The organism is Rhodococcus sp. IEGM 1307, assembly GCF_030056915.1.
In the GTDB taxonomy this organism is placed as follows: Bacteria; Actinomycetota; Actinomycetes; order Mycobacteriales; family Mycobacteriaceae; genus Rhodococcus_F; species Rhodococcus_F opacus_D.
Genome location: NZ_JASHKW010000013.1, coordinates 56,929 through 114,599 on the forward strand (window position 1 = coordinate 56,929; position 57,671 = coordinate 114,599).

The 57,671-nt window shown below is 64.5% G+C and carries 48 protein-coding genes and 6 pseudogenes (2 of these 54 only partly in view); 20 read left to right on the forward strand and 34 right to left on the reverse strand.

Going from position 1 to position 57,671, the window contains the following annotated elements; genetic code table 11:
* Nucleotides 1-900, forward strand: partial view of an MmgE/PrpD family protein gene (locus tag QM841_RS24525; RefSeq protein ID WP_283334022.1) — the 3' portion only. Its footprint begins 324 nt before the window's first position; only the last 900 of its 1,224 coding nucleotides appear in the window; the start codon falls outside the window, past its left edge; it ends in the stop codon at nt 898-900.
* 16 nt (nt 901-916) lie between these two features.
* On the opposite strand, the gene QM841_RS24530 is transcribed toward QM841_RS24525, so the two are convergent.
* The 3 genes and pseudogenes from QM841_RS24530 to tnpA form a co-directional block, all read right to left on the reverse strand.
* Nucleotides 917-1,555 carry an HD domain-containing protein gene (locus tag QM841_RS24530; RefSeq protein ID WP_283334024.1) on the reverse strand — a complete coding sequence of 213 codons (639 nt, stop codon included), beginning with the start codon at nt 1,553-1,555 and terminating at the stop codon, nt 917-919.
* 133 nt (nt 1,556-1,688) lie between these two features.
* A pseudogene (locus QM841_RS24535) lies at nt 1,689-2,441 on the reverse strand (GlxA family transcriptional regulator); the annotation flags it as partial.
* Between the two features lie 41 nt (nt 2,442-2,482).
* Entirely contained in the window at nt 2,483-2,929 is a 447-nt protein-coding gene (tnpA, locus tag QM841_RS24540) for an IS200/IS605 family transposase (RefSeq protein ID WP_164062524.1), read from the reverse strand.
* Nucleotides 2,930-2,951: 22 nt separating this feature from the next.
* On the opposite strand from tnpA, the gene QM841_RS24545 reads away from it, so the two are divergent.
* A complete protein-coding gene (locus tag QM841_RS24545) occupies nt 2,952-4,100 on the forward strand; it encodes an RNA-guided endonuclease InsQ/TnpB family protein (RefSeq protein WP_283334027.1) in 1,149 nt (382 codons plus the stop codon).
* A 92-nt stretch (nt 4,101-4,192) separates the two neighbouring features.
* On the opposite strand, the pseudogene QM841_RS24550 reads toward QM841_RS24545, so the two are convergent.
* The 7 genes and pseudogenes from QM841_RS24550 to QM841_RS24580 form a co-directional block, all read right to left on the reverse strand.
* A pseudogene (locus tag QM841_RS24550) lies at nt 4,193-4,399 on the reverse strand (AraC family transcriptional regulator); the annotation flags it as partial.
* Nucleotides 4,400-4,535: 136 nt separating this feature from the next.
* Complete coding sequence (locus QM841_RS24555) at nt 4,536-5,036, reverse strand: helicase associated domain-containing protein (protein ID WP_283334222.1); 501 nt, start codon at nt 5,034-5,036, stop codon at nt 4,536-4,538.
* A gap of 151 nt (nt 5,037-5,187) precedes the next feature.
* Nucleotides 5,188-5,562, reverse strand: coding sequence for an AMIN-like domain-containing (lipo)protein (locus QM841_RS24560; RefSeq protein ID WP_283334031.1), 375 nt, complete (start codon nt 5,560-5,562; stop codon nt 5,188-5,190).
* A 526-nt stretch (nt 5,563-6,088) separates the two neighbouring features.
* Nucleotides 6,089-6,721 carry a VOC family protein gene (locus QM841_RS24565; RefSeq protein WP_283334032.1) on the reverse strand — a complete coding sequence of 211 codons (633 nt, stop codon included), beginning with the start codon at nt 6,719-6,721 and terminating at the stop codon, nt 6,089-6,091.
* A gap of 75 nt (nt 6,722-6,796) precedes the next feature.
* Nucleotides 6,797-7,555 (reverse strand): SDR family oxidoreductase, encoded by a 759-nt coding sequence (locus tag QM841_RS24570; RefSeq protein ID WP_283334034.1) that lies wholly within the window; start codon nt 7,553-7,555, stop codon nt 6,797-6,799.
* A gap of 234 nt (nt 7,556-7,789) precedes the next feature.
* Nucleotides 7,790-8,443 (reverse strand): DUF305 domain-containing protein, encoded by a 654-nt coding sequence (locus tag QM841_RS24575; RefSeq protein ID WP_283334036.1) that lies wholly within the window; start codon nt 8,441-8,443, stop codon nt 7,790-7,792.
* Nucleotides 8,433-10,007 carry an LVIVD repeat-containing protein gene (locus QM841_RS24580; RefSeq protein ID WP_283334038.1) on the reverse strand — a complete coding sequence of 525 codons (1,575 nt, stop codon included), beginning with the start codon at nt 10,005-10,007 and terminating at the stop codon, nt 8,433-8,435. Before QM841_RS24580 ends, QM841_RS24575 begins: the two co-directional genes overlap by 11 nt.
* A gap of 155 nt (nt 10,008-10,162) precedes the next feature.
* Here QM841_RS24580 and QM841_RS24585 point away from each other — a divergent pair, with 155 nt between their 5' ends.
* Nucleotides 10,163-11,077: an exodeoxyribonuclease III gene (locus QM841_RS24585; RefSeq protein WP_283334040.1), complete on the forward strand. Its 915-nt coding sequence runs from the start codon at nt 10,163-10,165 to the stop codon at nt 11,075-11,077.
* Nucleotides 11,078-11,116: 39 nt separating this feature from the next.
* Here QM841_RS24585 and QM841_RS24590 read toward each other — a convergent pair whose 3' ends face one another.
* Together QM841_RS24590 and QM841_RS24595 are read right to left on the reverse strand one after the other, a co-directional pair.
* Complete coding sequence (locus QM841_RS24590; RefSeq protein WP_283334042.1) at nt 11,117-11,434, reverse strand: hypothetical protein; 318 nt, start codon at nt 11,432-11,434, stop codon at nt 11,117-11,119.
* A gap of 66 nt (nt 11,435-11,500) precedes the next feature.
* On the reverse strand, nt 11,501-12,415 hold the full coding sequence (locus QM841_RS24595; RefSeq protein WP_283334044.1) for a hypothetical protein: 915 nt from the start codon (nt 12,413-12,415) through the stop codon (nt 11,501-11,503).
* A 244-nt stretch (nt 12,416-12,659) separates the two neighbouring features.
* Here QM841_RS24595 and QM841_RS24600 point away from each other — a divergent pair, with 244 nt between their 5' ends.
* Together QM841_RS24600 and QM841_RS24605 are read left to right on the forward strand one after the other, a co-directional pair.
* Entirely contained in the window at nt 12,660-13,850 is a 1,191-nt protein-coding gene (locus tag QM841_RS24600) for a hypothetical protein (RefSeq protein ID WP_283334046.1), read from the forward strand.
* An 81-nt stretch (nt 13,851-13,931) separates the two neighbouring features.
* Nucleotides 13,932-15,209 carry a sensor histidine kinase gene (locus QM841_RS24605; RefSeq protein WP_283334048.1) on the forward strand — a complete coding sequence of 426 codons (1,278 nt, stop codon included), beginning with the start codon at nt 13,932-13,934 and terminating at the stop codon, nt 15,207-15,209.
* Between the two features lie 774 nt (nt 15,210-15,983).
* On the opposite strand, the gene QM841_RS24610 is transcribed toward QM841_RS24605, so the two are convergent.
* Nucleotides 15,984-16,637 carry a hypothetical protein gene (locus QM841_RS24610; protein ID WP_283334050.1) on the reverse strand — a complete coding sequence of 218 codons (654 nt, stop codon included), beginning with the start codon at nt 16,635-16,637 and terminating at the stop codon, nt 15,984-15,986.
* Between the two features lie 397 nt (nt 16,638-17,034).
* Here QM841_RS24610 and QM841_RS24615 point away from each other — a divergent pair, with 397 nt between their 5' ends.
* The 3 genes from QM841_RS24615 to QM841_RS24625 all read left to right on the forward strand — a co-directional run bounded on the left by QM841_RS24615 (nt 17,035) and on the right by QM841_RS24625 (nt 19,276).
* On the forward strand, nt 17,035-17,793 hold the full coding sequence (locus QM841_RS24615) for a hypothetical protein (RefSeq protein WP_283334052.1): 759 nt from the start codon (nt 17,035-17,037) through the stop codon (nt 17,791-17,793).
* Nucleotides 17,762-18,715 carry an IS30 family transposase gene (locus tag QM841_RS24620; protein ID WP_283334223.1) on the forward strand — a complete coding sequence of 318 codons (954 nt, stop codon included), beginning with the start codon at nt 17,762-17,764 and terminating at the stop codon, nt 18,713-18,715. Before QM841_RS24615 ends, QM841_RS24620 begins: the two co-directional genes overlap by 32 nt.
* 273 nt (nt 18,716-18,988) lie before the next feature.
* Nucleotides 18,989-19,276 (forward strand): hypothetical protein, encoded by a 288-nt coding sequence (locus QM841_RS24625; RefSeq protein WP_283334053.1) that lies wholly within the window; start codon nt 18,989-18,991, stop codon nt 19,274-19,276.
* A 1,869-nt stretch (nt 19,277-21,145) separates the two neighbouring features.
* Here QM841_RS24625 and QM841_RS24630 read toward each other — a convergent pair.
* Entirely contained in the window at nt 21,146-22,471 is a 1,326-nt protein-coding gene (locus tag QM841_RS24630; RefSeq protein ID WP_283334055.1) for an MFS transporter, read from the reverse strand.
* A gap of 414 nt (nt 22,472-22,885) precedes the next feature.
* Here QM841_RS24630 and QM841_RS24635 point away from each other — a divergent pair, with 414 nt between their 5' ends.
* Nucleotides 22,886-23,035: a hypothetical protein gene (locus tag QM841_RS24635; RefSeq protein ID WP_283334057.1), complete on the forward strand. Its 150-nt coding sequence runs from the start codon at nt 22,886-22,888 to the stop codon at nt 23,033-23,035.
* A 258-nt stretch (nt 23,036-23,293) separates the two neighbouring features.
* Here the strand turns inward: QM841_RS24635 and QM841_RS24640 are convergent.
* A pseudogene (locus QM841_RS24640) lies at nt 23,294-23,601 on the reverse strand (IS1380 family transposase); the annotation flags it as partial.
* A gap of 7 nt (nt 23,602-23,608) precedes the next feature.
* Between QM841_RS24640 and QM841_RS24645 the strand changes: the two are divergent.
* A pseudogene (locus tag QM841_RS24645) lies at nt 23,609-24,501 on the forward strand (helix-turn-helix transcriptional regulator); the annotation flags it as partial.
* A 235-nt stretch (nt 24,502-24,736) separates the two neighbouring features.
* On the opposite strand, the gene QM841_RS24650 reads toward QM841_RS24645, so the two are convergent.
* On the reverse strand, nt 24,737-25,243 hold the full coding sequence (locus QM841_RS24650; protein WP_283334059.1) for a hypothetical protein: 507 nt from the start codon (nt 25,241-25,243) through the stop codon (nt 24,737-24,739).
* 128 nt (nt 25,244-25,371) lie between these two features.
* Here QM841_RS24650 and QM841_RS24655 point away from each other — a divergent pair, with 128 nt between their 5' ends.
* Nucleotides 25,372-26,460 carry a DUF4238 domain-containing protein gene (locus QM841_RS24655; protein ID WP_283334060.1) on the forward strand — a complete coding sequence of 363 codons (1,089 nt, stop codon included), beginning with the start codon at nt 25,372-25,374 and terminating at the stop codon, nt 26,458-26,460.
* 279 nt (nt 26,461-26,739) lie between these two features.
* Nucleotides 26,740-27,492, forward strand: coding sequence for a hypothetical protein (locus QM841_RS24660; protein ID WP_283334062.1), 753 nt, complete (start codon nt 26,740-26,742; stop codon nt 27,490-27,492).
* A gap of 1,126 nt (nt 27,493-28,618) precedes the next feature.
* Here QM841_RS24660 and QM841_RS24665 read toward each other — a convergent pair.
* A complete protein-coding gene (locus QM841_RS24665) occupies nt 28,619-29,389 on the reverse strand; it encodes an IclR family transcriptional regulator (RefSeq protein ID WP_283334064.1) in 771 nt (256 codons plus the stop codon).
* Nucleotides 29,390-29,629: 240 nt separating this feature from the next.
* Nucleotides 29,630-30,787, reverse strand: a complete 1,158-nt coding sequence (locus QM841_RS24670; RefSeq protein ID WP_283334066.1) for a serine hydrolase domain-containing protein — start codon at nt 30,785-30,787, stop codon at nt 29,630-29,632.
* A 320-nt stretch (nt 30,788-31,107) separates the two neighbouring features.
* Here QM841_RS24670 and QM841_RS24675 point away from each other — a divergent pair, with 320 nt between their 5' ends.
* Complete coding sequence (locus QM841_RS24675) at nt 31,108-31,710, forward strand: TetR/AcrR family transcriptional regulator (RefSeq protein ID WP_283334224.1); 603 nt, start codon at nt 31,108-31,110, stop codon at nt 31,708-31,710.
* A 144-nt stretch (nt 31,711-31,854) separates the two neighbouring features.
* Here the strand turns inward: QM841_RS24675 and QM841_RS24680 are convergent, their stop codons facing one another.
* Nucleotides 31,855-32,841 (reverse strand): NAD(P)H-dependent flavin oxidoreductase, encoded by a 987-nt coding sequence (locus tag QM841_RS24680; protein ID WP_283334068.1) that lies wholly within the window; start codon nt 32,839-32,841, stop codon nt 31,855-31,857.
* Between the two features lie 40 nt (nt 32,842-32,881).
* Nucleotides 32,882-34,504: an AMP-binding protein gene (locus QM841_RS24685; protein ID WP_283334069.1), complete on the reverse strand. Its 1,623-nt coding sequence runs from the start codon at nt 34,502-34,504 to the stop codon at nt 32,882-32,884.
* A 385-nt stretch (nt 34,505-34,889) separates the two neighbouring features.
* Here QM841_RS24685 and QM841_RS24690 point away from each other — a divergent pair, with 385 nt between their 5' ends.
* Together QM841_RS24690 and QM841_RS43455 are read left to right on the forward strand one after the other, a co-directional pair.
* Nucleotides 34,890-35,345 (forward strand): ATP-binding cassette domain-containing protein, encoded by a 456-nt coding sequence (locus QM841_RS24690; protein ID WP_283334225.1) that lies wholly within the window; start codon nt 34,890-34,892, stop codon nt 35,343-35,345.
* Between the two features lie 557 nt (nt 35,346-35,902).
* Nucleotides 35,903-36,298 (forward strand): annotated as a pseudogene (locus tag QM841_RS43455) (site-specific integrase); the annotation flags it as partial.
* Here the strand turns inward: QM841_RS43455 and QM841_RS24695 are convergent.
* The 13 genes and pseudogenes from QM841_RS24695 to QM841_RS24755 form a co-directional block, all read right to left on the reverse strand.
* Nucleotides 36,296-36,669: pseudogene (locus QM841_RS24695) on the reverse strand (IS6 family transposase); the annotation flags it as partial. The pseudogenes QM841_RS43455 and QM841_RS24695 sit on opposite strands and share 3 nt — an antisense overlap.
* A 595-nt stretch (nt 36,670-37,264) precedes the next feature.
* The gene (locus tag QM841_RS24700) at nt 37,265-38,536 is read right to left on the reverse strand and encodes a lipase family protein (protein WP_283334071.1); all 1,272 of its coding nucleotides are present in this window, start codon (nt 38,534-38,536) and stop codon (nt 37,265-37,267) included.
* Between the two features lie 289 nt (nt 38,537-38,825).
* Complete coding sequence (locus tag QM841_RS24705) at nt 38,826-39,257, reverse strand: ester cyclase (protein WP_283334073.1); 432 nt, start codon at nt 39,255-39,257, stop codon at nt 38,826-38,828.
* A gap of 319 nt (nt 39,258-39,576) precedes the next feature.
* A complete protein-coding gene (locus QM841_RS24710) occupies nt 39,577-40,680 on the reverse strand; it encodes an NAD(P)-dependent alcohol dehydrogenase (RefSeq protein ID WP_283334075.1) in 1,104 nt (367 codons plus the stop codon).
* Nucleotides 40,677-42,203, reverse strand: a complete 1,527-nt coding sequence (locus QM841_RS24715) for an aldehyde dehydrogenase family protein (RefSeq protein ID WP_283334076.1) — start codon at nt 42,201-42,203, stop codon at nt 40,677-40,679. Before QM841_RS24715 ends, QM841_RS24710 begins: the two co-directional genes overlap by 4 nt.
* A 29-nt stretch (nt 42,204-42,232) precedes the next feature.
* Nucleotides 42,233-42,637: an SCP2 sterol-binding domain-containing protein gene (locus tag QM841_RS24720; RefSeq protein WP_283334078.1), complete on the reverse strand. Its 405-nt coding sequence runs from the start codon at nt 42,635-42,637 to the stop codon at nt 42,233-42,235.
* A gap of 49 nt (nt 42,638-42,686) precedes the next feature.
* Nucleotides 42,687-44,240 carry a long-chain-fatty-acid--CoA ligase gene (locus QM841_RS24725; protein WP_283334080.1) on the reverse strand — a complete coding sequence of 518 codons (1,554 nt, stop codon included), beginning with the start codon at nt 44,238-44,240 and terminating at the stop codon, nt 42,687-42,689.
* Between the two features lie 506 nt (nt 44,241-44,746).
* Nucleotides 44,747-45,448, reverse strand: a complete 702-nt coding sequence (locus tag QM841_RS24730; RefSeq protein WP_005262669.1) for a TetR/AcrR family transcriptional regulator — start codon at nt 45,446-45,448, stop codon at nt 44,747-44,749.
* Between the two features lie 94 nt (nt 45,449-45,542).
* Entirely contained in the window at nt 45,543-45,926 is a 384-nt protein-coding gene (locus tag QM841_RS24735; RefSeq protein WP_283334082.1) for a Zn-ribbon domain-containing OB-fold protein, read from the reverse strand.
* A 25-nt stretch (nt 45,927-45,951) separates the two neighbouring features.
* Nucleotides 45,952-47,115: a thiolase family protein gene (locus QM841_RS24740; RefSeq protein WP_283334084.1), complete on the reverse strand. Its 1,164-nt coding sequence runs from the start codon at nt 47,113-47,115 to the stop codon at nt 45,952-45,954.
* Nucleotides 47,116-47,154: 39 nt separating this feature from the next.
* Nucleotides 47,155-48,387, reverse strand: a complete 1,233-nt coding sequence (locus QM841_RS24745; RefSeq protein WP_283334086.1) for an NAD(P)/FAD-dependent oxidoreductase — start codon at nt 48,385-48,387, stop codon at nt 47,155-47,157.
* 4 nt (nt 48,388-48,391) lie between these two features.
* Nucleotides 48,392-48,586, reverse strand: a complete 195-nt coding sequence (locus tag QM841_RS24750) for a ferredoxin (protein ID WP_283334088.1) — start codon at nt 48,584-48,586, stop codon at nt 48,392-48,394.
* Nucleotides 48,583-49,815, reverse strand: coding sequence for a cytochrome P450 (locus QM841_RS24755; RefSeq protein ID WP_283334089.1), 1,233 nt, complete (start codon nt 49,813-49,815; stop codon nt 48,583-48,585). Before QM841_RS24755 ends, QM841_RS24750 begins: the two co-directional genes overlap by 4 nt.
* Before the next feature lie 186 nt (nt 49,816-50,001).
* On the opposite strand from QM841_RS24755, the gene QM841_RS24760 reads away from it, so the two are divergent.
* From QM841_RS24760 to QM841_RS24780, 5 genes are all read left to right on the forward strand, one after another.
* Nucleotides 50,002-51,657, forward strand: a complete 1,656-nt coding sequence (locus tag QM841_RS24760; protein ID WP_283334091.1) for a fatty acid--CoA ligase — start codon at nt 50,002-50,004, stop codon at nt 51,655-51,657.
* A gap of 71 nt (nt 51,658-51,728) precedes the next feature.
* Nucleotides 51,729-52,757 carry an LLM class F420-dependent oxidoreductase gene (locus tag QM841_RS24765; RefSeq protein WP_164065596.1) on the forward strand — a complete coding sequence of 343 codons (1,029 nt, stop codon included), beginning with the start codon at nt 51,729-51,731 and terminating at the stop codon, nt 52,755-52,757.
* A 333-nt stretch (nt 52,758-53,090) separates the two neighbouring features.
* Complete coding sequence (locus QM841_RS24770; protein WP_283334094.1) at nt 53,091-54,188, forward strand: NAD(P)-dependent alcohol dehydrogenase; 1,098 nt, start codon at nt 53,091-53,093, stop codon at nt 54,186-54,188.
* A gap of 30 nt (nt 54,189-54,218) precedes the next feature.
* A complete protein-coding gene (locus QM841_RS24775) occupies nt 54,219-55,661 on the forward strand; it encodes an aldehyde dehydrogenase (RefSeq protein WP_283334096.1) in 1,443 nt (480 codons plus the stop codon).
* Between the two features lie 143 nt (nt 55,662-55,804).
* Nucleotides 55,805-56,686: a helix-turn-helix domain-containing protein gene (locus QM841_RS24780; protein WP_283334098.1), complete on the forward strand. Its 882-nt coding sequence runs from the start codon at nt 55,805-55,807 to the stop codon at nt 56,684-56,686.
* Between the two features lie 696 nt (nt 56,687-57,382).
* Here the strand turns inward: QM841_RS24780 and QM841_RS24785 are convergent.
* Nucleotides 57,383-57,671: the final stretch of an alpha/beta hydrolase gene (locus QM841_RS24785; protein ID WP_283334100.1), read on the reverse strand. 515 nt of this gene lie beyond the right edge of the window; the window shows 289 of its 804 coding nt (coding positions 516-804); its start codon lies beyond the right edge, outside the window — the gene reads right to left on this strand; its stop codon occupies nt 57,383-57,385.

Below are 57,671 nucleotides of genomic sequence, written 5' to 3' on the forward strand. Positions count from 1 at the left end.
GTGATGGCACGTCTGGGTACCGCGCTCGGTTGGAACCACTACACACAGGGGTGGCACACCACCGCGACAGTCGGTGCCATCTCGGCTGCTGTCGCTGCGGGGCTGTCGCTCGGGCTCGATTCTGACGGTATCGCCACTGCGATGGCGCACGCCGTTCCCGCCGCAGGTGGCGTCCGCCAGGCCTTCGGCACCGCAGGCAAGTCGATTCAGGTCGGATTCGCCGCCCAGGCTGGTGTGCGTGCGGCCGGACTCGCCGCTGCCGGCGCGACTGCCGACCCTCGTGCTGTCAGTGAATGGTTCCGGCTCGTCGGCGGGCGGATGTCCCCGCAAGTCGAAGGTCCCATCATTCCGGATGGTCTCGGGCTGAAGCTTCACCCGTGTTGCTACGCGCTCCAGCGACCAATCGCGGCGGTTCGGTCGCTCGGTTCGTTATCGATCGACGACATCGCCCGCATACGGGTGCACACTCCGCGCAGCGCGGTTTTGCCGTTGATACACAACTTTCCGAGTTCGGGTCTGGAAGGTAAGTTCTCGCTGAACTACGGCATCGCGGCAGCCCTGCTGGACGGGTTCCCCGATATCGAGAGCTTCACCGACGCTGCTGTGCAGCGGCCGGAAGTGCGGAGCATTCTCGACCGCGTCAGTCTGGTCGCCGAGCCTGTGGGCGAGGGGGTGCTCGATGGAGACTGCACGGTAGTCGTCGAACTCCGCGACGGATCACAACTCGAGGCCGTGGTCGACCTGCCTGTGGGGCACCCGCGCCGGCCTGCATCCGTCGCAGACTTCGAAGCCAAAGTTCGAGGGTGTGTCGGTGACGAACGGGCGGCCGAGATTATGAATTTGGACTGGGTTTCGGCAGCGGCATTGCTGCAACGTCATCTGCCGGGCGGTGTCAACTGAAGAACCGGCACGGACATCATTCCGACCAAGCGGAGTTCAGGATCACATCGACGAAGTCACCCCGGACGAATCCGGGAACGAAGTGTGCCAGCACATCGGCCTTCACGTTGCCGAACGTAGTATCCGGGCGGTCTTCGAGTCCATCCGTGAAGGCAGCGAGGATCTCGTTCTTGAAGTCCGGCCGCGGGTGGGAGGCAACGACGGCGGCGCGTTCCTCGTCGGTGATCGCGTCGTATCCGATACCGAGTACGTCGAGTTCGACGCCGCGGGTAAGCAGCGCGATCTCCGGTGCCAAATGCAGTGGAATCTCGGGGGTGGTGTGGAGTGCGATGCTCGTCCACACCGTGTCTGCCTCGTCTTCGCCGATTCCGTGGGAGCGGAGGAAATTGCGGGCCTCGTCGGCGGCGTCGATCTCGAATCGCTGATCCGCGCGTCGGTATTTCGTCGTGAGTCCGAGGTCGTGGAACATGGCCCCGACGTACAACAGTTCGGCATCGAACGCGAGTTTCTGGTGTCGGGCTCGGAGTGAGCCGAACAGGAACACGCGCCGGGAGTGGTGGTAGATCAACGGGTTCGCGGCCTCCCGCACCAATTCCGTGGCTTCGGTGACCAGGACGTTGTCGGGAATGTCGATGCCTGCGACGGTGTCGGTCATGCGTTTCTCGCTTCCGGAGGCTCTGGTCCGCGGGGCGCGGCTGATCTACTTCACAGTGACATTGTCAACCGCGGCGGAAACCGCCATTCCGGCCCACTTCCGCACAGATCGGGACATGTCCGGTCGGCTGCTCTCAGCGATGGGTGGAGTGAAATCGCTGGCGATACGCCCGCGGCGACACCCCGAGATGCTGGATGAAACTGCGTCGCAAACTCTCCGGGCTGCCGAATCCGCTGTGCTGCGCCGCGGAAGTCACGGTGTGTCCTGCATCGAGCATGGCTTTGGCGGTGTCGAATCGGATCAGCTCAACGTACTTGGCCGGGGTGGTCCCCAGCTCGTCCTGGAACAGCCTGGTCAGATGCCGGGGACTGACGTAGGCGCGCGCGGCGAGCCGGGTGATGGAGTGGTCACCGGTGGGATCCGCGGCTACGGCATCGACCACCTCGCGGAGCTGTCCGGTGCGTGGCCGCGGCCCGCTCAGGCTGGGGGAGAACTGGGACTGACCGCCCGGTCGCTGCAGGAACACCACGAGTGACTGGGCGACAGCTCGTGCCAGTTCGGTGCCGTGATCGCGTTCGACGAAAGCCAGGGCCAAGTCGATCCCGGCAGTGACACCTGCCGAGGAGAAGATGGTGCGGTCCTCGACGAAAATTGCGTCGGGTTCCACGGTGATCCGGGGATATCCGCGCGCGAGGGTATCGGTGTGCTGCCAGTGGGTGGTCGCGCGCCGACCGTCGAGGAGCCCGGCCGCCGCCAGGATGAACGCACCAGTGCAGATCGAGGCCATCCGGTCGGCGTTGCCGGCCAGCGTGGTGGCCGCACCGGCGAATTCCGGGCTCACCGGCGTCGACGGAAAAATGTCGCCACCCATCACCAGCGCGGTTGACCGCGGAGCGTAGCGCGCAAGCCCGGTCCTTCAGGGCCGGGTTAGCGCATCGACTTCGGCCTACCGGGAGCGCGGGGCGGTTGCCGCTGCTGCTCGATGTACTGCCGGATGATCGAGATAGGTGCCCCGCCACACGATGCAGCGAAGTAGCTCGGGGACCAGAGGTGTCCGTTCATCGAGTGTCGGTTCACCCATCCGCGGTACTGGTCGCGCAGGCGGCGTGCGGAGACGCCTTTGAGGCTGTTCACCAGCTTCGAGATTTGGATGGTCGGAGGGTATTCGATCAGCAGGTGCACGTGGTCGCCCTCCCCGTTGAACTCGACCAGCCGAGAACCGTAGTCGTCGCACACGCTGCGCATCACCTGTTCGCAGGTGGTCAGCAGCTCGTCGGTGAGGACTCCGCGCCGATACTTGGTAACAAAGACCAAGTGGACGTGCAGGGCGGAAACAACGGAACGGCCACGTCTGTATTCAGGTTCAGAAACCATAGACCAATGTTATTGTTTGGGTGTGCAGTTGCGATACCAGTACCGCGTCCGTCCGACGCCCGGTCAGCAGGACATGCTGGCCCGGTCGTTCGGGTGTGCGCGGGTGGTGTTCAACGACTGCCTGCGCATCCACCAGGACGCGTATGCGTGCGGGGTGAAGCTGTCGGATACCGCCGTACAGAAGCAGGCAGTCACCGCAGCGAAGAAGACTCCGGAGCGGGCCTGGTTGGGCGAGGTCGCATCGGTGGTGCTGGTGCAGGCGTGCCAGGACGCGCGGCGGGCGTACCGAAACTGGTTCGACTCGCTCTCCGGGAAACGAAAGGGCCGCAAGGTCGGCGCGCCACGGTTCCGGTCCCGCCGGGACAATCGGCAGACGATCCGGCTGACCCGCAACGGGTTCTCGAATCGCCCGAACGGGAAGCTGTACGTGGCGAAGGTCGGCGAGTTGGAGGTCGCCTGGTCCCGCGATCTGCCCTCGGAACCGTCCTCGGTGACGATCATCAAGGATGCAGCGGGCCGGTACTTCGCGTCGTTCGTGGTCGAGACCACCGACGAACCTCTGCCGCCGGTCGATGCGGAGGTCGGTATCGACCTCGGGTTGGCAACGTTCGCGGTCCTGTCGAACGGCAAGACGATCAGCTCGCCGAAGTTCCTGCGCCGTGCAGAACGCAAGCTCGGCAAGGCGCAGCGACTTCTGTCGCGCAAGGAGAAAGGCAGCAACAACCGGGTCAAGGCACGTATTCGCGTCGCGAAGGCCCACGCCAGAGTGTCCGACGCTCGCAAGGACTGGGCGCACAAGCACTCCACGGCGATTATCCGCGAGAACCAAGCGGTGTTCGTCGAGGATCTGTGCGTCCGGGGGCTGGCGCGGACACGGTTGGCGAAATCGGTCCACGACGCCGGGTGGGGAATGTTCACCCGCATGGTGGAGGAGAAAGCCGCCCGCTACGGGCGCACCTTCGTCAAGGTGGACCGGTTCTATCCGTCGTCGCAGATCTGCTCCCAATGCGGGGTCCAGGGCGGCCCGAAACCGCTCTCGATCCGGGAGTGGGCATGCACGGCGTGCGGCGCGGTTCACGACCGCGACGTCAACGCCGCGAAGAACATCCACGCCGCAGGACGTGCGGAGTGGCTAAACGCCTGCGGAGGGGCCGTCAGCCTTCCCTCCTAGAGGGAAGCGAGCCCCAATGAAACAGGAACCCACCCAAGCGGCGCGCAGCGGCGCAGAAGGAATCCCGGTCGTTCACAGCCGGGAGGACGTCAAAGACGATCTGTGTCCGCGGCGTCGACATCGACGGAAATTTGCATCCCGGTGGACGCGGTCACGTCGACCGCCCCGACCGAGCACAGCACCAACTCGTACGTGGCGCCGAGTCGATTGGCCTCCTTGAAGACCTCGGATGGACCGGCGACGTCGAGCATCTTCACGCCGTCGAACACGAGCACACCGACACGGTGGGGCACATCCATGAGCTCATCTTCCTCGCATCATGTTCTCAATGGACCGCCGGCGCGGACCCGCCACCGACACGTGGGGGCTATCAGTGTTACCGGTGATACTCGAACATCTGTACAGCAACACAATTCGGCCTGCGAGCTGTATGCCTTACCTCACCTGTCCGACAAGGTGTGCTGATGTTCGGGGGCCTCGTGGTCGTGGGCCGGGGGAGACCCCGAGGACGGAGAGTGTGCGACGCTCCTTGTCCGGCAAGGCGTCGGCCCTCCACTTCTTCACCGCCCGGTAGAGCCACTGGCCCACCTGTTCACCGTCTGCGGTGACATAGTTCGCGGGAACAAGTGCGTTACCGTGCTCTTCGCGGTAGGCGGCGATGGCGGTGAGCATCCGTCGTCGCTTGGCGTCGGTACGTGACACTGCCGGGAGTGGGACGTCGTCATCGCTCCACAGAAATCCGATTTCGTCGAGTTGCTCGATGCGCTGGGGCGGCAGTGTGCCGAGCATGCGGGCAATCCGCTGGCGGTCCTGCCAACGTCCCAGTCGGAAGCCGCATTCGGTGACGAAATCGGCCGGGACCGGAGTTCGGGGGTGCTGGTGCTGAAAGGCGCGGTAGAGCTGCAGTGCCGAGGTTGCGGGCCTGTTATCTCGCATCGAGATCGCATCCTTGTGAAAGCCGTCGAGCATTATCCGGATAGTCATCACTTCAAGTATGTCAACGAGTTTGACGATCTGTCACGAAAGTCGGCTCGTGTCGCCCCGGGAATGCAATCTCTGCCGGGGCAACGAGTGCCCGAATGTGGCGCTAGTCGTGGATGTCGACGGCGATTCTCGTCGGTTCTGTGAGAGTCGTGACCTGGAACTGCGGGTAGTCGGTACGGAGGCCGACGAACGACTGGGTGCCTCTCTCGTAGTTCGGTGTGAGGTGTACCTCGACCACGCTGTACGCCGCGGGGTCCGACAACGGATTCGGTCCGTTGTACGCGGCGATCCCACTCTCGGCCGAGGAGTCCGTGTCGAAGAAGTAGATCTGCAGGATCGATCGACCATTGAGTCGTGTCGCGGTCTCTTGACCGCGTTGCGTTGCCTCGGCGACGTATCCGGCGCGCCAGCCAGGCGCGTAGGTGCCGCCGAAGTCGTAGACGATTCGATCGAATCCGTCGTGCCGCTCGATGTGCATGCCGCTGGCGTAACTCCGGGGACGGGTGGAATTACCAGCGCTGTGGGCGGTAATAGTGGGATGTCGGTTGTCCTCGGGCCCGGTGTTGTCGGTGTGGGAGCGTCGGGGATACCGGGCCGCGCGTTCGGTTCCGTCGGTGGGGGAGGATCAGGTTGTTGGGGCGGGGCACCTCCGCCCGCCTGTGCGTCGGGGACCCTGCTCCACGGGATCGTTGTTCCTTCGACGGATCCCGTGTGCTCGGTGGTCGACTGGCAGCCCGCTGCCAGGGCGATGCATGCCATCATTGCCACGAATGGGATCCGCGTGCGCGTTTCGCCCCTCATAGTCTGGGTATCGCCTGGCGCGACGAGATGTGACTCGGGCGAAGCTACGAGCAAGTAGCTGGTTCGTGACGTACGCGGAAGCGGAATCCAATCCGCTCCGGCCGCCGCGCCGCAGACGCGATCCTCGCCGAACCCGTCCTGAGCTCCGAGATGGCCCTGCCTTACGCGGGACACAGTGCCGATGGCCGTGGCCTCACAACTCCTCAGGTGGGCAGCTCCGCCCCGGACTGTTCGGCGGCCATGTACTCGGCGTACCAGTCGGGCCAGTTCGGGTCTTCTTGGCCGGTGCGCTCTTCGTGCCCGCCGTGGGCGGCCGCCGCGCGCCGGAGCGCCGTCGCGAGGTCGCGTGCAGAGCCGAACGAGGTGACGGCGGTGTCGATGCGCCCAGGAAGCCTGGTCGTGACCTCTTGCAGCACCCAGGCATTGCCGTCGGGGTCGCTGACCGACGCCAGCGAGAAGTAGCTGCGACGGTCCGGGTCCAGCCCGTCGCCCGGGCCGTCCGTGCCGAGGTGGAACAGGGTCACCTCGATGCCGGCGGCGACCAGCTGGTCACGGGCAGCCTCGATGTCGGAGACGATGAGGTATCCCTTGGCGGAACCGGGTGCGGCCGTTGTGAGGTCGGCGCCGAAGTGGATCGAGGCGGCGGCGCCGGGCGGGGTGAACTGGACGACGCCGGAACCCGGCGGTGTGACGTCTTGTCTCCAACCGAGCCTGGTGTAGAACTCGGTGGCCCGGTCGACATCCGTGACGGGAATGACGACGACCTCCAGCTTCATGTCGACCGACGCGACCTGCGTGTTGGTCGAATCGTTGGTCTGAACTTCGTTTGTGCTCACGGGTTGCCTCTCTGGTTCTCGGGAATTGATCGGGAGTGGCGTCCCTCCAGCCACCCACGTTTCGTCGTGTGGTCATCAGAAAACGAACTGCTGCCCACCGTCGATGTCGTATGTCGCGCCGGTGAGCGCGGTGTTGCTCATGATGTGGACGGCCAGTGCGGCGACGTCGGCGGGGCCGACGACCCGGCCGATCGGAAGCGTTGTCCGCAATTCCTTCCGGCGCTCGTCCAGTCGATCTCCGAGCAGCGATGCCGACAACGGGGTGTCGACGAAGCCGGCGGCGATGAGGTTGACGCGAACCGGCGCGAGCTCGAGCGCGAGGGCCGCCGTGAACGGGGGCAGTGCCGCGGTGGCGGCGGAGGCGATCCCCAGTCCGTGACCGATGCGCCGGCCGCCGGTTCCGCCCATCAGTAGCAGCGTGCCCCCGGGCCTCATCTTGCTCGCCGCGTTGCGCGCGACCTCGAGCCCCAGCACCACGTGACCGCTGAGTTGTTCACGCACCTCATCGGAGTCCATCTCGAGCAGGGGTGCGTAGCGCGGGCCCCCGGCCGTGACCAACACATGGTCGATCGGTGTCGGCAGGTCGTGGAAGAACCTCGCCAAGGCGGCCGTGTCGTTGGCGTCGAAGGCTGCGGTGCGCTGCGTGCCGACATCTGTCGCTGCTTGCCCGAGCCGGTCAGGATTGCGGCCGGTGAGGATGACCTCGGCGCCCTCGGCCCGGGCGCGGCGAGCTGTCTCGAGGCCGATGCCTGCGCTGCCGCCGAGCACGACGACGGTTTGTCCGGCCAGTTCCGGTTCGCGCTGAATGGAGACTGGTGTGGGTTCGGTGGTCATGGTTTCTCCGATCGGTAGCGTCGGCTGCCGATGGCCGGGAAGCTTGCGAACACGCTTCCTCCTCGGACCTGCCGCAGCCGTCGGCAGGACCGATCGCGGCCCCGGAGGACGCCGTCGCGATATTCAGTCGCCGATCGGCCCCGCCCACGGAAATGCTTCTACAGTCGTCGCGGTCGGGCAAGGGCGGACGCACAGTGGGCTTCCGGGTGTGGAGCGGCGGCGAGCCTCAACGCCTCAAGGGTGGGCGAGCGGTGTCGCGTCGCGGGTATCGAGTATGGCTGTCATCACTGCGATTTCATTGCTCTGGTCACGGATCATCCCGCGTGCGATGCGGCGAATCGGTTCGGATGCAACCGCGTGGGTGGCTGCCTCGGCCATGTCGACGCCCCCTTGGTGGTGCCGAATCATGAGCTGCAGAAACAGTGTCTCGGCATCTGCTCCGCGCAGGCCGGCGAGCCGGGTGATCTCGCTGGTACTCGCTGCTCCCGGCATGGGCGCGCCGCCCTGGTCACCCATGGCGTGATCAGATCCGTGCATCCACTGCATCGGATGCGGGGTGGTGAACGGTTCGTCGAAGAGGTTGAGCCAACCGCGCATCGTCGCGATCTCGGAGGTCTGTGCGACGACAATCTGATCGGCGATGACCCGGATCTGAGGATCGACGTCCCGCGACAGCGTCTGGGCGATCAGCACGGCCTGCTCGTGGTGCACCGACATGTCCTGAGCGAAACCGATGTCCGCTGATGACAATTGCACCCCGTCGGGGTTCGTGTCGCGTTCCGATTGCAACCACATTCCGGCGGCGATCCCGGCGGCGCCGAGCAGGATGGCGCTCAGCAATAGGACGAGGGGACCGCTGAACGACGAAGGCTTGGTGTCACTGCCCATAAGTCGACGCCTGATTCGCCGGTGGTTGATAAACGGTGTCGTCGAGCTGCAACGCCATGAAACCGTTGTCGCTGCACGAGGTCCAGATCTGGTTGCCGTGGAACTCCGGAGGCGAGAAGCACCAGTCCGCGGACAGGTCGCCGAACGCCACCATTCCGGCGCGCGGACCGAATGCGACCCGCGGATCCGTCTTGCCCTCGAAGACGGCGCGGGCGAGCGGAACGAAATTGAAGAGTGAGACACCGATCAGCGAGGACAGTGCGTGCGGTGAGTTGGTGAGCTGAACGTTCTTACCGGTCTGTGCCGGCGGGTTGTAGTAGGCGATCTCGCTGATGCGGCTCAAATCGCGAACATCGAACACGCGGATCCCGGACGATTCCCAGGAGCACGCGAGCGCGGTCGGGTCGGCTGGGCGGTCGACCACGCAGTAGTGCGGATCGTAGGAGAACACCGAGCCGCCTTGCGACGACCGAAGGTTCGCGGCGGTATTGGCCGGAAGCTGGATCTCGAGCTTGATCTTCTGCACGATCTCGGCGTGCGCCGGGTCGGCGACATCGAAGACCTTGATTCCGCCGCCGCCGGTTTCGTCGACGGTGAAGATGTAGGGCTTGTCCCCATATGTGACCGGGATGCTGTGCTGATTGAAGAAGCCGTCGGTCCACAGATAGGTGGCGATCTGCGGGACGGTGGGATATGGGTCGCCGCGTTGCACCGCGCTGATGTCGAGGACGGTGATCCCACCGAGATTCGACAGGTACATCCGGTTCCCGTCCGGGGTGATGCCGAATCCGTGCCCGCCGAGTCCGTGCAATCCCTGCCAGATGATCCGCGGCTCGGCCGGGTTTCTGATGTCGATGGCGGTGAGGAATCCCGGTGCGGGCCCGGACACCCAGTAGGTGTTGCCGTCCGGGGAGAAGCCGCCTTCGTGGGAGATGAACGGCAGCGGCATCGTGACGTCGGTACCGGCACCCCGGTTGAGCAACCGGGGGTGGGCGCAGTCGGAAATGTCGTAGACGGAGAAGTAGCCGGTGCCGGCAGCGATCGGCACCGCTGTGGCCGCGAGCAACTTGCGTGCCTTGTTGACCTTCAGACTTTCCCAGGTTCCGCCCAGCATCGCCGGTTCGTTCAGGGTCGTGGACAACACCGGCTGTGCAGGGTTCGACACGTCGAGCACCTGTACGCCCGGCGTTGTGGGGTTGAGCAGGTTCCCGGGGAAGAACGTGCTGGTGTAGGAGCAGTGGTCGTAGGTCACCGACAGCAGGCCACCACCGCGATCCTGCAAGCCTCCGACCAGCGACATGTTGCATCGATAACCCTGGGTGCTGCGGCCGTTGTTCCGGTCCTCGGCCGGAACGTCGCCCTGCATACCCGTTTCCGGCAGCGAACCGGGACCGCAATTCGCCCGCGGAACGGCCGTCGAACCGACATCGTCGAAGAAGAACGTGTCGGCTGACGCGATGGCAGGCATCGGGCTTGTCGCGACCCCGAGGACGGCCGAGATGGCCAGTGCCGCGGTAGCCACACCTCGCCGGGCACTTCCTGGCCGCTTCCGCGCGATCCGCATCGAGATCTCCCCTGCAGTGTGGTCTCAATCACGGGAACGCTAGCAACCCGTACTCGAGTTCACATACAAATTGGCCAACTTCGCAGAACTGGCCGACGGCGAGTGAAAGGTATGGCGAGATTCGATGCGTCGGTCGGATCCCTACACTGTCACTCGTGCGAATCGCGACCTTCAACGTCAACGGGATCCGCGCGGCGCAGCGGCGCGGATTCGAGGACTGGCTGGGCGACCGCGGCCCCGATGTGGTCGCGCTTCAGGAGGTGCGCGCTCGTGCCGAGGCCATCCCGCCGGGGGTGTTCGGCGACTACCACCTCACGTACGACGAGGGCGACGTCGCGGGCCGCAACGGTGTCGCGGTTCTGACCCGGCGTGCGCCCATCGCAGTTCGGACGTGGAGTGGTACAGCGCTGATGCGCGCACCGGGTGAAATGCACACCGACAGCGTCGAACTGGATCCGGAGCCGTTGGCTCGGGGTCTGGCAGAGTTCGCGAAGCAGGGCCGGTACGTCGAGGTCGACCTGGCCGATGCGCCGATCACCGTGGCATCGATGTACCTGCCGAAGGGCGGTCTTCCGGCCCACCTCCAGAAGCCCGGACGCATGCGGGAGGCGCCCGACGGCGGAGCACGCTACGACCGCAAGATGCGTTTCCTCTCCGCGTTCGCGCGACAGCTGACCCGCTCGCGGCGCACGGCACGCGCACGGGGCAGGGAGCTTCTGCTGATGGGTGACCTCAACATTGCGCACACCCGTTCCGACGTACGGAACTGGCGGCGCAGCAATCAGGCCGAGGGGTTTCTGCCGGAGGAGCGCGAGTGGTTCGACTCGATCCTGTCGCCGCGCACCCTCGTCGATGTCGTCCGGCGACAGCATCCAGGCGTCGACGGTCCGTACTCGTGGTGGTCGTGGCTGGGGCAGTCGTTCGTGAACGACATCGGCTGGCGCATCGACTACCACCTCGCGACGCCGGACCTGGCTCGAGCGGCGGTCACGGCCGGTACCGATCGGGATCCGGCGGCCGACCGCCGGATGAGCGATCATGCTCCGGTCGTCGTGGATTACGACTTCTGAGCGGTCCGGGCTCCTCGCGCGGCGAGGACGGCCGGAGACTCAGGTGGTCAGTTTCATGGACAGGAAGGCCAAGGTCGCCCCGAACTCTCGGATCTCGCTGGGCCGGTCCGGCTGACATGCCCATTCGATCAGGTCTCGATCGGCCACCAGGTCGGCGGCGCGACGGCGGGACTCGTCGGGGTCGGGCGGTGTTGCCCGGAGCGCATCACCCAACCGGCTCAGGGGTTCGACGAGAGGGATGAGCTCGGAGGGAGGGCGGTTCTCAGGCGTGAAGACCCGCTGAGCGCTCTTGATCACCGTCATCGCCGCGAGCCACGAACCTTCCCAGGTACCTGCCTGGTCATTCGGTGGGTGCATAGCGTCAGCGTAGACATCGTGCGGCGAGTCTCGCGGCGACTGACCTGAAATCGTGGATTGATCGATCTACGGCTGTGCGACCACGGTGTTCCCGTTGTCGTCGGAGCAGTTGATCGTGTAACCGATCTCCGCGGATTCCGGGTCTCCCGAGAGGCGGCATTCCCACCCGTCGAAGCTGTCCACCGGTTCGCTCTTGTCAGGTGCCGCGAAGTACTTCGTCAGCATCGTGTGCGCCTCGTCGCAGCGGAGTGTGCCCTTGACGATGACTACCGTCGCAGGTTTTCCCGTCTCCGGATAGACAACGGGGCCACACTGATTCGATCCGCGGGCCTGCTGGGGGAGCGGGGCCGGGGTGGGCGCGATCTGCGGTGGGCTCGCGCTGGGGAGGCTCACGGGTAATGGGGTGAACTCGAACGTGTAGCCGCTGGTGGAGATGGTGAATCCCTTGTCCGTCGCATCGTCCCTGCAGGAGACGCCGGAGAACTGCACATTGCAACTGAATCCGTCGATCGCCAGCGTGGTGTCATAGGGAAGGACGTTGGCGTTGCCGGGAAAGACAGCCTGGTTCCAGTTCTGGAAGCTCGGCTCCTTCCCCGCCTCGACCGCGATGAGGTTCGCTTCCGCGGGCGGGCCGCCGTCCGGCGAGGCGATCTGTGGAGTCCCGGGCACACCCAATGGCCCCGCGGTGGGATGAGAGGCGCATCCGGCCAGATTCTTCGTGGGAATGATCGCGCACAGCCATTTCCCTGACGGTGTGACGAAGCCGTAGGAATCGGCTTCCGGGTCGCTGGAGGCGTACTCCTTCGCATCGACACCGTTGACCGGTGCCTCCGTTGGCGGTGCCTCGCTGGAGGCACTCGGTGCGGCCGATTCGGTGCCCTCGGTCGACGATGCGTCCTGGGTGCAGGCCGCGAGAAACAAGGACGAGACACCGGCGATCGATGCCAGCGCCACCGCGGGCCGAAGTCGAATCCTGGTCATGCACCACACCCCTTTCTCCTCAGTCTGCCGGATCGATCGGATGAGATGTTCCCACGAATACCGGTGTGCCGCGTGGCATCGATCGATCTGCGTCGAACACTGCAGGCGATAAGGGACCGGAGGTGTCGAGAAGGTCCACCCAGGTGTCGCATCACCCCACCCTGTGGTGATGGTGCCGAATCCGGATCCCCGCGAGGATCGATCCCGTGTTCCTCGAACTGTCCGGACTCGCGGGCGGCACCCGGTGAGTCTTCGCGCGCAGAGCGCGACCGCCCTGGTGACCGCCGCACTGGCTGTCGCGGTGGTCGCATCTGTCGACTGGCAGTTGTGCCGGGGCGTGTTCAGTCCGACGGAATTGGCGTTGTTCGTGATGGTCGGAGTGGTGTTCGTGGCGGCCGGCCTGGTCGCCAAGTGCCACCGACCGCAGGACAACCTGGGGTGGCTGCTGGTTGCCGCCGGGCTGCTGTGGCTGGTGAAGGGCTTTCGGCTGTCGACGGTCCCGGTGCTGTTCACGGCGGGCGCGGCGCTGACCAACATGTACATTCCGGTGCTGATCCAACTCGTGTTCAGTTTTCCCTGGGGTCGGTTGCGCCACCGGTGGGAGCGGTGGTTCGTCGGCGGAAGCTACGCATACTACGCGGTCGCCGTCGTGTCCGAGCTTGCGTTCCTCGACACCCACCGCATCAGCCCGGCCCATCCGCCGTCGTTGAATCTGCTCTTGGTGAGTGACGACCCGAGGGTCTTCGCGGCGCTGCAAGTGATGTTCGGCGTGGTGGGGATCGCCCTCGGTGTGGTCCTGATCGGCGTGGTGATCGCCCGATGGAGGTCGGGTTCACCGGCCTATCGGGCCGCCGTGGCGCCGCTGTGGATCGCCGCTCTGCTCGGGACCGCCGCAACCGCCTGGACACCGCTGGTCTCCGTGTGGGTGCACAGCCCGCAGCATGCGTGGACGCTGCTTCTGCGATATCCGTCGACTGCGCTCATTCCGCTTGCGGTGCTGGTCGGGATGTGGCGCTACCGAGTCGCCCGAGCCGCGGTGCGCAACCTGATGATCGAGATCGGTACCGCCCCACGCGGTGACGGCGTCATCGACGCGCTGCGGGCGGCATTGCGCGACCCGGATCTGGCGTTGTGGTCGTTCTCCCGCGCCCGCGACGGGTATGTGGACGCGCAGGGACGTCCCCAGGTTCTGCCACCGAGGAATGATCCCCGTGAGGCCACTGCCCTCATCCGCGACGGCGTCCTGGTGGGGGCGTTGGTGTACGACCGGGCGGTCGCCGACCAGCCGAGGCTTCTGGCGGCTGTGCGGGCCGCGACCACCCTGGCGCTGGACAATCAGCGACTGCACGGCGAACTCGAGGCGCAGATGGCGGAGGTCCGCAGGGCCCGTGAGCAGACCGCCAAGTACCAGGGGTCACCCACTCGCCGGTGCTAGTATCTTGGGCATTGTCGCAGGTCCAGCAGTTGATGTCCTCGCATCTTCCTGTCGGAGTCCCCCGGCCGAGGAGGCCGTCCCATGGCTGAGTCATCGGTACTACCCGCGGATCTCGGCGGCAGCCCAGATCTCGAACGCATCATCCTCGAGCACGCCTATCGCGGCGCGTATCTCCAGCTCGCACTTCGTGGTGTTCTGGTGCTCTTCATCGCGTTGACGCTGGCGTTCGTCCCGCCCATGAACGACGCGGGCGTGTGTGTCGCGGTCCTGGTTTGCTACGCACTCTGGTCCGGCGGCCTCGCGCTGTGGACTCGGCGAGGCGGTCCGGGGCCGGTGAACGCGATGTGGCTCGCCCTGTTCGTCGACCTCGCGGTCCTCGGTTGCCTCACCCTGTTGACTGGTATTGCGGCACAACAGAGTTGGACCGCAGACATTCTGAGCAACGGTTTGTTCGTGATCCCGCTCCTGGCCTCCACTCAGTTGCGCCCGGGGGTCTGTGCGTCCGTGGTGGTGCCGACGGTCTTGGTATTCCTGGCCGCGAGCTGGGCCACGATGGCGTCGAATGAAGAGCCCTGGTCCTCCATCCTGCTCAGCACGATGGCCCTCGCCGTCCTCGGTGCGGGCGCCGTCACGCTCAGCAGAATTCAACGGTCCAGGGTGCTGACGATCGGTCACCTGGTGCGCGACCGCACCGCCCTGCTTGCGGAGTTGATGGGTCTCGAACAACGCGAACGACGTGCGTTGTCCGAGCAACTCCACGACGGGGCGCTCCAATTCGTCCTGGCCGCGAAGATGGACCTCGACGACCTCACCGGCAGTGCCGACCCGCAGGCGGTCGCTCGCATCACCCACGCACTCACCGAATCCGCAACCTTGCTCAGGGCGACCGTCTCTGAGCTGCACCCCACTGTGCTCGATCGTGTCGGTCTCGCTCGCGCCCTCGGCGATCTCACCCGCTCGGCCCAGGCGCGTGGCGGTTTCGAGGTTCAGCTCCTGACCTCGGAATGGGTCGACGACCTTCGCACGTCCGCTGATGATGTGCTGTTCAGCGCGGCACGCGAATTGCTCAGCAACGTGGTCAAACACGCGCAAGCCAGCAATGTCCGGGTCGAGCTGGCGCGGTGGGGTGAGCATGCCGTCCTCGATGTCACCGACGACGGGCGCGGCATCTCCCGAGAGGCGATCGACCGCAGCCTCAGCAGAGGCCACATCGGATTGACATCGCACGAACTCCGTGTCGTCGCGGCGGGAGGCAGCTTCTCAGTCCACCCCGGGCCTCGATCCGGGACGGTTGCGCACATCGAAATGCCGTTCGAGATCGTGACAGCACCCGATTCCCTCACGACGTCGGCGCACTAGCAGTTCGCGGGTCGCTGAGCTGCCGAGGTTCGGGCTACTCGACGCCGAGCTTGACTTCACCGTGGCCAGCACACTGGCGAGGGTGACTTCGGTGTTTTCTTTTCCGTCGGAGCAGGGCTGCGAGGGCGGCGTTGGCGGCGATGCGGTGCAGCCAGGTGTTGAAGTGGGACTCGCCAGGCCGGAGTGCTGCCAGGCACCCTCGAACTGAGCGATCGGCACCTCCGGCTGGTTACCGGTCGGGCTTCCCGTGTCGGACGAGATGACCACCCCGCGGGCATCGTCGATGCCGGCGACCACCAGGAAGTGGTCCGGCTGATCGTCCTCGACGCTCTCGGCCCGGGGGCCAGATCTCCCCGGCGTCAACCATCGCGATCACGCCGTACCCGTCCTCCGGGGCAGCAGCAGGTTCAGGGTAGGGGACCAGCTCCGGTTCGGGCTCCGCCGGCGGCAGGTCCGACAAGTCCGGTTCCGGCGGGGGCGAGTGGCAGATCCGGGGCGGGTGCCGTTGGAGTAGGCGCGATGTCTTCCGACGGGAGGCTGGGGGCGTCGATGGTCTCGTCCTCGGGGAACACCGGGGAGGGTTCGTCGACGAATCCCGGGTCCAGTACGGGTTCGTTCAGTTCGGGGCCTGGGCCCCAGGGGACGCGTTGTGGTCCTCGAGGTCGGAAATGGTGTCGTCCATCGAATCGATCTCGCTGTGAGTCCAAGCAGAAGCAGCAGTGACCGCTGCCGCACGCCCGTTTTCGGTGCGTACGGCAGCGGGAAGTGGATAGGTCAGAAGAGGTCGTCGCCGGGGAGCGGTTCAGCGGGGCCGTCGAAGGTGCCGTCATACTCGGCGACGAGGCCCTGCGAACCGGTGGTGACCTCGTCGAGGATTCCGTCGTTGGTGGTGTCCTCCATCTTCAGGTCGAAGATCCCGTCACTGTCGGTGTCGACGAGCACGGTGTTGGGGACGTCATCGCCGTCGCTGTCGAGAATGAGGGTGTCGAACTGTCCGACGCCGGTGCTGTCGACGAGCGTGGTGTCGAGGTGCACGTCACCGTTGGTGTCGCGGTAGTACTCACGGACGACGCCGTCGGCGATTGCATCGGCCTGGACAACGTTGCCCTGCGCGTCGAGGATGCCCTTGGCGTCGACGTTGCCGTCGTCGTCGAGATCGGTTGCGGCTCGGACCGTTCCGTCGGCCTGGGGATGAATGGCGGACACGTAGGTGCCGCCGTTGAGGTCGCGGGGGGAGCGGTACGACTCACCGCTCGCGCCGGGGACATTTTCGGGTGCCGGGGCCGACTCAGTTCGAGGGTGGGCTCCGGTGCGAGTTCTGGCTCCGGCGCGACGGCGGAGGTGAAGGGACGCGTCCTCCGGGGACCCGGTCAGATTTGCGGTCGGTGCGGTCGGCGCGGCGGTGTCATTGCTGGAGGGGTTCGTCATCTTCTCGTCCTTGTCGGTCCGGTAAGCAGGGAACCGATCTCCCTGCCTATGTAAGTGAGATGCCGACGATGACGGAAAAGTTCCCGTGAGTTCCCAACTATTTTCCCGACCGCGTGATTACCGGGCTGACCTGAGCATTTCGAGACTGAGGGCGCTCAGAAGCGGCCCTCTGGGTGCATGCAGTCGCGATGCTTTCGCTAGCGTGGGCCCTCTGCCCCGTTTGCCGCCCCCAGGGTTCTATCGCTCATTGCAACACCTTCGACGAGGTGGTTTTGGAATGGCGAAGAATGCGGATTCTGCTGCTCAGGCTCGATTTCTGGGGTTGGTTCGCGACGGACGAGGTCTCAAATACTCCGCCCGGACCGCCGGAGTCCATCTCGACGTCGGTTATCAGTGGTTGCGCGCGGAGTTCTTCCTTCTCCGTGAAGGAGGTCTCGACTGCGAGCAGGCCCGAGGCACCTTGGGGGGTGTGACCTCGAAGGTTGCGGTGTGGGAGGCGTCATTCATCTCGGGTAACTACAACCGGCACCACTTGCGGGTCGAGCCAAGCCGAGAGAAGGCTTTCTGGTCTGCGTTTGCGGTGCGCCGGACGGTGCGGCAGTCGGCCGTGATCGCTGGCGTGTGGAGCTCGACAGCGTATCGGTGGATCGAACAGCGGTATTACCAGCTCCGCGCGGACGGTGTGAGTGAAACCCAGTCTCGGCGCCGGCTGCGGCTGAGCAAGACCAGGGCAGGGGCGTGGGAGTCCCGGCGTGCGCTGAGGATCAGGAAGGCCGAACGCGGCCGGGATGAGTCGATCCAGGTGGCGGTGCGTGAGTGCGCTGCGCGTATCGCCGCAGAGCTGGCGCCGAAGGTAGCGCAGGAAGCGTCGAAACTGTCGCGGACTGCGGTCCGCGGCACGCGGTATTGGGAATTGATCGCCCGAGGGGAAACGAACATCGCAGCCAGCACACTCGTCGGTGTGACTCGCCAAACCGGGATCAATATTCAACGAAGGGCGCGACAGCGCAAGAATCTGACCGGCGCAGACGTGCCGTCGGAGCGGTACTTGTCTTTGGTGGAACGGTTGCAGATCGCCGACCTGGACCATCTGAAACTGTCGATCCGCGCCATCGCCCAGGGAGATCGACCGGGCGCCGTCGACGGTCAAACGTGAACTCGACCGTCACCGTGATAGCCAGGGCCGCTACCTACCCCAAGTCGCCGATGAGACGGCACGTCGCAACCGCAGCCGGTCACGCGAACACAAGCTGCTCGCCAACGACGTGTTGCGCAGTGTCGTACAACGCAAGCTCGATCGGTTCTGGTCGCCGGAGGAGATCAGCGGCTGGCTGAAGCTGAAGTATCCCGAGGACAGCTCGATGTGGTTGTGCATGGAGACGATGTACCGGGCGTTGCTGGTGGCGGGAGGGAAGAGGCTGGACAAAAAGTACGCCGCCAAACTGCGCAGTGGTCGGAGCGTGCGTAAACCTCGATGGTTGGGGTCGGCGAGATCACTCGGTGCCGTGCGGAACATGACGATGATCGGCGACCGCCCGGAGGAGGTCGACGCAAAGGTCGAGGTGGGTCATTGGGAAGGGGACCTCATCCTGGGGTTGCGCTGTCGATCGGCGATGATGACCCTGCGGGAACGGACGACGCAATACGGAATCATCGTCAATCTCCCCGCCGATCACACCGCGGAATCGGTGAAAAATGCTGTCATCAAAGCATTTTCTGGCCTGCCGAAACGAATGCGCAGAACGTTGACGTGGGATCAGGGAACGGAGATGTGTTTGCACCGAGAGATCTCCGCGGCCCTCGATCTGAAGATCTACTTCGCCGAACGTTCCAGTCCGTCGCAGCGGGGTGCAAACGAGAATTTCAACGGGCTCACTCGACAGTATTTCCCGAAGGGCACCGACTTGTCGGTGCACAGTCACGCCCATGTGCGGTCGGTAACGCGTCAGCTCAACACTCGCCCACGGAAGAACCTGGAGTACGCAACTCCCGCCACGGTGTTCAATGCCGAGCGACGGGCCACTGCTCACCGGCGCCGCACTGCGCTGGAACTCGCGATGCCGACTGCGGTAACGTAACCCGTGAGCTGGGAAGACCCAGATTTCAATAGGCCTGTGTTGCAACGACAGTGAGAATCCGCCGCCCCGTTTCGGAATTCTTCACCGGACCACCTCTACGGGACTTCGCAGGTCAGCGAGTTCCAGTCATGGGACGACAATCGGAACGTGCCGGTGAGGGTTCCGCTTCCGGTGAGGTGGACGGGATCGGCCACCGAGACGGACGGTCACGGCGCAGTGCCAGGTCTACTTGGCCATGCCGGCAGTAGTGTCGATTGGACGAGGAGGTCTCTGATGCGAAAGACAGTGCTCTTTGCAGTTTTCGTGACTGCGGTGGTGTCGGTAGCAAGTGTGTTCGCCGCCGCCGTCGGACCCGGCCATGGCGATGGACCCGATCCCGAAAATGAGGTTGTCGACTCTCAGGAACCGGTCATCGGTGAAGGACGGCCCGCGACCACCGAAGATTTCTGGCGGGATGCGACGGAGGGCCAAGATCTGAGTCGACCACCGGCGGTCGCGCCGGGTGGTTCCGCCATTACGAACGCTACTGCTCACGGAACATTTACTCAGGATGACGAGTAATCCCTTTGTAGAAGCACGACCAGGGGACGAGTTCGCCATTCGGTCAACGATCGTCATTCGGCTCCGATGGGCGTCCGCTGACAGCGAGCGCTGCGACACTGTGGCCATGACGTCTGATCTTGCGGTCAATCTCCTGGACACGTTCCCCGGCCGCATGTTGATCGATTGGTGGGGAGAGTGGCGCGCACTGCACCCAGAGTTCTCCTCCGCTGGGCAGTACGCCGACTCGATCGACACCGAGGACTACTCGAGCCGCGTGGCGATGGTCCTTCACATGTATCTGTACGGCGGCGACTTCAAGGACGTCATCGACCTCGACACCACCGACCCCGACATCGTGGAGATGAGCGAGGCCGTCGCGGCCGCACTGTGCTCACCCAGCCGCGAAATTCTGCTCTCCCCACAAAGTCATCACGGCAACCTCACCGAGTTCCGCACACTAAGCGTCGCTAACCGCCACCGACCCAGCGCTTTACCGTACGGCGCCTTGTGGACGGCGACGAAGTTTTGCTTGCGGAAACGATGCCTGGCTGCTCCATGGCGAACACGACGCAGAGCGCAGTCCCCTGCGCTACGACGTTCATTTCGACCCCGCGAATGCGCGGATCGCGCGAGTCGATTCAGCTCTCGCCTGGGAGGCGCTGCTGAAGGCGCGTCCCCGCGAGCACGGCGGGACCGTGTTTCCCGATTGGCCGTCGATCGCCCAGCAGTGGGACGCGGTCCACGTATCGCTCAGTGGACTGCTCTGAGCCGCTGATATCGCAGGTTCCCTACGGGAGGTGACACCACCGGATACACACACTGCCACTCCGGCCCGTACATCGGTGTCGCCGAGTGGGCTGTTCCGAGCACCGCCTGGCTTCGTCCCTCAACCCACATGAGGGTCGAGCCCACTCCTCCCGCTGCTGGAACGTAAGGGTTCGCCAACCGGACGACGATCCGCTTGCGGGATCGCGCCTCAGTGTCAGCAACCCGGGTTCGGTAAACATGCCCGGTCAGCAACCCGGGTTCGGTAAACATGCCCGCTCGAGGTTCGGCTTTCGGTCGGCGATGTGTGTCGGCCCACACCCCTGAACACTGACCCCATTAATCCGTCATCCCTGGATGGAGTTACGAATCTGCTCCAGGTCGCCTTGCTTAATGGGCGTCGCGGTCATAAGGCGCCATTGCCAGTGGTCGTCTGACCACTCGACGCTGTGGCGGTACCGGCTGGCTACCTCAGGAGCGATCAGGGTGGGCTGAGCTTGCCGGGGCCACCGAGCCAGCGTCGGGTGACCTTCGACGGTGAGTGAGGCGACGACTTCACCGGTGTGTGAATCACCGACAACGGGTTGGACGTCGACCCCCGTGGGCCACTACCTTGGTGCGATCTCCTGTGCCAGAAGATGCACTTTTCGGAGGTGATCAGGGTGCCGGTGTCGTTCGTTCTCAGACTGTGGAGCGATCTCACCGTCCCAGTCGAACGTGGTGTCCGGCAAGTGCTCATAGTGCCCGGCGGCGCGCCGGGCGCCGCCGGGCAGGGAGCCGGAGTCCTGCTGTCTTTATCCACTCGTGTTGCCGCTCGGGCAGTGCAATTGTCAGCGCTCCGCATCGCCCCCTGACACGAGAAAGTCCGGGATCCCGGGTGGCGACGTGTTTCGATTGCCAACCGCGTCGCGCTCTTTCAGCTCCTCTGGATATTTCGCCAACTCTCATGAATCTCATGGCTGTGTCAGATCCGGGGCGCAACATCGCCCCGATCCAGTGACGTTGCGCTGGGCGCAGGTTCGGGCATGCTCATCTGCTGCATCCCGCGCACGATCTGAACCGGATGACCCGCACCCAACGATATCGACCTGAAACCTTCCGTCCGACTTGCTCGCCCGAGACTCACCGGATCTGGTGTGCCCGATGCTCATCATTTTCGTCAGCGCCCTGCTCAGAGCCGAGGCGGTCAGCGTGTGCGGTGCCGACTACAGCATCGAGCTCCACGGCATTTTTCCCGGCCGTCTCCGTCATCAAGAGCGTGACCAGCAGCGAGATGACAGCGGCACCGATCACGTAGTAGGCCGGCATAAGTATCACCCCGGTCGCGTCAGTCAGATAGGTCAGGATCAGGGGGGAGAGCCCTCCGAAGACGCAGACGGGCAGTTGGTACCCGATGCCAAGGCTGGCCGCACGGACGTTCGCCGGGAACCGTTCCGTCACTGCGGCAGTGAACGGCCCCACATAGCCCGCATACAGGGTCCCAAGTATCAGGTACGCGAACAGGATCGCGACGAAGCTGCGATTCTGCAACAACAGGAAGGCCGGATAGATACCGATTATGTGCCCGACTGCCGCACCAGCGAGTACTGGCTTCCGGCCGACGCGATCGGAAAGCGCCCCGAACACCGGCGCTAGGACGAAGAAGGTCAACATGCCTGCGATGCCGGCTGGCAACGACCGTGACAGCGGAACATCCAGGAAGGTCTTCAAGTAGGTGGTGACGTAGGTAAAGCTGACGTAGAGCGAGACCGTGAGGAGAAGGACCATGCCGGCGATTGTGAGAATGGCGCGCCAGTGCAGGCGGACGGCCTCCACCAATGGCAGCTTCGGAATTGTTCCGGCCTTTTTCGCAGCTTCAAAAGCCGGAGTGTCGTCCAGCCTCAGCCGGAGGTACAGGCCGACCAGGCCGAGCGGGAGAGCGAGCAGGAAAGGCAACCGCCATGCCCAGGACTCGAGCGCGTCCTGTGACACCACCGCGCTGAGGACCAAGGCGGTCAGCGCGCCCAAGGTCAAGCCGATGCCGGTACTGCCGTGCAACCACGACGTGAAGAAGCCACGGCGGCCGGGCGGCGCATGCTCTGCGACGAAGCTTGCGGAACCGCCATATTCACCACCTGCGGATAGACCTTGCAGCGAACGACACACGATCAGCAAGATCGGGGCGACAAGTCCACCCTGGTTATAGGTCGGCAGCAGACCCATCGCCGTCGTGGCGCCAGCCATCAATAGAATGACGGCCAACAATGTATTTCTGCGGCCGATCCTATCCCCGAGGTGCCCGAAGAGCAGGCCGCCGAGGGGGCGCACAAAATATGCCACGCCGAACACGCCCAATGTTGCGAGGAGCGAGTTCAGCTCGTTGTCCGATGGGAAGAAGACCTGGGCCAGAACGGGCGCTAACAGCGCATATACGGCAAAGTCGTAATACTCGACCACATGGCCGAGCACCGCAGCAAGAGTTGCTCTGATCGGGGTCGGTGCCGTGCGGAGTTCACCGGTCGTGGATGGTCGGGACCGTGTCATAGTGCTTCCTTATCTGCGAAATTGCACCTGTGCAGTTGACCGCGGTGCCTGCGGTCAGCACCGTGTAGCCAATTCCGGATTGCTCTTGTGCTCTAGTTCAGAGGTACTACGACGACCTCCGAGCGGGGAACGAGGGCAGTCGCAGCAACTGCAGATCTCAGGTTGGGTTGGTACATCGCTACCTTTCTGTGGCTTAACGAGGCGCTGGCAGAAATGTCTAATAGTTACATCCTTTGTCGATGTATCCACTGACTGTTATATGTAAGACTTAAGTGAGGGTGATCACATCAGACGAACACTTGCCTGTCAAGGCTCCACACGAAGCAATCGAATCGACCGGTGCGATCCGGTCTGCAGCGAACATCGCGCGCACCGCCACCCCACATCGCCGCACTGCGCAGCAAGATCGCCCTGCTCCGCGAAGAAATCGTCGAGCCGGCCACCCCGGTGCCGCTAGGGAACGCCTCGGTCAACGAGCCGCCCACCTGAACAAACTCGTCGAGCAGCATCAGCAGACCCGCATCACGAACCGCGAGGAGACGGACATTGACCGATGACGACGACCGGCGTGCCATCACCGCGGCCATGCAACGACTGTTCGGAGGAACACCGCTGCGCTCGTCGGACAAGCTCGACATCGTCAGCCTCGCACAAGAAGCCGGGGCGAAACGAAACAACCTGACCCACAAGCACACCGACCTCAAAGATCTCTTCTACGCGCAGCGACGAACCCGAGACGGCGTCCCCGACAGCTCGTTTGACGGTTTTCGTCAGTCGCAGAGTGACCGACACGTCGGCGCCGGAGCGGATCGCGGCGCCGATGATGGGGTGCCCGTAGAACGCCGAAGCGCCACGGACCAGGGCTTTCGGCCCCGATCGCGGTGTGGTGCCCGCGACCGATTCGGCGGAGGCTGCGCGGAGGCGGTCGACGGCGGCCAGGGCGTCGGCGATCATCCGTGCGCCCCTCGTGGCGATCCGCACACACCGCGCCGCAGTCGTTGTCCGACGATCACCGGTGCTGAGGCGTCGGTGGTGCTCGTGGCGATTAGTGCGTTTCAGCCCTCCATCCAGCACCAGGTGGCACAGGCCAGCCCCGACTATCTCGCCGAGTCACGAGCCGCGTCCACTGAACGCGCCCGCACCATCGCCGAACTGACGGAGGTGCACGAGGCAACGCTGTCGTCGATCCTCGGAACCCTCCGCTCGAACGACCTCGACGATCGTCGGTCGCGCATCACCGCGAGCGAGACCGCATCGGCCGCACTGATCGCCCTGCGATCGGCGGGTGCCGCCGACCGCGCCCACTCCGAGGAGGCGGTCACCACCGCATTCGCACGCTTGCAGGGCGAACTCGGCCCCTGCTACGTCACCGCGACGTCGACGTCGACGTCGACTACGTCGACCCACCCGCCGACGGCCGTCCGCTCCCTGGTGAGGTGGCGCACGCGGCGCGGGCGATGGTCCGCGCCATCGTGCTGGCCTTCACCGCCCAACCGGTGCTGACCCGAATGCGGATCGCGTGGGACTGCGACGGCGACAACGTCCTCATCGAGGTGCGCGACCAGGGGCCCGGTGAGATCGACCGAACAGCCCTCACACGCCAGCTGGCTGGCCGGCTGCACACCCTTCGTGGCCGGATCGACATCGAATCCATCGCCGGATGGGGAAGCCGGGTCACCCTGACCATCCCCCTGGATCCACCGGCCGTCCGACCGGACGAGCACCTGCTGTCCACCCTGAACCCCCGCGAACTCGAAGTCCTCGCCCACCTGGCAATGGGAAAACGCAACCGCGCCATCGCCGAGGAACTCGGAATCAGCCAGAGCACCATCAAATTCCACGTCGCGAGCGTGCTCAAGAAACTCGACGTCGCCAACCGGGGCGAAGCCAGCGCGATCGGGATCCGGGCGGGGATTGTCTCCGGCGAGGCACAACCAGCGCTCGGCCGAAGCTAGAGACCACAAACCATCTAGGCGGCGTACGCCCAGGTCAACCGTGCTGCGGTTGCGTCGACGCAACATTGACCGACATAATGTGAGTGCCCGAGGCAGTAGCCGAGGGAAGTGGTTCGTGTAGGAGGTCTCCGGGGCGTAAGTACCCCTGTAGGCAGCCCCACCAAGCGGTTTCCAGCCTTGCGCGCCCACCTCACACGAGGGGCCTCTCCGATCCGGAGGGGCCTTCTTCGTCTCTTCAGAGCCTCACCACGGTGACGCGGTGCGCGATCTTCGCTCGCATGCTGCCACTTCGCCCCCAGGCCCACGCATGCACGTCGGGGATCCACAGCAGCGGGTTGGTGGGCCGGTCGTGGGTGTACACGAACGGGGGATTGCCACCGAGTTCGTCGCGGATGATGCGGTTGTCTTCGCGGTCCTGATCGCAGGACTCGATGACCACGTTGGTCACCGACATTTGTGCCAGGTCGCGGACGGCAGCGGCCAGGGTGACGTCGCGGGCCTGCCGCTCATTCACCTTCTTCGAGGTCATCAGGTAGATCCGGCTGGTCGCTTCGAGCCGGGCCACTTCGGAGACGATCTTCGGGGCCAGTTTCTTTCCGACACCGGTCATGTGGATCCGCGAATGCCCGGGCGGCCGGAGCGCGTTCATCTGCTTGCGGATGCTCGTGAGGTCGCCGGGGGCGACGGTCACGGCGCACAGGGTGTACTCGCCCCGTTTGGATTCGTCGATGAACGCATGCACGCGAAGCAGTCTCTCACCCGCTGTCGACAACCTTCGCAGGCTTGTCGGCCTCGAGCCCCGGCCAGCCTTCCGGCGTATGCGGCGAAGGAAGAATGGAATTGTCAGAATACCCGCATAGGCTCGGCCGCATGTACCCCGGGTTGATGGACGCCATCATGACCATGCGTTTCGAGCACGAATGGCTGTCCGACGAGTTCGTGGCCGAATCGAAGCGTCAGGCCGAAAACGAGACGGCGAAAAAACACCACTACGTACCGCAGATGTACTTGCGCCGATGGGCCGTCAACAAGTTGGTACAACCCGTCCAGGTCGACACCGGCGACGTGCATCCTCCCCAGCCACCGAAAGATGTGGCACACGAGAAGAACTTCTACAGCCTCCCGGCAACCGACAGCACCATGGACACCCCGCTCAAGTGGATCGAGAAGCATCTGTCCCGCATTGAGGACACCTGCGCGCACCGGCTGGATTCGCTTGAGAAGTGGGGCGCTGGAGTGGTTTCGGACGATGCCCTGAAGAAGGACCTCGCCGTATTCCTCGGCATGCAGATCACGCGGACGGTCAGTAACCGTGAGCGCACCCTGGTCCTCGTCAACGGCCCGGATGCGGCCAAGCGGGAGTTCCTGAAGCAATCAGGTCTCGGCCCGGAAGCGATCGAGGAATCGATGTCCAAGCGGCAGGACGACCCGAAGCACGAGGCCCTCGACCTGATGATCAAGGACGTCCAGAACGTCACGGCGCTCGGACTTCATCTCCGAGAATGGGCCGTGTACCGCACGGACGCGCCTCTCGTCACTTGCGATGACCCGGTCATTTTCCTCGCGGGGCCTCCGAATACCAGGGACCGCGCGGGTGTGGCTGGGAACAGTGCGGTCGCCCTCTACCCGCTGAATCCATATCAGGTGTTGGTGATGTTGAAGCCCGGACTGCACCATCGTGGCCCGTACCGGCTCGACCACACCGAAACGGACAGCATCAATACCGAGGTCGTCGCAGCCGCCACCAAGACGACGTTCGAGCGGCCCGGAGACGAGATCGCGGTCAAGATCGAGGTTCCCCCATGGCCCGAGCGGCAGGAACTCGATGACGAGACAGTCGCACGCCTCAGTCCGCAATCAGCCTTGAAAGAACTCCTTACCGATGCGGCTCCTCGTACGCGGTGGGTCGACCTGCACACGGCACCGCCTTGGCCCGTGCCGCGATGGTACGGAAACTAGGATGGCCGAAGTCACTGAGGTCGAGGTCTCCGGTCTTCCGAGTCCTGACCGATGTGGGTCGAACTGGGCCAGTAGGTTTCGGTAGTCTGAGTTGCGTTCGGTCGAGAGGCCGGCAACACGCGTGGGAGCGAGTTACTGGTTTGGTCACCGGAATGCTTCTCTCTCGGTAGACCCGACTTGCAGGTTGGGTCCGAGCGTGGCAGGCCGTCAATTGGGACACTAATGCCTGCCACGCTTCGTCATATCTGGGGTGTGTTCGACGCAGCGGGAGGAGATCTGGTGGCGTACAACGTGAGCCCGGACGCGCCTCCGACCCGCCTGGACCCGGAGGCCGGCACCAGCACCACGCCCGCATCGAAGCCCGCCGGCCATCGTTCCGCCGACACCTACAAAGACCGCGCACAGGAGCGTGACTCGGCGCGGGAGCTCGACCGGATGGTCGAGGACGCCGAATTCACCCGTGCTCGGAAGGACCTGGAGCGGGCCTTCCCGCGAGCGGCCGTGCCCGAGGTCTCCGAACGTAAACGCCGCGAGCTGCCGATCCCGGATTCGATTCGCCAGCCTCCGAGTTCACGTCAGCGCAAGGTGCGCTCGGTGAACAAGCTCAAGGCGCAGTCGCGGTTGCCGGCCGTCGGTTACACCGCGGTGAAGACCCTGATCGATGACCCGGACCGGTGGAACACGGTCGGCGAGGCGTTGTCGAATGCACGCGGTGACGCGCAGCAGCTGGAGGAGAAGATGCGGTCCCAGGTCCAGCGTGTGGACCGGGCGATTCAGACCGCGGAACGGTTCAACGACCGAGGCCACATCCTCTACTGCACGGTCACCCTCCCGCACACGGTGCCGCAGGAAGCGGTCAACCTGCCCTCGACCCTGCAGCCGGGGCGGTCGGTAACGCGTGAGCTCAACACTCGCCCACGGAAGAACCTGGAGTACGCAACTCCCGCCACGGTGTTCAATGCCGAGCGACGGGCCACTGCTCACCGGCGCCGTACTGCGCTGGAACTCGCGATGCCGACTGCGGTAACGTAACCCGTGAGCTGGGAAGACCCAGATTTCAATAGGCCTGTGTTGCAACGACAGTGAGAATCCGCTGCACCCAACCGGCGATCTTCACCGGACGGGTCAAACGGCGATCCGCCAGCTCAGACCGATGCCGGTGAACACCCCTTTCCAGAACGCGCCGGTGAGGGTTCGGCCTAAGGGAAGACAGCTCGCCAGCCTATTCTGCTCTCAAGCTCAATGTTTCGAGTCGCCGATCGGAGAGAACGGCGTCGACTATCGCCCCGTCGTTCGTCGCAAGCAGGGTGCTGTCCGAGTCGATTCCGGTCGCGACGCACCATGTCGGTCTTCTGGCCACCAGAAGTTGGGGCATAGGTACGGATTGGGGAAGTCAGGGAGGTCGTGATCCGCTCGCGCGGTGCGATAGGTGAAGTCGGGTCCTTTCTCGTTCGCGGCACGCTTCCACTCGACGCTGACTTCGGCGATTCCTTCCCAGATCAGTCCAAACTGAGCGGCGTCCGCGAGTAGTTCTTCGAGTGGTCGGAGGACCTCGTGCGGAGGGCCGCCCAGGCTCGGATACCGGTCGTAGACATTGTCGAACACATTGGCAGGCTGGTCGCCGACGAGCTGGTCGAATCTGGACGTGGGTGTGAGCACGGTGCCGTAGAAGGTCGCCACGTCATGCCATCGAACTAGGTTCTGTCCGTAGTGAGCGGGATGCAGTATTCGAACAGTAGTATCGAATACGGACGACATCCATGCGTGTCCCTCCTGGTCATAGACGTGGGGATACGCGAAAGGAGCGAGCCACTGAGCTGGCTCGGTGGATGAATACTCGGACCATGCGATCAGTCTCTCCGTGCTCATCGTGACGCGATCGTCGGACACTCCATTGTGTGCTCGTGACGCCCGGAAGTTGGCGGATCGGATCTTGCGCCGTCCGTGCGATGGGTTCCACCATGTGACGATCGTTAACCGGTCAGCCATCCCGCTCCGGCACGAGGGTTGCAGGCGGCCGTACATGCGCTCGGCGGCGATCTCGTCCCGCTGGTGGTTTGGCAAACGGTAGCCAACCCCCGCCCCGTCGGGTGTAGCCGACAAGTGCCGACCGGGCCGGCGAAGTCGACACCTTTGTTCAGGGCCGTGTGGTTACTGGTCACGAAAGCAGTAGTGACAGGTGAGCTGCTTGGTTTCGCAGTGCGTCGATGTGGTGAAACATCAGGTGGAAATGGTTGATGTGTCCGGATATAACCAGGCCGGCGACGAGGGTGCCGGCAGCGGATCGGATTGGCACTGAGACGCAGGCAGAGTCATTGCGCAGTTCGCCGACCTGAGTGGCATAGCCCTGATCGCGGACGAGGTCGAGGTGCCTGCGGAGTTCGCTGCGCACGTGGACGGTCCGGACCGTGAGCGGTTGGGGGCCTCCGCGCTGGAAGGTCGAGTCGAGCCTGTCCTTCTCGGCAAGGATCAGCTTGCCGACGGCGCTGGCGTGGAGGTGCTGGTTGAGGTAGTTCTCGTCGGACCGGCACGGGTACTCCGGATCCGGGGCGATCAGGCGTACCACTGTGTCGGTGTACGAGTAGAGGCGGACACCGAAGCGGATCTCGTTACGTAGCTCGGTGAGGAGATCGCGGGCGGCTGTGCACACCGTTGGTCTGATGGCGGTGTTGGCTAGCGCGGCGACCTTGTGGCCCAGTGCGAAGCAGCCTGGACGATCGGGCCGACGAAGGACGAATCCGTCGTCGACCAGAAGCGTCAGCACCCTGTATACGGTCGCGGGAGGTATGGCCAGTGTGTCTGTGATGTCTCTGGCTGTTACTCCTTCGCCCGCGCGAGCCACTTCCGTGAGGATTCTTAATGCGTTCTGGATCGCCCGTGGTTGACGTCCCGAGATAGCAGGGGCGGAGGCCGCAGTCTGAGCATTCACGCTTCATCCAGATACGAGTTGTTGCTGTGACATTCTGCGCCGCAGCGGTTTGTGGGCCCGGCCCGTGGTTTGTCGACTGATTGGCGTCGACGTCGGGCCGGGGTCGGGCAGGCAACGCGTTGAGGCCATTGTCGGTTGTTTCCCTCGCCGTTCACCGCAACAACGCTGGCCTCGCGGCGAGGGACGGTTGCCGTGGTCTCCGCAGTCGCCGGATCGACGACGTCAAAGCGGGCCTGATCGTCAGTCCCGTAGGCGACTTGTGATGGATTGGAGGAAGGCGACTGTCTCACTCTCGCGATTGGTGGATTCGCTGTCGGTAGTTCCGTAGGCACGGTTGGCGGACAGCTTGACGATGACGGCCTTCGTCGACGGGTCGACATACACGAACTGGTTGTACACGCCGATGGCGCTGAACTCGCCACGGTTGCCGGCGGGAATCCACCACTGGTAGCCGTAGCCGAGGTCAAATCGGTGGGTCCCGACGATCGGCTGTCCGGGCTGCAGATGCGTGCCGCTCAGGACCACGGAATTGCGTACCCACTCCTCCGGGACAATCTGCTTGCCTTGCCACGTGCCGCCGTTGCGGTACAGCTCGCCGAGCTTTGCGAAGTCCCGGGCAGTCATGTTCAGGCCCGCGAAAGCGACCTCCATGCCGGCCGAGTCGACCAACCAGTGCCCAGGTGAGGTCATGCCGAGCGGTTCGTACAGCTTTTCCTGCATGTAATCGGTGATCGAGCGGTTCGTCGCCCGCACCAGCAAGGAACCCAGTACCTGAGTGTCGCCGGAGTTGTAGCGGCAGATCGTGCCTGGCTCGTTCTCGCGGACGACGCCGGCGACGAACTCGTCGAGGGTGCCTATGCCACCCATGGCAGCGTTGAGGCGAAACACATCCGACTCAGGGTCGTGGTAATCCTCGTTCCAACGCGCACCGGACGACATCTGTAGGACCGCTTTGATTGGGACGCCGTCGTACGCAGAGCCCGGGTCAACGGGTACGTAGGCGCTGATGGGGTCGTCGATGTTCTTGATGTGGCCCTCGGCGACGGCAATACCGACCAGTGTCGAGATGAAACTCTTCGCGACTGACATGGAGATCCACGGAACATCAGGTCCACCGGTGAGTGCGTAGCGCTCGTGACGGACGACTCCCTCGACAAGTACCAGCAGCGCCGCAGTGTCGGTCTCGACGAAAAAGTCCTCGAACGACTTAGACATGCCCCCGAACTCATACGTTTCCGGCAGTGCAATCGTGTCACCGGCCGGCCATTCGTACGGTGTCGACGATGGTGTCAATTCGCTAGCGGGGAGAACACTCGCCAGCCGACAGAAGTTGTCGTGCTGGGGTGCCCCGGTGAACAAACCCAGCCCAGCGAGCTTGGCGATTAGTTGGTCGGTCATGGTCGTCCTTAGGTAGGGGTTGCCGGGACGGCAGGGGGCCGCTTGCCCGGATCTGTTCCCGCGGAAGCGGGACCACACAGTCGGCACTGTTGGCGGAAAGTAATCCCATATAGGCGGTTCGGGGTGGGTGCTGGCACCGTCGAGAGCAGCCACCTGTCATGGGAGCGCAGATGCCGGGCGCCGCGGAGGTGTTTCCGGCCGAACGGGGCGTCGGGCAAATTCGTCCATCTGCTGTACACTGAAATTTAGCAGTACCAAGTGGTTAGCACAACCATTTGGTACCCATAATTTTGATTCTCCGGTGAGGTTAGGATTCGGTGATGAACGCAGAGCGTGTGGACGGTCGTACCCTTCGCTACCAGCACCGACGCCCGGAGTTGCTGGCGGCGGCAACGGAGTACGTTCTCGATCACGGCTTCGGGGATGTGTCCTTGCGTCCGATCGCGCATGCGCTCGGTGTGACGCACGCGACTTTGCTGCGGCACTTCTCGTCGAAGGATGAGTTGCTGCTGCAGGTGCTGGAGAAGATTCATGCCGATTTCCAGGAGCGACTGAGAACCGATGCCGAACTGCGCGCCGCGGATTCGACAGCGGCTTTCGTTCGCATCGTGTGGCGCCGGTTGTGCGAGCCGCGCGAGCAACGCCAGTTCGTATTGCTGTTCGAGCTTGTCGGGCGCACAGGGCGGGAACCCGACCGTGGGGGGCGGCTCGTGCAGTCGATCATCAACGACTGGCTCCTGCCCGTCGAGGAGCGGTTGGGACAAGAAGGGTGGCCGCCCGACGAAGCCTCGACAATGTCGACGCTCGTCTTGGCGCAGGTGCGTGGTCTGCAGCTGGATCTCATCATGACCAGGGACCGCGACCGGGTCGATCGGGCCTTCGAATCTACTGTCGATCTGGTGGCCCGTCCAAGAGTCCGGTGACCGAGGACCGACACGCACGTCGTGTCCCCTGGTTCGGCAAAGGGTAACGACCCTGCGCCGTATCGGTGCGGTCTCCGATTCCGATGGGCGAGATCGACTCTGGCCCGGCATGGCCGAGCTGGAGTCGATCTCGACTCGAGGACCCTAGGCCTGCTGTAGCAGTTGATCTTTCGCGGCCGCGTACTCGCGGGTGAGGCGTTCGACGATCTCCGCGGCCGGGACGACGGCGTCGACGGCGCCGATGCCCTGTCCGGCGCCCCAGATGTCGCGCCAGGGCTTGGCTTCCGTCTTCGCGGCGGTGTCCGTGTCCTCGCCGACACCGAAGTTCATGGCGGACGGGTCCGACACGGCGAGGTTGTTCGGGTCGAGTCCGGCGGCCTCGATGCTGCCGCGCAGGTAGTTGCCGTGCACCCCGGTGAACAGGTTGGAGTAGACGATGTCGGACGCGGTGGAGTCGACGATCATCTGCTTGTAGCCCTGGTCTGCGTTGGCCTCTTCGGTGGCGATGAAGGCGGAGCCGATGTAGGCGAGGTCGGCGCCTGCGGCCTGCGCGGCGAGGACCGAGCGGCCGTGGGCGATGGAGCCCGACAGCAGGACCGGCCCGTCGAACCATTCGCGGATCTCCTGGATCAACGCGAACGGCGACAGGGTGCCCGCGTGTCCGCCCGCGCCGGCCGCGACGGCGATGAGGCCGTCGGCGCCCTTCTCCACGGCCTTCTTCGCGAACGTGTTGTTGATGACGTCATGGAGGACGATGCCGCCGTAGCTGTGGATGGCGTCGTTGACGTCGGCGCGGGCGCCGAGGGACGTGATGACGATCGGGACCTCGAACTCGACGATGGTCGCGAGGTCCTCGTCGAGGCGGTCGTTGCTCTTGTGGACGATCAGGTTGACCGCGTACGGCGCGGACGGTGTCTCCGGGTTGTTGGCGTCGTGTTTGGCGAGGGCTTCGGTGATGCGGGTGAGCCATTCACGCAGGACGGGCTGCGGGCGGGCGTTGAGCGAGGGGAAGGAGCCGACGATGCCCGACGTGCACTGGGCGATCACCAGGTCGGGACCCGAGACGATGAACATCGGCGACGCGACGACGGGCAGGCGAAGCCGGTCTTGCAGGATGAAGGGCAGGCTCATGGGTACTCCTTGTCGGGAAGTCAGTTCGGGAAAGTGATTGTCACTGCACGGAAAGGGATTGTCCCGGCACAAGTGAGCCGGCTTCCGAAGCCCGGAGGTCTTTGCGAAGAATCTTGCCCGCCGCGGACTTGGGCACGATGTCGATGAACTGCACCTTGCGGACCTTCTTGTGTGGGGACACCCGCTCGGCGACGAACGCGATGACTGCGGCCTCGTCCAGTTCGGCGCCCTGCTGCTTGACGACGAACGCCTTCGGCACCTCTTCACCCTCGCCGTTCGACACTCCGATGACGGCGGCGTCGGAGATCTGCGGGTGGGTGAGCAGCAGCGCCTCGAGTTCGGCGGGTGGCACCTGATAACCCTTGTACTTGATCAGTTCCTTCATTCGGTCCACGATCGTCACCACGCCCTCCGAATCGACGGTCGCGATGTCGCCGGTGTGTAGGTAGCCGTCCGCATCGAGGGTCTCGGCGGTTGCTTCGTCGTTGCCGAGATATCCGGCCATGATGTTCGGGCCCTTGCACCACAGCTCACCAGGCTTCGACACCCCCTCGGCCGGATACGCGATCTCCTCGCCGGTGGCCGGATCGATCAGCTTGCATTCCATGTTGGGAATGGTCAACCCGACTGAGCTGCGGGGGATGTCGTCTCTGTCGAGAGGAATGAGGTGGCTAGCAGGACTCATTTCGCTCATTCCGAATCCCTGCAGGACCTTGCATCCCAGCCGCTTCTCGATCACTCGAGCCAGGTGGTCGTCGAGTGGGGCTGCGCCCGACAGCATCACTCGGACGCTCGATAGGTCGTAGTCGTCGACGATGGGGTTCTTGGCCATGGCCACCGCGACGGGCGGCGCGATGTAGATGTAGCTGCATTCTTCTTCCGAAACGGTACGGAGGAACTCGAGCAGATCGAATTTAGGCATCGTGACGAGCGTGGCTCGCTGATGCAGTGTTGCGTTCAGCACCGCGGTCAATCCGTAGATGTGGAAGAACGGAAGGACGGCCAGGACACGTTCCTGCGGAGTGATTCCGAGCCATGGCTGAACTTGGCAGAGGTTGGCGACCAGGTTGCGGTGGGTGAGCCGGACGCCCTTCGGACGGCCCGTGGTCCCGGACGAGTATGGCAGCACTGCGAGATGTGTTGCCGGGTCGAAATCGACCTTGGGTGCCGGAATCTGTTGTGCCAGCATTTGTTGTAGTGACGGGTGTTCGTCGCCTGTTCCATCGAGAACCAGGACTCGGTGTGCGCCGATTCCGGCAGCGCGAGCCGCGGACCACGCCTGAGGAAGGAGCGCCGACGTGGTGAAGAGGAACGACGCCGAGGAGTCGGTCAGCTGTTTGGTGATGTCCTCTGCGGTGTAGAGCGCATTGATGGGGGTCGCAGTCCCTCCTGCGCGCAGGATGCCGTGAAACGCGACCGCGAACTCCGGTGAGTTCGGGGCGTGCAGCCCGACCACATCGCCGACAGTCAGGCCTTGGGCGGTGAGTGCGCCGGCTACCGCATCGATGCGTGCCACCAGGTCGCGATACTCGACGGTTGTATCTGAGCTCCGGTCGCGGAACGCGGTCCGTTGCAATTCTTCGTCGGACAAGGTGCCGAAAAGAAGGTCGTACAGACTCGATTCGGGGATGACGACGTCAGGGTGTGGGCTGGTGAAACTCACGGATGTACCTTCCATTTCGGCGAGGTGAGGGACGGTTGTGATCAGGCGACCAAAGTGGACGCCGAAAGCGGTCGACGCCGTGCCGGGTGCCGCGGTCCGGTCCCCCTGCAATTTGCCGAGGGCAGTGACCGCCGAGGGGAAGACGGTTGCCTTGATCGTCCCCAGGGTGTCGGAATCCTTCCCCAACAGAGGGTGGCAACCTCGAGCGCGGTATCGAAGAGAGGACACCGTCGGCCGGGGCGGTGCGGTCGACCAAACCGTGCGCCCGAGCCTCGGTGCCGTCGTAGCGATGTGCGCTATCCGTGCACGTGGGGGCCGGGCGGGTCGATCGGTCCTTATAGCCGCGTCCGCCAGGCCGGGTGTGCCGACATTCGAATATCCGGTAATGCCACATCGCGCCTACCTCGATCCTGAGAGGCGCCGTCATCGGGACGGCGCGAACACCGAATCTAGCAGTACCAAACGGTTAGGTAAACCAGTCGGTACTACTAAATTCCGGGGCACAGTCCCGAGCGGTAGTACAAGGCTGCCGGCGGCTGAGGCCGACGGCCTGAATTCGCAGATCGGGGAGAACAGGATTTGGCTGTCCGGCGGCGAACGGCAACGGCCCGCGATCGCCCGCTCCCTGCTCACTCAGCCACCGGTGCTGCTGCTCGATGAGCCCGACCTCGAGCGCCGGTTCGAGGTGACTGTCACCCGTGGCCCCGCCGCCGTCGAAGTCACGGACAGTCGAGTTGGTGGAGTTGGTCGCACATCGCGCTCCCTGCGTGCGGGTGTGACGCGTGCGATGAGGACGCGGAGGACGTCTTGCGGGAGTTGGCTGAGTACTCCGAGGCTCTGACTGCCCGGCAGCTGTGAAAACGGATCACCGGCAGGTTCTCACGATCCTCGAGCACTCCTGGGCCGGCAAAGGCTGGTTCGCAGCGGCAAGACGAGACCACCTGTCCGCGGCACGGGCCGCCGAGCTGCGTGCCGAACCAGTGCAGTCGCCGGCAAATGGGTACTGGTGAAACCCGGTCCCTCCGATGCCAAGCACGCCGTGGCGGTTCCCGATCGGCTTACGGGATAGCGACCGGGCTGAGGATTCCGACAAGTTCGTGAGAATTGCGCACTCACACGATGTTGAGAACCTGCAGGTCGGATGCGCAGAGGGCCGACGCCGAGGAGTGGATCCTGCAGTAGGTTCCACGGTTCCGTGTCGGTTTCCAGATTTCGCGTCGGTGGCGTGTCGGTTTCCGCATTTCGTGTCGGTAGGAGGCCCTAACAAGATACGTTTCCGCTGCCCAGGCGCCGAGGAATCCGACGAAACTTCCGGCAAAAGGCTGGAAAGCCCAGGTCGCCGAGATCAACGACTGACACCGGACGTTGGAACCTACACCGTCGTTGTTGTAGGTTCCAACTGCCTTGCTGTTGATGGGGTTCGCCGGGGCGTTCCGGCGCAGCGACCTCGTCGGCCTCACCTGTGGCGACGTCACCCTGCACATGTTGGACGGAGTCCATGTGCGGCTGCGGTGGTCGAGGACCGACCAGGAGGGACTTAGTGTGGTACGGGCGTTGCCGTGCACCACCAACCATGTCAGTTGCCAACCGTGTGCCTATGTTCGGTGGGCGGAGGTCGTCGCCACATTCGACGTGGCCGGCCGGCCCGGAGTGATTCGGTTGCGGCGTATCGCGCCGGCATTCGAGACCCACGTTGTGCCGGGGCGCCCTACCGCGGATGCGGGCACGCATGCCGTTGTTGCGGTCGATCCCCAAAACGGCAACCTGTCCGACACCGCGCTGTCGGGGGCAGCGGAGCAGCTTACGGAAGAACTGCTTGGCAGCCTTGGCGTTTCGACGCGACTGGACGAGGATGTCGAGCACCACACCGTCCTGGTCGACCGCACGCCACAAGTACATCCGCTCGCCGTTGATCGGGATGAACACTTCGTCGAGGTGCCACTTGTCGACAGGCGGGCCTGCGGCGGCGCAGCTGGTTGGCATAGGACTGGCCGAACTTCGCGCACCACTGCCGGATCGTCTAGTGCGAGACCACGACGCCGCGTTCGAACATCAGTTCCTGCACGTCACGCAGGCCCAACGCGAAGCGGTGATACAGCCACACGGCGTGGCTGATGATTCTTCGGGTAGCGGAAGCCCTTGTACGACGAATCTGCGCTGGTCACGGTCGCCCATCCTCCCAGCGGTCACCCGCACAGCCAAGTTGACGATGCCCGCCGGGGTATGTGAGCGGGTGCGAACGTACAACGGCGCACCCGCTCACACCGACACCATTGCGGCCGGCACCGAGTGTTCCTCGAACACCCTGCTCAGGGTTGGTCGATTTTCGAGAACTGCTGTTCGATATCCCCGAGCTGGTCAGTCACCTCGTCGTGCAGGGTCTTGAGCAGTTTGCCGAAGGGCGGCGGATCCGGTCGTCTTCAGCTCGGTGGCAACATCTTTGACGGCCTCCATGTGGAGCGGTTCGGGGAGAAATGCTCTGATGGCAGCGTCGATGCCGGTGCCGAGTGGTTTGTCTCGAAGAACCTTCTGCGTGATCGGAAGGTCCTCGCCGATCGTGTCACGCGCCTCTGGCCACTGACCTCACCGCAGCCGAGGACACGGCCCGCGCCGCGGTCGAACGTGGCCGCCAGCTCGAAGTGTCCTCAACGCATGTCGATCGTCTGGCCCCCGCCCACACCGCCGTCGCGGCGAGCACCGCGTCACCCGCGACCACCGGCCCTACGGGACCGCGGCTTCGGTTGCCGATCGGCCAGGGTGTCAATGGTTGAACCGGCCGATGAGCCATTGCACAGCGGTCGGATTGTCGAGGAGAAGCCCGGCCGCATGCCCCGCGGCCCCGAGTTGCGGTAGCAGCGGGGGCGTGTCGAGGCGTGCGACGGTCACGTCGGCGCCGGCACCACGCCAGGCGTTCTCCAAGGCGTAGGTGTCCGCGGCCGGGGTGACGTCGTCGTTGACGTTCTGAGCGAGGAGAACGGGATCAGCGGGGGCTAGTTTGCCCAGGTTGAAGCTGTCGAGAACAGCCCGGATCGCGGAATTGGCTTGCAGTTCGTCGGTGATGGGTCGGCCACTGACCGTCAACGAGCTGGTGGGCTGATAGGCATGGAGCAGGGCGTTCACGTCGCATTCGGTTGCGGTGCGGTGCAGGAAGTCGATCCCGTCGGAGTTGAGCATCGTGGTGACCGCATTCGTGAATTCCGGGTGGCTGGCCAGCAGGCCGTTGAGGAAGAACCCGATCGCATCGGTGAGCGCTTTGCCGTCGAGGTTCGACAGGGTAGAGGCGACGTTCGCCGGCGGTGCGCCGACAACGGTGCCCGCGAGGTTGAGATCCGGAGCGTAGCTGCGGGCGAGTTGGGCGGCGCCACCGGCTGCCGAGCCGCCTTGTGAGTATCCCCAAATTCCTACCGGCGCATGCGGTGTCGCTGCGCCGGAGCGAATGGCGGCGCGTGTTGCGTCAAGGACGGCGTGCGCTTCGGGTACCGGTTGCAGGTAAGTGTGTGCGCCCGGGGTGCCCAGCCCCTCATAGTCGGTGACCACGACGGTGATGCCGCGTGCCAGCAGCGACACGACGTCGAGAATGTATAGGTTGGGCATCGGTGTTCCGGCACCATCGGTAGTGATGCCGTCGGCGATCAGTTTCGAGGGGGCGCAATTGTCGCCCGCGCCGATGGTGCCGAAGGTATAGCTGACGAGGGGGCGTGGCCCGGACCCCGACCACGCCGCGGTCGGCTCCAAAATCGTTCCGGTGACCGCGACCGGTGCGCCGACGGTGTCGGAGGAGAGATACATGATTCGGGTGGCGGACGCGGCCGGCACCAGAGTCGCCAACGGGGAACCACCCAGCGGGCGGAAGGGTTCGCTGCGAATCAGATCCCCACTGTTACCGGCGGGCAGCGGATTCGGTGGGAGATAGAAATCCGCCGCGGCTGCGGTTACCGGTTCCGCCACCACTTGTCCAGCCGACCCGAACATAGCCACCGCAGCGAGCGTGACTGCTGCGGCGGTCACGGCGCGAAAACGACGACGATTCATCCGAACTCTCCTAGGGATATCAGTGATGTTGTGGATCATGACTCTGGCAATCCTCGCTGTAGCACCACCACCCCCCCGAACGGAGGTTGCGTGGATGAACGACTGCTGAGCAAGCGATGCGCCGGCAGGTATGCCGCGATGAGGTCAGCATTTTTCGGTAGCTTTCGGGGATGAGATGGCCACGGATGCTGAGCATTCCGCGGTGTTCCCACCTGCAGAGCAGGAACAATCGGCGGAGCTGTTTGGCCCCGATCCGGGATTTCCCCTATGTGATTCCTGGCCGGAGGTTTCAATCCAGTGCAGACAGTTGGGTGAGGAAGTCGTGGTGATCGTAGTACACGGTGTAGTTCTTCACCCGACCTTCGGCGAGTGTCCAGAATTCCCCCAGCGTGATGTCGAGGGACCGCCCCGTCGGTGGGATGCTCGAGCCGTCGGGCAGCGGGAGGTCTTCCGTGTGCGTCCCGGTCACGTGCAGTTCGAAGGCGATCTCGTCGCCATCGACCACAACGCGGCGCGGTCGATGGCGGAGGTCGGGAAATGCCGCGAAGAAACCCGCCATCCAGAGGCACACATAGGGGGCACCGACCTGAGTGAATCCAGGAGCGACAATCTCGCACTCGGGATCGAGCATCGATTCGACCCGGTCGAAATCGTGCGCATCGACGCAAGCGAAGAAATTCTGTATGAAATCAGAAGTGACAGCGGGGGTGTCGATAGGCATCGAGTCAGATCCTTCATGGTTGAACACGGTGATGTGTTGGTGGATGCGGTGTGTGTACCACTGGCGGGTCCCGTGGTCCTGAGCCCGGAGCGGCCACTGCACTGGTTTATGCGAGGTGGCGTGGGCGGTCCCGTTGCGGACCGCCACGGTGTCACGCGGAGGAGCGCAGATCACGCTCCGGTGACTGTAGTTTCTCGGAGGTGCACCGTTGATTTGCCGGGAGTCCGGATCATCGACAGCGTCGTCATTCGTCAGGCACGCCGGGAGGGACACCCTCGCCATCGTCAGATGATCGAGCATGTCTCCCGGTATCTTGTGCTCAGTCGAATACGATCACGGGTTTGATGACCGAACCCGCGGCGGCTGCCGCGATGGCCTCGTTGATGTCCGGCAGGGTGTAGGTCTCGATCAGTTTGTCGAAGGGGAACTGTCCGTTCTTCCACAGGTCGACCAACTGGGGGATGAACTGGTGGGGGTCGACGTCGCCTTCGATGACGCCGGTGAGTGTGCGACCGAGTAGAAGATGGCCTTGGTCGATCACGATGTCGTTTTCGAGGCCTTGTAGTCCGAGGGTGGCGCAGATGCCTGGGGATCGCAGCACTGCCAGCGCCTGTTGCACGACGGACTCGAGCCCCACGGCGTCGACGCTGAAATCGACACCGTTGGCGCTGATGTCGGTGACCGCCCACGCGAGGTCGTCGATCGCATTGGGGTCGAGGGTGTGGGTGGCGCCGAGTTCGCTGGCCAGGTTCAGACGTTCCGGATTCGGATCGATCGCGATGATCGGTGTGCAGCCGAGCGCTTTGGCCGCCATGAGAGCGCTGAGCCCGACAGCGCCGAGACCGAACACCGCAATGCTCTGCCCGGGTTTTGCCCGCAGGACACTCATCACGGTGCCGGCCCCGGTCTGCAAGCTGCAGCCGAGGGGCCCCAACAGATGTAGGGGCAAGGATTCGTCGACCTTGACGGCGTTGCGTACGCTCGCGACGGCGTGGGTTCCGAACGAGGATTGGCCGAACCAGTTGCCGTGGACCGGTTCGCCGTCACGGCTCATCGTGGTCGAGCCGTCCAGGCGTGTGCCGAAGTAGTTCAGCGCCGCGAACAACTCACAGTAGGCCGGCCGACCCGAGGTGCATTGAGTGCACGTTCGGCAGGAGTCGAAACTGACCACGACGCGGTCACCGGGTACGAGGGTCGTCACCTCGGCCCCGACCTCTTCGACGATCCCGGATGCTTCGTGGCCGACCACCGCCGGCAAGGGCAGGGGAACACCGCCACGCAGAGCGGTGAGGTCCGTGTGGCAGATCCCGACGCCGGCGACGCGGATCCGGATCTCGTCCTCGGCGAGCGGACCGACCTGCACATCGACAACCGTGAGCTTCTCGTCCGGCGCCTCGAACAGCGCGACACGTGCGTGGGTCATCGGTCCACCGCCGCCTGGGCCGCGGGCAGGACGAGGTCGTACACCTTGCGATCGAGGGAGCGTGAGAGGTCGACGTGGACGAACTTCTCCTCGGTGTACTCGTCGAGCGCGTGGGGTCCGAGTTCGCGGCCGTTCCCACTCTGCTTGTAACCGCCGAAGGGGTAGAGAGCGTTGACCATGTGCCAGTCGTTGATCCAGACGGTGCCCGACTCGATTCGCGCCGCGACGTCGAGTGCAGCCTCGAGGTCTTCGCTCCACACCCCGGCCGACAATCCGTACTCGGTGTCGTTGGCGATCGCGACGGCTTCGTCGACGGTGCGGTACTTCAGAACCGACAGGACGGGACCGAAGATCTCCTCGCGGGCGATGCGCATCTCGGGCATGACATCGGTGAAGATCGTCGGGCGTACCCAGTGCCCCTGCTCGAACTGTGTTCCGGTGGGCGGTTCGCCGCCGAACGCCAGGGTTGCGCCTTCCTTCTGGCCGATTTCAATGTAGTCGAGGATCCGGGCGTGTTGCTCGGCGGAGATGACCGGACCGATGTCGGTGTCGAACTCCGACGGGTCGCCGACCTTGATGGTCGCCGCCCGCTGCACCAGGCGGTCGACGAATTCGTCGTGCAGGCTCTCGGGCAGCAGCAACCGGGTTCCCGACTCGCATGCCTGACCGGCGTAGAGGAAGCAGGCGAAGAGTGCCCCGTCGACCGCGGAGTCGATGTCGGCGTCGGCGAGCACGATGTTCGGTCCCTTGCCGCCGAGCTCGAGGGTGACCTTCTTGATGTTCTCCGCGGCAAGCTTGCTGATCTCCCGGCCGACCGCCGTCGAGCCGGTGAAGGCGATCTTGCGTACGTCCGGGTGTGCGGCGAGACGGGCTCCGACTTCTTCGCCGGCACCGGTGACGATGTTGAGGACACCTTTCGGCAGCCCGGCTCGTTCTGCCGACTTGGCCAGTTCGAGCAGGGTGAGCGGGGTCTTCTCGTCGGGCTTGAGCACGATGGTGTTGCCGGCCGCCAGAGCGGGACCGAGTTTCCACACAGCAAGCAGCAGCGGGAAGTTCCACGGCACGATGCCGCCGACCACACCGATCGGTTCCCGGCGCACGATCCCGGATGCCAGTGTGGGGTAGGACAATTGCGGACCGGATCGTTCGAATTCGTAGGTGCGGGCCAGGTCGGCGAAGTACTGCAGGTGTGAGATCGAGTAGCCGACGTGGAAGGCCATTGCCTGGCGGATGGTGACGCCGTTCTCCTTGACGTGCAGAGCGACCAGTTCGTCCATGCGCTCGGACAGGTCGGCGACCATCGCCGACAGGATGTCGGCGCGTTCGTCCGGCGTCTTCGAGCGCCACTCACCCCGGGCGTGGGCGGCTTTGGCTGCGGCGACCGCCTGGTCGAGGTTCTCGACGGAGCCGCGGGCGGCGGTGGCGACCAGTTCGCCGTTCGCGGGGTCGATGATGTCGAACGTGCGGTCGGTATCGACCCAATGACCGTCGATGAACTGGGTGTAGTGCGGTATGGCTGTCATGTGATGTCCTTGCTCGGGTGCCGGGGGGATCAGCTGTGCTGGGCGTCTTTCTCGGCGACCAGGTTCTTGTAGATCGGGAACAGCGGCTTGGAGATCGGAATCAGCTTGAGGATCTTCGACACCGGGCCCTTTGCCTTGACCTGGCCCTTGGCCAACCCCACCGCCACGTTGTACTCACCGCGCCAGAACTTGTTGCCGTTGTCGGCGGACATCGCCAACCGGACATCCGGGATGAGGTCGTTTTCGCCTTCGATCACCTCGATGCCTTTTGGCTTCAGTGCGACGGTGATCGACGAATCGGGGTTGGTGTAGTCGAGTCGGAGGATGATGTCGGCGTCCTTGAGCGCCGGGCCGGCGGTCGGTTCGTCGTTGGCTGCGCGGAAGACTCCACCCAGGTAGCGGTAGACCTCGGCGGCGTCGGTGAAGTAGCTCATGGTGGTGTCCCTTTCGGATGGGTAGTGGTGTGTGCTGACCGGATTGGAGTCAGACCGATCGGCTGCGGCCCGCCCAATGCGGTGCGCGCAGATCGCGTTTGAGGATCTTTCCTGTCGCGTTGCGCGGCAGGCTCGGAACGATGTCGATGGTGCGGGGCCGCTTGTAACCGGCCAGATGAGCGGCACAGAAGTCGAGCAGTTTGTCTTCGTCGATGTCGGCGCCGCTGACCGCGACCACGACTGCGCGGACCACTTCGCCCCATTTGTCGTCGGGGACGCCGATGACGGCGACTTCCGCGACGCCGGGGAATTCACTCACCACACGTTCCACCTCGGCGGGATAGATGTTCTCGCCGCCGGAGATGATGACGTCCTTGACCCGGTCTTCGACGTAGTAGAACCCGTCGGAGTCCCGTCGGCCGGCGTCGCCGGTCTTGAACCACTCGCCATCGAAACTGGCGGCGGTGTCCGACTCGCGCTGCCAGTATCCCGTCATCACCTGCGGTCCGCGGATCTGGAATTCGCCGACCTCACCGACGGGCACTTCGTCCCCGAGGGCCGGATCCACCACCCGGACCTCGACACCCTCGATCGGTTGGCCTGCTGCGCGGAGGCGTTCGGGCCGGGCGGAATCGCGGTGGTGCTGCGGCCCGAGTACGCAGAACACTCCGGACGCCTCGGTCATGCCGTAGACCTGGTAGAAGTCGACGTCGAAGGTGCTCATCGCCTCTCGGAGCAGGGCTTCGGGCATGGGTGATCCGCCGTATCCGAGGCAGCGCAGCGACCGGAAGTCCAGTGCGGACACACCCGGAACCTGCAGGAAGAACCGGATGACAGCGGGGACGAAGAACGCATGGGTGACCGACTGGCGGATGATCTGATCCAGAACCATCGCGGGAACGACCTCACGCACGAGGACCGTCTCCGCGCCCTGCGACATCGCGGCCAGCGCCCAACTGGTGCCGCCCACATGAAACAGCGGCATGGCCACCATGTTCACGCTGTCTCGAGCGAAGCCGAAAGCCGCGCTGGCCGCAATGCTGTGCGCGCCCACGGAACGGTGCGTCAGCATGGCCCCTTTCGGGTGCCCGGTGGTGCCGGAGGTGTAGAGCTGCAGGAAGCAGTCCTCCGGATGGGCTGGATGAGCAGTCTCGCGCGGCGGGGCATTGCCGAGCCATGCCTCGTATTCGTCCGCCTCACCACCGAGCACGATGATGGTGCGCACGTGGTCGAGGTTCGGCTTGATCGTGTCGATGACATCGACGAATTCGGCGCCGAGGATCAGCAGTTCGGCACGGCTGTCGTTGATGACGTAGGCCAATTCGGACGGTGCGAGGCGGTAGTTCAGTACCGCGTTCACCGTTCCGGCCACGGCGCACGCCAGCGTGGTCTCGAGGCTGGCGGGGTGATTCTTGTCCAGGAACGCGACCCGGTCACCGGGCGCCAGCCCGAGTGCGGACTGTGCTGCGGCGTTACGCCGCACCCGGTCCGACAACTGTTGCCACGTCCACGACTCTTCCTCGAATCGCAGCGCGACTCGGGTGGGATCCTGCGATACCCAGTATGTGATCGGGTCGAAGACATGGTGGATGGGTGAAGCCATCAGGCACCTCTCGAGGGGGATTGTTCAGTCCATTTCGCCCGGCTCAACTAGTGACCGTACGCACGGTCAGTAAAGCAGAATCGTGACGTGCAGCACAAGGGGTCACCGAAGAATTTGGCCGGAAGAACCGAATATGGAGAGCTCTCGCCTCCGGGGCTATCCAGTCGGGGCGCTGTGCCGAGTGCCCAGTGGGGACACTTATCGGAAGGAATGTGATTTCTGTTCGTAAATCCTTGCCACGCAAAGAGGTCCGGATCGTATGCGCGTTGGTCCCAGGGTCGGTGCGCATGCATATGCGCGGCCGCCTGACTACTCATGGCCCTGGTATTCAGCGACCCGACCCGGTTCAGGAGTTCCGCGTGGCGGGAGAGAGTCTCGACACGGATGGGCCCAGCACCGAGTGGTGACCGATGCCCCTTTTCCCCGCTAGGTGCCGCTGAACTGGCGGGCGTGGTCCACCGTCGTCGTGGCGCGAGCGTTGGTCTCGCCGCGACGCGGTGTAGTGGTCAGGATGCAGGGAGCCCGCTGCCGGATTCGGCGGACGCTTCGAGCAGGCACTGCCGCGCAGTCTGGGCGGCCAGGCCCTTCGGATCCGCCAACGCCGGCAGCGCTGCGCGACGGACCAGGAGGCTGCCCAGCACGAGATCGACCAGTGCTGCCCCGACCTCTTCGGCGGATTCGTCACCGCTCGGGTCGAACCAGGTGTAGGCCCATTGCGCGGATCCGAACATCAGCAGTGACTGAATCCGCAGATCCGTTTTTCGAAGCCGTCCCGCGGCGATTCCGGCTTCGATCACGTCACGCACCAGCTGGATGTATTCGGCGCGTAGTTCGAGTCCCTCGGTGTCGATGTCGAGCGCTGCCAGGCGCATGACCTCGCGCTGGAACGCGATCGTGGCGTCGCGGTCGTGCTCTTGGTAGAGGATGAACGCGAACAGCAGTCCCGCGAGTTGCTGCTCGGGATGATCGAGTTTGCCGATCAGTAGCTTCGCTTCGGTGAGGCGGCGGCGCATGTAGGACGTGTGCAGGGCGGCGAGCAGGCGATCCTTGGTGCCGTAATGATGGACGATCGTGCCCTTGGAGATCGACAACTCGTTGGCAATGTCGCTCAGGTTCGTCCCGTCGTAGCCGAACTGCGCGACGTTGTGCGTGAAGACCTCGAGGATCTCGTTGGCTTTTCCGGCCAGCCGGGTACCGGCCTTTGCCATCGCGCTACCTCCACCTCGTTCACGGTCCTGATTGTGCACTCAGTCTAAGCGCTGTGTGATCAGTCGTGGATTCGGCGCACCGTCGATGTGATGGTCAGGTGGCGAGAACGAACGTGGGAATCGCTTCACCGTCGGCAAATTCGGTGATGCGCAACCGCACCGGTGTGCATACCGGGACGTCGGACGCGGTGGCGACGTCGAGGATGCGGCTGGCAATCCACGGTCCTTCTCGGAGCTCGACCAGCGCAAGGACGGTGGGCTCGGGCGCACTCGCGTGGTCGACGACTGCCGACACCACCACCCCGTCACCAGTGGAGCCGACCCAGGTGAGCTCGTCGCTGTGGCATGAGCTGCAGCTGAGGGTGTCGGGCCGGCCGATATGCCCACAACGGGTGCATGACCGCAAGATCAACCTGCCCTCCCGGAGGGCATCGAAGTACGGTGCCGAGGTCTCGTCCCGGATGGCGGAAAATTTCATCGTGTTCCTTCGCCGTTGCTGGTGTTCACGCCGAGTTGGTGGCGAGAACCAGGGTGCCGTGGTGGTCGAGAATGCCGCCGTTGCCGCTGACGATGGCGGTGGCGTGCTCACGGATCTGCCGTCGGCCGCCTTCTCCTCGCAGTTGCGTGAGGGCTTCTATCAACGGGGTCATGCCCCACAGATAGAAAGAGGACAGTTGCCCGCCGCCGGTGTTGGTGGGCAGGGTGCCGCCGGGGGCGAGTGCCCCGCTGGCGGCTAGTTCCGCGGCTTCGCCCTTACCGCAGAATCCGTAGTCCTCGAGCGTCACCAGGAGGGTGTAGGTGTAGCAATCGTAGATTTCCCGCAGGTCAATGTCGTCGACGGTCATTCCGGCCATCTTCAGCGCCGCCGGCCCGGATATGGCGGCGCCGGTCACGAGGCCGAAATCGCTGTCACGTTCGAGGACGTATCCCGGGTGGGCTTGGCCCCACCCGCGGACGTACACCGGTGTATTCGGTAGATCCCGGGCTCGCTCCGGGGTGGTCACCACGACTGCGGCACCACCGTTGGAGACGAGGCAGCAGTCGAGCAGATGTAGCGGTTCGACCACCCATCGCGACTGGTGGTACTCGTCCAGGGTCAACGGTGCTCGCATCTGGGCCACCGGATTGTCGAGTGCCCACGCCCGTTGGGATACCGCCACGGCGCCGAGGTGGGAGGAGGTGAGGCCGTAGTGGTCCATGTAGCGGCGCGCGGCCAGTGCGTAGCGGTGATTGACGCTGGTGAACCCGGCTGCGGTCTCTGCGCTGCGGAAGCCGGTCGCCGTCAGGGAGCTGGTCCGGTACGCGTGCGCTCCGCCGGTGTCCTGCTTCTTGGGGTCGTCGGCGAACACGCACACCACGACCTCCGCTTCGCCGGACAGCACCGCCTTCGAGGCCTGGGCGATCATGATGGCGGCCGAGGCGCCGAATGCATTGATCTCGCTGAGCAGCCGAAGATTCCCGAGCCCCAGGGTGCGGGCGAGGGTCAGATTGAGATCGGTTCCCGTGCGGGCGTTGACGAGGAGCCCGTCGATGTCGCCGAGGGACAGTCCGGCGTCGGCGACAGCCAACCGGACCGCCTCCGCGGCGAATCCGCGCGCGGTTTTCCCGAAGACCTTGCCCACTTCGGTGAGGCCGTATCCGACGATGGTGGCGTTGCGCTGTGGCATCGACCCTCTTTTCTGCGGTGTGTCCGGGTGGGGCTCGTGTCAGCGGTTCGCGTCGAGCATCGCGTCCTTGGGCGGGCGGGTGCGCGCGTAGTCGAGCGCTTGCTCCCAGCTCGCGCTCTTGGCGATGAGGGCACGATATTTCATGATGTGGGTCTGGTGGTCGAGGGCAAGTGCGCCCACGACCCGGTCGCCGCGGCGGTAGAGCGCCACGAACTGTCCGTCGTCGAGATGTCCGGTGACAATGTGTATTTCGTCGGCCTCGGGCACTCCCACGAATTGGATCCGGGTGTCGTACCAGTCGGACCAGAAATAGGGCACGGTGCTGTACGGCTTCGCGGCCTGTGGGTCGAGCGCGTTGCGGACGGCGAGGGCTCCCTGCTCTGCGGCACTGGTCCAGTGCTCGAGCCGCATGGATGCATCGAAGAGCGGATTGTGCCAGCGAGCGATGTCGCCGGCGGCGTAGACCCCTGGCAGCGAGGTCGCCATGGTGTCGTCGCAGACGACACCGCGGTCGAGTGTGATGCCCGAGGTCTCGAGCCACTCGGTGGCGGGGTCCGCGCCGACGCCGACCACGACCAGATCTGCGTCGAGAGTTGATCCGTCCGACAATTGCACTGCCTCGACGTGTCCGTTGCCGAGGACCTTCTCGACCCCGACGCCGCAGCGCAGGTCGACTCCGTTGCGCCGGTGAAGGTCCGCGCAGGCACGGCCCATGTCCGTACCGATCGCGCGCACCAGGGGGACCGGCAGGGCCTCGACCACGGTGACGTCCAGGCCTCGTTTGCGTGCCCCCGAGGCAACCTCGGAGCCGATGAATCCGGCACCGACGACCACTGTGCGGGCCCGGTTGTCGAGGGCGGTGCGCACGGTGACTGCGTCGTCGAGTGTGCGGAGGGTGACGACGCCGGCCATGGCAGCCGTGCCCGGAAGCATCCGCGCCGACGATCCGGTCGCGATGACGGCGATGTCGTAGGGCAGCGGGCCGTGCGAGGTGTGAATCGTCTTGTCCGCCGGATCCAACTGTGTTGCCGTGGTTCCGAGACGCAGGTCGATTCCCGCGTCGTCGAAGACCTCACGGGCCCTGAAGGTGGTGTCCAGGGGCGTCGGCGACGGGTCGAGGTACGCCTTCGACAACGGGGGACGGTCGTACGGCAGGTGTTCCTCGGCGCCGACGAGGGTCACCGATCCGGTGAAGCCGGCCTTGCGGGCTGCCTCGGCGGCACGCAGACCCGCCAATGACGCCCCGACCACCACGAGATTCTGTTCGGACATGGTCTCACTCCTCGACGAGCGTGAGTGCCTCGGTCGGGCACCCCTCGACTGCCGCCCGGACGTCGTCGATGACACTGGCATCGGCATCCTCACGCAGCAGCAACAGCCCACCGGCATCGTCGATCTCGAAAATGTCCGGGGCGAGGGATTCGCAGATACCGAGACCGGTGCACTTGGTGCGGTCGACGCAGATCTTCATGACGTGGCCTTTCCGAGGTGAACGGGCAGCTTCTTGATCCCGTTGATGAAGTTCGACCGGAACCGGTCCGGGGGACCGGTGACCTGCCAATGCGGGAACCGCGCGAAGAGGGTTTCCAGCAGCACCTTCGCCTCGAGCCGGGCGAGGCTGTTGCCCAGGCAGAAATGGGTGCCGGCACCGAAGGCAAGGTGATTGGCGGCACCCCGATCGATGCGGAAGGCGTCCGGGTCATCGAATTGTGCTTCGTCCCGGTTGGCCGAGACGTAGAACATAACCACCTTCTGTCCCTCGTGCAGCTGCTTGCCGCCGAGTTCGGTCGACCGGGTCACCGTGCGCCGGAACTGGATGACGGGGGAGTGGAACCGCAGCACCTCCTCGATGGCCTTCGGCAGCAGCGCCGAGTCGGTGGCCAGCTTGCTGCGCTCGTCCGGGTGCTCACTCAGCGTGAGGACGAAGCCGGTCAGCAGGTTGCGCGTCGTTTCGTTTCCAGCGATGACCAGCAGTTGGAAGAATCGGTTGAGCTCCTCGGTCGACAGACGGGCACCATCGACTTCCGCATTGACGATCAGGGACCACACATCGGAGCCGGGTTCGGCGCGCTTGGCGTTGGTTTGTGCGTTGGAATACTTGAACATCTCGATGAACGCAGAGAGGAAAGCCTCACGCCCTCCATACGAGGGATCGTCGAGTCCGACCATGCGATTGGTCCAGTCGTAGAGCAGGTGCCGGTCCTCGGATGGCACGCCGAGGACGTCGGCGAGCACCCGCAGCGGCATCTCCGCCGAGACGTGCTCGACGAGATCGATCTCGCGGTCGTCGGGCAGGGCGTCGACGATGTCATGGGCGTGGGCGGTGATGGTGTCGAACATGCCGCGCACCATCTTCGGGGTGAAGACCTTGCTGACGATCGATCGCATCTGGGAGTGGTCCGGGGGGTCGAGGTTGAGCATCATCTGCTGCAGTGCCGCCAGGTCCTGGGGCCGCTGATCGCGCAGGAACGAGGAGCCCTTGTGGGACGAGAAGGTGTCGGGGTTCTTCGAGACCGTCATGACGTCGTCATAACGGGTGACCGCCCAGAATCCCGGCCCGCCGGCGAAGCCGTCACCGGTCGGTTCTTCGATCCAGGCCACCGGTTCGTGGCGGCGAAGCTCGGCGAACACCTGGTGCGGAACTCCGTTTGAGTATGCGTCCGGGCTTCCCAGGTCGGTGTGCAGTGCCGATAGCGTCATGACGTGTCCTTCGGGCTGGCAGGGGAATTTGTCGAGTAGAGGATCAGCAACCATCTTGACTGACCGTACGTACGGTCTAGAGTAGGGAGCAGCTGCCCATGGGTCAAGACCGGCTGTCGCGAACCGGGGCCAGGCCGAGGGCAGCAAAGACGAACCCGTATTTCCTCACAGCCAGGACGGACTGCCATGCACAGCACCATGCAAGATGTCGATCTCCTCGTGTCGGATTTGTTCCTGCACGGCCTCCGCACGCATCCGGAGAGTTCGGTGCTGCACTATCAGGGCGGCGAGGTGCGGCGAGTGTCGTTCCGGGAGTTCGGGACCACGGTGACCTCCCTGGCCGCCGGTCTGCACCGCCTCGGCGTGTCCGAGGACGATGTCGTTGCCACGTTGTGCTGGAACAGCCCGGCGCATCTGGCCGCCTATTTCGCGGTACCGGGAATGGGCGCGGTGCTGCACACACTGAACCTGCGACTACACGATGATCAGATCGTCTACATCGCCAATCACGCGGCGGACAAGGTGATCCTCGTCGATGCCGATCTGGTACCCCAGTTGCAGCGGATCATCGACCGCCTCCCCACCGTGGAGCACGTGATCATCGCGGGCGAGGCGGACCTGACCGTTCCCGCCGGTGTGCAACTGCACTGCCTCGACGACGTGCTGGATACCGAGACCGACTTCCGGTGGCCGCGCCTGCCTGAACGCAGCGCCGCCGCGCTCTGCTACACCACCGGCACCACCGGCGACCCGAAAGGCGTTGCCTACAGCCACCGGTCGATTTACCTACACAGCCTGCAGATCTCCACCGGCAGCGCCTTCGGATTCTCCGACGCCGACCGGGTCCTGCCGATCGTGCCGATGTTCCACGCCAACGCCTGGGGCTGGCCGCACGCCGCCTGGACAAGCGGGGCCGACATCATCCTCAACGACCGGTACCTCCAGATCAACCACCTGGCCCGCATCATCACCGACCTCGCGCCCACGGCTGCCGCGGCCGTGCCGACACTGTGGACCGGCCTCGACGAATACGCCCGCACGAACGCAGCCGACCTCACCAGCCTGCGGCTCGCCGTGTCCGGTGGCTCACCTCTCTCGGCCGCACTGGTACGGAGCATGGCGACCCACCACGGCGTCGCGTTGACGCAAGGGTGGGGCATGACCGAGACCAGCCCACTGCTCACCTTCTCCCGCCCACCCCGCAACACACCCGACACCGACCTCGCACAGTGGGCGAGCCTGACGGGGCGCATCGTCCCCGGAGTGCAGGCACGCATCGTCAGCGAAACGGGCGACGAGTTGCCATGGGACGGCCGGTCCGTCGGCGAAGTCCAGTTGCGCGGCGCGACGATCGCGGGCACCTATTTTCGCGCCGCAGCACCGGACAAGTTCGACGACGGCTGGTTGCGCACCGGCGACCTCGGGGTCTTGCACGATGGTGGGTGGATCCAGCTCAAGGACCGACTCAAGGACGGCATCAAGAGCGGCGGAGAATGGATCTCCACGGTCGAACTCGAAAATGCCCTGCTCGAGCACGACGCCATCATCGAGGTTGCTGTGATCGGCGTACCTGACCCGAAATGGGAGGAACGCCCCTTCGTCTGTGTCACCCTGGCCCCCGGCGCGACCGCCACCGCACCCGAACTTCTCGCCTTCCTCGACGGCAAGGTCGCACGCTGGTGGCTCCCCGAACGGTGGGCCTTCGTCGACGTCCTCCCCAAGACCAGCGTCGGCAAGCTCGACAAGAAGGACCTGCGCCGCCGCTACGACGCCGACGAGCTGGCGGTCAACGACCTCCGGACCACCCGGACGGGTGACAGCGTGCTTCCCCCGTCTCGGTAGACGCGACGACCGGATTCACATACCTCGACAACGAACCACACCCATGACGACGAAGTAAGGACAAGCAAACGATGAAATTGGGATTTCACCTGGGCTATTGGTCTACCGCGCCCTCAGACGACGAACGAGCGGCATTCTCCCTTGCGGAGAGTCTCGGCTACGACTCGGTCTGGACTGCCGAGACCTACGGATCCGACTGCTTAACCCCCTTGGCGTGGTACGGCGCCTCAACCAGTACCGTGAAGTTGGGCACCAACATCCTGCAAATGTCGGCGCGGACCCCAGCGGCGACCGCCATGGCGGCGATGACACTGGACCACCTGTCTCGAGGCCGCTTCATCCTGGGTCTGGGCGTCTCGGGGCCACAGGTCGTCGAGGGATGGTACGGGCAGCCGTATCCTCGACCACTCGCTCGCACAAGAGAATACGTCGAACTCGTCCGTAAGTTCGTGCGACGAGACGAACCCGTGAGTCACGATGGTTTGTTCTACCAACTCCCGCTGCAAGGTGGCTCCGGCCTTGGAAAGCCACTTCGGTCCATGATCCACCCCATTCGTCCCGAGATCCCGATCTATCTCGGGGCCGAGGGGCCCAAGAACATCGCACTCGCCGCCGAGATCGCCGATGGGTGGCTGCCGATCTTCTACTCGCCCCGAATGGACGACTTCTATCGAGCAGCGCTCGAGGAAGGATTCTCGAAACCCGGGGCCCGCCGATCTCTGAACGATTTCGACATTGCCGCGACGGTCCCCATCGTCATCGACGACGACATCGAGAAGGCAGCCGACGTTGTCCGGCCCAACATCGCTCTCTATGTCGGTGGAATGGGTGCCAAGGAAGCCAACTTTCACAATCAAGTGTTTGTGCGCATGGGTTACGAAGCGGAATGCGCGCACATTCAGCGTCTTTACCTGGAGGGGCGCAAATCTGAAGCAATAGCATCGGTGCCCCTGGCCATGGTCGAGGATGTCGCCCTTGTCGGATCACGAGACAAGATCAAAGAAGACCTCGTTCGATGGGAGAAGACGGCGGTCAAAACGCTGCTGCTTCAAGGCCTCGGTTACTCCTCGATCGAGGCGGTTGCAGAACTACTCGCGTAATGAGACGTGCAGCACGCGATGGAGCAGGGTAGCGCCCCGGTGGTCGAAAAGTGATGACCACATGTCCGACGAACTCCGAATCATAGTGTTGCTCAACTGCTTTACGTGACGGCCGCAGTGGGTGTCGTGACGACGATGGGGGATGGGCTCGCGCCGAGATCTCCTGGGCGTCCCTCATCGCGAATTCGTTGAGGAGGTGCTCGACGCGTCCTCGTAGTTCCGCACGATATCGAAACGCATGGACCTGGTCTAGCGAGCTCGCCAATTGCTATTGACCGTACAGGCGGTCAGCTGTACGTTCTGGTTACCGCACCGAACAGAGGGAGCTTTCCGATGCGCATCGAAGCCGCAGTGCTGCGCCACCACGACGCACCGTTCGAGATCGAGACGGTGGAGTTGGCCGACCCGACCGGTGGCCAACTACGGGTTCGCATCACCGGTGTCGGGTTCTGTCACACCGACGTTCTACCCAGGGACCCGTCGTTCCTGGCTCAGCCGCCGATCGTGGTCGGCCACGAGGGGGCCGGAGTCGTCGAGGAAGTCGGCGCTGGTGTCACCGGCATCGAGGTCGGCGATCATGTTCTGTTGTCTTTCGATTCCTGTGGGCTGTGCGAGAACTGTGTGGATGGGCACCCGGCGTATTGCTTCGCGTTCTTCGCGCGCAATCTGTCAGGCCGTGGCCCCGATGGCCCCGGCCCTCTCACCGACCTGAGCGGCAACGCCATTGCGTCACGGTGGTTCGGTCAGTCCTCCCTGGCCACCCACGCGGTCGTCAGTGCTCGGAACGTCGTAGTTGTCGACAAGGATCTGCCCCTGCACCTGATGGGGCCGCTCGGCTGCGGGATCCAGACCGGCGCCGGGTCCGCGCTGATCGCCCTGAAAGTCGGTACGGGGCACACGTTCGCCGTCTTCGGGGCCGGAGCGGTGGGTCTGTCCGCAGTCATGGCCGCCCGGGTCGCCGGCGCCTCCCGGATCGTCGCGGTCGACCTGCACACGAACCGACTCGACCTCGCCCTCGAACTCGGCGCGACGGACGTGATCGAGGGGGCAGCGGACGACGTGGCCCGCCAGATCCGGAAGTTGACCGGTGGCGGCGTGCACGCCGCCCTCGACACCACCGGGGCCCCGCAGGTCATCGCGTCGGCGATCGACAGTCTCCGGCCCACCGGAACCGTCGGTCTCGTCGGCGCCGCAACCCGCGAACTGGTCCTCGCCCCGGCCGCGCTGGCAGCCGGGAAGAACATCATGGGAATCCTCGAAGGCGACGCCGTCCCGCAGCTGCTGCTGCCCCGCCTGATCGAACTCTGGCGCCAGGACCGGTTCCCGTTCGACCGGCTGATCCGCACCTACCCGTTCTCCGAGATCACCGCCGCCGAGGCGGACGCCGCCAGCGGCGCGACCATCAAACCGGTCCTCCTCCCGCATCCCTGACCGCGCACCACGACGACCGAGGTACCCCACATGAAGTACACCCGCTCGCAGCTGTTCATCGACGGCCGATGGCACACGCCGTCCACCTCCGACCGCATCACGGTCATCTCGCCGACCACCGAGGAACCCGTCGGGTCGGCGCCGGACAGTACCCCCACGGACGTCGACGCCGCGGTCCACGCAGCCCGCCGCGCCTTGCGTGCACCCCAGTGGTCCGCGCTGGAGCCGGCCGAACGTGCCGACGTCCTAAGGCGATTTGCCGATGCGCTCGACCGCCGGGGGAAGGACACAGCCGCCATCGTGACCGACGAGAACGGCATGCCGGCAGCGATAGCTCTGGCGGCGGAGGGTAGCGGCCCGGCAGCAACGCTCCGGTACTATGCCGATCTCACCGAGAAGACACCCGTCGAGACCCCGCGGATCGCCGCAAACGGTAGGTCCACCACGATCGTGCGTCGCGAGCCGATCGGCGTTGTTGCCGCGATCATTCCGTGGAACTTCCCCCAGTCGCTGACCATGTTCAAGCTTGCCCCGGCACTCGCTTCCGGATGCACCGTGGTCCTCAAACCCGCACCCGAAACCGTGCTCGACGCCTTCCAACTCGCCGACGCGGCCGAAGAAGCCGGGCTGCCCGGCGGTGTGCTGAACATCGTGACCGGCGGCCGAGAGATCGGTGCCTACCTGGTTAGCCACCCCGAAGTGAACAAAGTCGCTTTCACCGGGTCGACCGCCGCGGGCAGGGTGATCGGCGGGACCTGCGGTCGACTGCTGCGACCGGTGACCCTGGAACTGGGAGGCAAGAGCGCCGCCATCATCCTCGACGACGCGGACCTGGTGAGTGTCGCCAGGGGACTGTCGTGGGCGAGCCTGCTCAACAACGGCCAGACCTGCCATCTGTCCTCTCGAATCCTCGCCCCCCGATCCCGTTACCGCGAAACAGTCGACGCGGTCGCACACCTCGCGTCGGAGCTCGTGGTCGGGGATCCATCCGACCCCGCCACCCGGGTGGGACCCTTGGTGTCCGAGCGCCAACGGCGCAGCGTCGAGGCCTACATCGACACGGGTAAACGAGAAGGAGCCACCGTCGCCGCCGGAGGCGGCCGGCCGAAACACCTCGACCGGGGATGGTTCGTCGAACCGACCGTGTTCGCCGACCTCGACAACTCGGCAACCGTCGCGCGGGAAGAGATTTTCGGACCGGTCCTGACCGTCCTGCCCTATGACGACCTCGACGACGCCGTCGCAATCGCCAACGACTCCGAGTATGGGCTGGGCGGAACGGTCTGGACCTCCGACCCCGACAAAGGCCTCGACCTGGCCCGTCGGATCGAGACCGGCAGCGTGGGTGTGAACTTCTTCGATCTCGACATCGGCGCCCCGTTCGGCGGAGTCAAAGCCAGTGGGCTCGGCCGTGAACTCGGACCGGAAGGTTTGGACGCCTACGTCTCGCCGAAATCGATCTACACCCGCTGAACAGCACACCGGGTGCAGCGCATCAATTGCACTGTTCCGCAGTACGCGCTGCACCTGCAGCCCGTCCTTACAGGTTGAATGATGATGGACGACTAGGCTTCTCGTGTCAAGTATCACGGGGCGCACGCCAGGAGGAGGTAGAGGTGGCAGTGTCAGACGCAGAAGGTTCAGCGCGGTTGCTCCGACCGCGCGATGACGATGCCCTTCGCGCCGAGCTACGCGTCATCGCAGCGGGCTTCGCGACACCCCCGGTGGTATTCGGCGGCCCCGTCTCCGCGGGAACCCTGAAGATCTCCGAGACACTCGGCACCAGAACTGTCGGGCTGCGCGGCCTGCTGATTTCACCGATGTTGGGACTTGGCGGGCGCGCGATCACCTTGCTTCGGCCCCAGTGGGTCGAGGACTACGCGACGGCACAGACCATTACCCACGACTACGACCGACCCGTGATCAACGAAGGACTGCGATCCATCATCGCGGTACCGGTGGTTGTCGGCGGCGCAGCGCGCGCCATCATGTACGCCGCACTTCGTCAGGCCACCCCGAGCGGGGGTCGAATTCTCGACATACTGACCCGAGCCGGTGACCGACTCGCCACCGAAATCAAAATTCGAGACGAAGTCGACCGACGGGTCGAGTTGATCGACACACTTGTCGATGGTGGGCAGGCACCCACAGCAACGGCGCTGACCGAAGGTATCCGCGAGATCCACTCCGACCTGCGGGCACTGATGCGCACCGCCCCGGACTCAGCACTCGCGACAACTCTGCACGGTCTCGCAGACAAACTCGCCGTTCTATCCCGTGGCGGCGACCTTCCCGCCACCGATATCACATTGTCCGGTCGTGAGGTCGACGTCCTCACCTATGTTGCTCTCGGCTGTACCAATGCCGCAGCCGCGCAACGACTGTCGATCAAACCCGAGACAGTGAAGCACTATCTGCGTGAAGCGATGGGCAAGCTGGATGCCCGCTCCCGGGTCGAGGCGGTGTCTCGCGCCCGCCGACTCGGGCTCCTTCCGTAACCCCCGCGCGGCGCAGCTCCCGAAACCCATCCGCGGGTAATCACACTCTCGCCGCCTATTCTTTCGATCAACGTGACAGTGCCCCACTAGTGCGAAACGGTTGAGCGTCATCTCTTCTGGGATGCGTCCCCTGAGGCGATTTGGGTGCGTGATGTGAAGTCGAGTTGGTGAGGATGCGTTCGACGCGGCCGTCGATGGTGCGTGGAGACAGCACCACGGATTCGACAATGGCACGGTTGCTCGATCCTTCTGCCACTAGGTTCGCGATCTCATTTTCTCGCTTCGTACAGGAGTGATCTTGCGGGTGCGCTGGGGCTTTTCGGACCGACCTTCCCCGCCGAGTGCTAGTGCGACGGCCGCATCGAGTGTCATCGTTGCGTTCCGCCGGGCTACGGCCGCGACTTCCTTTTCTCCGAGGGCCTCTGCCGCGGTCTGCGCTGAGTAGATCGAATCCTCCTGAAGGTGCGGGCCGAACGCCTCGACGCCGGTCCCCAGCCACGCCCAGACTGCGGCCGCGGCACTCGAGAGGGCGGGGCGGTATGAAAATCCGCCGCCGAGGTGGCGATCCAGGACAGTAGTTCGATCGTCAGCGCGGTGCAGATGCTGTCCTTGAAATCTCCTCCGGGCCGGAGCGCCTGCAGAGCGGCGTGTTTCGCCGCTGCTGGTTCACCGGTGCCAGTGACGCAGACCTCTTATCTAAGTAGGGGCCACTGCCTGCGAGTGCAGCCATTGATCGACGACGTCCCACGCTGTCTGCCAGCCGGCGTCGAGCATCATGTCGTGGCCGATCCCTTCCAGCTCGCGGATGGTGGCACCGTACCGGCGGGCGGTCGCCCGCGTGGCGCGGATCGGGACGACACGGTCATCGGTGGTCGCAACCGACAGCACCGGGATGGACGGCGACGGCAGCGGCGCCGGGGTGCGTGCCAGGAGCTGGTACTGCACCAGCGCCGATTCCGGGGTCATCCGCACCATTGCTGCTGCT

What these genes read in the sequence shown, in the direction of transcription:
- QM841_RS24530 (WP_283334024.1), bottom strand. Translation starts at nt 1,555, where the DNA reads ATGACCGACACCGTCGCAGGCATCGACATTCCCGACAACGTCCTGGTC.
- tnpA (WP_164062524.1), bottom strand. Translation starts at nt 2,929, where the DNA reads ATGGTTTCTGAACCTGAATACAGACGTGGCCGTTCCGTTGTTTCCGCC.
- QM841_RS24555 (WP_283334222.1), bottom strand. Translation starts at nt 5,036, where the DNA reads ATGCGAGATAACAGGCCCGCAACCTCGGCACTGCAGCTCTACCGCGCC.
- QM841_RS24560 (WP_283334031.1), bottom strand. Translation starts at nt 5,562, where the DNA reads ATGCACATCGAGCGGCACGACGGATTCGATCGAATCGTCTACGACTTC.
- QM841_RS24570 (WP_283334034.1), bottom strand. Translation starts at nt 7,555, where the DNA reads ATGACCACCGAACCCACACCAGTCTCCATTCAGCGCGAACCGGAACTG.
- QM841_RS24575 (WP_283334036.1), bottom strand. Translation starts at nt 8,443, where the DNA reads ATGGGCAGTGACACCAAGCCTTCGTCGTTCAGCGGTCCCCTCGTCCTA.
- QM841_RS24580 (WP_283334038.1), bottom strand. Translation starts at nt 10,007, where the DNA reads ATGCGGATCGCGCGGAAGCGGCCAGGAAGTGCCCGGCGAGGTGTGGCT.
- QM841_RS24590 (WP_283334042.1), bottom strand. Translation starts at nt 11,434, where the DNA reads ATGCACCCACCGAATGACCAGGCAGGTACCTGGGAAGGTTCGTGGCTC.
- QM841_RS24595 (WP_283334044.1), bottom strand. Translation starts at nt 12,415, where the DNA reads ATGACCAGGATTCGACTTCGGCCCGCGGTGGCGCTGGCATCGATCGCC.
- QM841_RS24605 (WP_283334048.1), top strand. Translation starts at nt 13,932, where the DNA reads ATGGCTGAGTCATCGGTACTACCCGCGGATCTCGGCGGCAGCCCAGAT.
- QM841_RS24610 (WP_283334050.1), bottom strand. Translation starts at nt 16,637, where the DNA reads ATGACGAACCCCTCCAGCAATGACACCGCCGCGCCGACCGCACCGACC.
- QM841_RS24625 (WP_283334053.1), top strand. Translation starts at nt 18,989, where the DNA reads ATGCGAAAGACAGTGCTCTTTGCAGTTTTCGTGACTGCGGTGGTGTCG.
- QM841_RS24655 (WP_283334060.1), top strand. Translation starts at nt 25,372, where the DNA reads ATGTACCCCGGGTTGATGGACGCCATCATGACCATGCGTTTCGAGCAC.
- QM841_RS24670 (WP_283334066.1), bottom strand. Translation starts at nt 30,787, where the DNA reads ATGACCGACCAACTAATCGCCAAGCTCGCTGGGCTGGGTTTGTTCACC.
- QM841_RS24675 (WP_283334224.1), top strand. Translation starts at nt 31,108, where the DNA reads ATGAACGCAGAGCGTGTGGACGGTCGTACCCTTCGCTACCAGCACCGA.
- QM841_RS24680 (WP_283334068.1), bottom strand. Translation starts at nt 32,841, where the DNA reads ATGAGCCTGCCCTTCATCCTGCAAGACCGGCTTCGCCTGCCCGTCGTC.
- QM841_RS24690 (WP_283334225.1), top strand. Translation starts at nt 34,890, where the DNA reads ATGCCACATCGCGCCTACCTCGATCCTGAGAGGCGCCGTCATCGGGAC.
- QM841_RS24700 (WP_283334071.1), bottom strand. Translation starts at nt 38,536, where the DNA reads ATGAATCGTCGTCGTTTTCGCGCCGTGACCGCCGCAGCAGTCACGCTC.
- QM841_RS24705 (WP_283334073.1), bottom strand. Translation starts at nt 39,257, where the DNA reads ATGCCTATCGACACCCCCGCTGTCACTTCTGATTTCATACAGAATTTC.
- QM841_RS24710 (WP_283334075.1), bottom strand. Translation starts at nt 40,680, where the DNA reads ATGACCCACGCACGTGTCGCGCTGTTCGAGGCGCCGGACGAGAAGCTC.
- QM841_RS24715 (WP_283334076.1), bottom strand. Translation starts at nt 42,203, where the DNA reads ATGACAGCCATACCGCACTACACCCAGTTCATCGACGGTCATTGGGTC.
- QM841_RS24720 (WP_283334078.1), bottom strand. Translation starts at nt 42,637, where the DNA reads ATGAGCTACTTCACCGACGCCGCCGAGGTCTACCGCTACCTGGGTGGA.
- QM841_RS24725 (WP_283334080.1), bottom strand. Translation starts at nt 44,240, where the DNA reads ATGGCTTCACCCATCCACCATGTCTTCGACCCGATCACATACTGGGTA.
- QM841_RS24730 (WP_005262669.1), bottom strand. Translation starts at nt 45,448, where the DNA reads ATGGCAAAGGCCGGTACCCGGCTGGCCGGAAAAGCCAACGAGATCCTC.
- QM841_RS24735 (WP_283334082.1), bottom strand. Translation starts at nt 45,926, where the DNA reads ATGAAATTTTCCGCCATCCGGGACGAGACCTCGGCACCGTACTTCGAT.
- QM841_RS24740 (WP_283334084.1), bottom strand. Translation starts at nt 47,115, where the DNA reads ATGCCACAGCGCAACGCCACCATCGTCGGATACGGCCTCACCGAAGTG.
- QM841_RS24745 (WP_283334086.1), bottom strand. Translation starts at nt 48,387, where the DNA reads ATGTCCGAACAGAATCTCGTGGTGGTCGGGGCGTCATTGGCGGGTCTG.
- QM841_RS24750 (WP_283334088.1), bottom strand. Translation starts at nt 48,586, where the DNA reads ATGAAGATCTGCGTCGACCGCACCAAGTGCACCGGTCTCGGTATCTGC.
- QM841_RS24755 (WP_283334089.1), bottom strand. Translation starts at nt 49,815, where the DNA reads ATGACGCTATCGGCACTGCACACCGACCTGGGAAGCCCGGACGCATAC.
- QM841_RS24760 (WP_283334091.1), top strand. Translation starts at nt 50,002, where the DNA reads ATGCACAGCACCATGCAAGATGTCGATCTCCTCGTGTCGGATTTGTTC.
- QM841_RS24765 (WP_164065596.1), top strand. Translation starts at nt 51,729, where the DNA reads ATGAAATTGGGATTTCACCTGGGCTATTGGTCTACCGCGCCCTCAGAC.
- QM841_RS24770 (WP_283334094.1), top strand. Translation starts at nt 53,091, where the DNA reads ATGCGCATCGAAGCCGCAGTGCTGCGCCACCACGACGCACCGTTCGAG.
- QM841_RS24775 (WP_283334096.1), top strand. Translation starts at nt 54,219, where the DNA reads ATGAAGTACACCCGCTCGCAGCTGTTCATCGACGGCCGATGGCACACG.